The organism is Micromonospora sp. NPDC050495 (genome assembly GCF_040655175.1).
Lineage (GTDB): Bacteria > Actinomycetota > Actinomycetes > Mycobacteriales > Micromonosporaceae > Micromonospora.
On sequence record NZ_JBFAJK010000025.1, the window covers coordinates 1 to 57,319 of the forward strand.

A 57,319-nucleotide genomic window follows, 5' to 3' on the forward strand; every position below is an offset into this window, starting at 1 on the left:
TCACACGGACCAAGGAGCGACGACGTCAGCGAGCGACCCACACGATTTTCAGCCCGGAACGGGCCACCTCGCCAGAGGCGACAAGGACTAACCCCACCCACCCACCCGCGGCGCCCCACACAGCCCGCCACCCTCCGCCGGCCCCAGGCACCGCTCCCCGCCCCACCCGCTCCGCCGCCCCCACCCGCCCCACCCGCTCCACCCGCCCCACCCGCTCCACCCGCCCCACCCGCCCCACCCGCTCCACGATCATGGAGTTGTGGCACCGGACAAACCCGGCTTATGCCGGCGTCGCGGGCGCCACAACTCCAAGATCGACGAGGCCGGGCGCGGGCGCGGGCGGGCGCGCGGGCGCGGGCGGGCGCGAGGGGGCGGGCGGGCGCGAGGGGGCGGGCGGGCGCGAGGGGGCGAGCGGGCGCGAGGGGGCGGGCCGACAGGAGGGCGCGGCTGGGGAGGGGGAGGAGAAGGGGTGGGGGGAGGGAAAAGAGGGAGGGGAAAAGAGGGAGGGGGTGGGTCAGGGGTGGGGGGTGGCTTCCTTGCGGACCTGGTCGGCGAGGTGGGCGGGCATCGGCTCGTAGCGGGCGAACTCGCGACGGAAGGTGCCGGTGCCGGCCGTCATCGAGCGCAGCTCGACCGCGTACCGGAGCAGTTCGGTGGCCGGGACCTCGGCGCGCACCAGGGTGCGGCCCTCGGCGTCCGGGTCCGGCTCGGTGCCGAGCACCCGGCCGCGCCGGCCGGAGAGGTCACCCATCACGGCGCCGACCGCGGAGTCGGGCACCCGGATGATCACCTCGTCCACCGGCTCCAGCAGGGCCGGCTGCCCCTGCTCGGCGGCGTCGCGCAGCGCCAGCGCGCCCGCGGTCTGGAACGCCGCGTCGGAGGAGTCCACGCTGTGCGCCTTGCCGTCGAAGAGGGTCACCCGCAGGTCCACCACCGGGTAGCCGGCGACCAGGCCGCGCTCCATCTGCGCGCGCACGCCCTTCTCCACGGACGGGATGTAGTTGTGCGGCACCGCCCCGCCGACGACCTTGTCCACGAACTCGAAGCCGGCGCCGCGCGGCAGCGGCGTCACCTCGATGTCGCAGACCGCGTACTGACCGTGGCCGCCGGACTGCTTGACGTGCCGGCCGTGCCCGCGGGCGCCGGTGGTCAGGGTCTCCCGCAGCGCCACCCGGACGGGCTCGGTCTCCAGCTCGACGCCACCGGCGCGGAGCCGGTCGAGCAGCACGTCGGCGTGCGCCTCGCCCATGCACCAGAGCACCAGCTGGTGGGTCTCGGGGTTGCGGTCCAGCCGCAGCGTCGGGTCGCCGGCCACCAGCCGGCCCAGGTTGCGGGCCAGCGCGTCCTCGTCGGCCCGGCTCTTCGCCACGATGGCCACCGGCAGCAGCGGCTCCGGCATTTCCCACGGGGCGATGAGCAGCGGGTCGTCCTTGGTCGAGATGGTGTCGCCGGTCTCCGCGCTGCCCGACTTGGTGATCGCGCAGATGTCGCCGGCCACCGCGGTGGCCACCTCGCGCAGCGTCGCGCCGAGCGGGCTGTACATGTGCCCGACCCGCTCGTCGGCGTCGTGGTCGGGGTGGCCGCGCTCGGCCATGCCGTGCCCGGACACGTGGACCACCTGGTCGGGGCGGAGCGTGCCGGAGAAGACCCGGACCAGGGAGACCCGCCCGACGTGCCGGTCGACGGTGGTCTTGACCACCTCGGCGACCAGTGGCCCGTCCGGGTCGCAGGCCAGCGGCGGCCGGGGTGAGCCGTCCACCCCGGTGACCGCCGGCAGCTCGTGCTCCAGCGGTGACGGGAACGCCGCCACCAGGCCGTCGAGCAGCGCGTCCAGGCCGACGCCGGTCTCCGCGCAGACCGGCACCACCGGGTAGAAGTGGCCCCGGGCGACGGCCTTCTCCAGGTCGGTGATGAGCACCTCGGTGTCGATCTCCTCGCCGCCGAGGTAGCGGTCCATCAGGGTCTCGTCCTCGCTCTCGGCGATGACTCCCTCGATGAGCTCGTTGCGCGCCTCCTGGATGGCGGGCAGGTGCTCCGGGTCGGGCTCGCGTACCGCGGCCGGCAGCCCGCCGGAGTAGTCGAAGACCCGCCGGGTGATCAGCCCCATCAGCCCGGCCACGCTCTCCCCGTCGTCGCCCAGCATCGGCAGGTAGAGCGGGAGCACGTTGTCGCCGAAGACCCGCTGGCAGAGCGCGACCGCCTCGTCGAAGTCGGCGCGTGGGTGGTCCAACCGGGAGACCGCCACGGCCCGCGGCATGTCCACCGCGGCGCACTCCTCCCAGAGGGCGGCGGTGGCGGCGTCCATCCCGTCGACGGCGGAGACCACGAACAGCGCGGCGTCGGCGGCCCGCAGCCCGGCGCGCAGCTCGCCGACGAAGTCGCCGTACCCGGGGGTGTCCAGGAGGTTGACCTTGACGTCGCGGTGCAGCAGCGGGGCGCAGGACAGGCTCACCGAGCGCTGCTGGCGTACGGCGGCCGGGTCGTGGTCGCAGACCGTGGTGCCGTCGGTGACGCTGCCGGCCCGGCCGATCGTGCCGCTGGCCGCGAGCAGCGCCTCGACCAGGGTGGTCTTGCCCGCCCCGGAGTGCCCGACGAGCACCACGTTGCGAACCCTGCCGGGTTCGGTCACCACCGGCGCGCCGCCGGTGACACCCTTCTCCTGGTTCTTCTGCGCCATCGCGGCGCACCTCCCTCAGCCGGTGGTGGTGGCGACCGCCGCTCGCGACGGGGAAGCGGCCCCGGGCGGGTTCCGCGGCGATATCTTCCGGTGATCTCCTCCGGGACGGCAACGCGGACCGGTGTCCCGGTGAACTGGCTCACCTCCCACGCTCGATCTCACACCCGTGACCGGGCCGGCACAAGTACGTCAGGGCGGGTCGGGACGACCGGCTGTGTCCCCGGCCGCCGCCGGCCGTTATCGTGGGACCGCCATGGCGAAGATCTTCCAAGTGACGGCCCGCGCGGGCATGACCCGCGTCGTGGAGCCGATCGCGCGCGGACTGCTCCGCGCCGGTGTGTCCCCCAACGCGGTCACCGTGACCGGGACCGTCGGCGTACTCGTCGGCGCGCTCGGCTTCGGCGCCCGCGGCCACCTGGTCGCCGGCGCGCTGATCGTCACGGTCTTCGCGCTGACCGACCTGCTCGACGGCACGATGGCCCGGATGAGCGGCGGCTCGACCCGGTTCGGGGCCTTCCTCGATTCGAGCATGGACCGGGTCGCCGACAGCGCCGTCTTCGGCGCGGTGGCGTACTGGCTGGCCACCGAGCACGAATACTCCGGGGTGGCGGCGGCGCTGCTCTGCCTCGCCGCCGGCGGGCTGGTCTCCTACGTCAAGGCCCGCGCCGAGGGCCTGGGCATGACCTGCAACGTGGGCATCGCCGAGCGCACCGAGCGGCTGCTGATCGTCGGGGTGGGCGGCCTGCTCACCGGCCTGGGCCTCGACCCGGCCCTGGAGATCGCGCTCTGGCTGCTCGCCGCGGTCTCGATCTTCACCGTCGGGCAGCGGATGGCCCACGTGTACCGGCAGGCCCAGCGGGTCGGCGCGGAGTGAACCTCACCGAGGCGGGCTTCGTCGCGGGGTGGCGCCTGGCCCGGGCGCTGCCCCGGCCCGTCGCGGCCGCGGCCTTCCGGGTGGGCGCCGACCGCGCGCACCGCAAGGGCGGCGGGGGTACCCGCCGGCTGCGCGCCAACCTGCGCCGGGTGGTCGGTCCGGAGCTGCCCGAGGCGGAGCTGGACGCGCTGGTCCGCGACGGCATGCGTTCCTACGCCCGGTACTGGCTGGAGGCGTTCCGGCTGCCGAGCCTGAGCCGCCGGGACATCCTCGCCGGGTTCCGCCTGGACGGCGCGGAGCTGCTCGCCGCGGACGTGGCCGCCGGGCGGGGCGCCGTGGTGGCGCTGCCGCACGCCGGCAACTGGGACGCGGCCGGCGCCTGGGTGGCGGCGACCGGCTGGCCGATCACCACGGTGGCGGAGCGGCTGCCGAAGGGTGTGTTCGAGCGGTTCGTCGCGTTCCGGGAGGGACTGGGCATGGAGATCCTGCCCAGCCACGGCGGCCCTCGCCCCCCGTTCGACGTGCTGGTGGACCGGCTGCGGGCCGGTGCGGTGGTGCCGCTGCTCGCCGACCGGGACCTCTCCGCCCGGGGCGTGGAGGTCGACTTCTTCGGTGGCCGGACCCGCATGCCGGCCGGCCCGGCGCTGCTGGCGATCCGCACCGGCGCCCCGCTCTACGTGGCCTCGATGTGGTTCGAGCCGGACGCCGCCTGCGCCTCGATCGAGGGCCCGCTGCCGCTGCCGGATCCGGACAGCGCCCCGCTGGACGCCCGGGTGCGCGCGGTGACGCAGCGGATTGCCGACGGTCTGGCGGCGGGCATCGCCCGGCATCCGCAAGACTGGCACATGTTGCAACGGATGTGGCTCGACCAGGGTCCGGGCGGGACGTCCTCGCCGACGCAGCCACCGGCCACCACCGGGACGGTCTAGGAGGGGGCGCAATGCGCATCGGCATCGTGTGCCCGTACTCCTTCGACGTCCCGGGCGGGGTGCAGAACCACGTCATGGACCTGGCCGAGGCGCTGCTCGGGCTGGGCCACGAGGTGAGCGTGCTGGCGCCGGCGGACGAGGACTCGGCGCTGCCGCCGTACGTGGTGTCGGCGGGGCGGGCGGTGTCGCTGCCGTACAACGGCTCGGTGGCCCGGATCGCGTTCGGGCCGGTCTCCACCGCGCGGGTGCGGCGCTGGATCACCCGGGGCGAATTCGACGTGCTGCACGTGCACGAGCCGCTCACCCCGAGCCTGTCGATGCTGGCGGTGCTCTGCGCGCGGGGGCCGGTGGTGGCCACCTTCCACACCGCGATGACCCGGTCCCGGGTGCTGTCGGCCGCGCAGGGGGTGCTGCAGATCGTGCTGGAGCGGATCACCGCCCGGATCGCGGTGAGCGCGCTGGCCCGCAAGGTGCAGGTCGAGCACATGGACGGCGGGGCCGTGGAGATCCCGAACGGGGTGGCGGTGGCGAAGTTCGCCGGTGTCGAGCCGCTGCCGGGCTGGCCGGGGGAGTGCGCGCCGGGCAGCGGCGGGACGCTCGGCTTCCTGGGCCGGTTCACCGAGCCCCGCAAGGGCTTCCCGATCCTGCGGGACGCCTTCGTCGCGCTGGCCGCGCAGCGTCCGGGGCTGCGCCTGCTGGTGGCCGGGCCGGGCGACGCGGACGACCTGTACGGGCAGTTCCCGGCGGCGCTGCGGGACCGGGTCAGCTTCCTCGGCATGGTCTCCGAGGCGGACAAACCTCGCATGCTGCGCAGCGCGCACCTCTACGTGGCGCCGAACACCGGCGGGGAGTCGTTCGGGATGATCCTCACCGAGGCGCTGGCCGCCGGCACCACCGTGGTGGCCAGCGACCTGGACGCCTTCCGCCGGGTCCTCGACGGCGGGCGGGCCGGGCGGCTCTATCCGAACGGAGACGCGGTGGCGTTGCGGGCCGCATTGGGCGAACTGCTCGACGACGCGGACGAGCGGGCCCGGCTGACCGCGTGCGGCGACCAGCTGGTGGCGAATTTCGACTGGCCCGTGGTTGCCCGCCGGGTTGTCGAGGTATACGCAGCGGCGATCGAGGCCACCGACGGCCGGGTCATCGACCAGGAGTGGGCGGAGCTGGGCTGACTCCCGTGGCCGGTGGGGTCCGGGTGGAGCGCGCTGGGGCCGGGAACCGTGCGGGCCGGGCGGGAGGAGGAGCAGCACTACGATGCCGGGCATGTGGTGGGTGGTGGGCACGATCCTGGTCGTCGGCCTCGGCGCGGCGTACCTGATCTGGACGGCCGGCCGGGTCCAGCGGCTGCAGGCCCGGGCGGAGTCGGCCGCCCGGGCGCTCGACGCCCACCTGTTGCGCCGCGCGGCGGCCGCGGCGGTGCTGGCCGAGCGGCGGTACGGGGTGGAGCTGTACGCGGCCGCCCGGATCGCCCTGGACGCCGTCCCGGAGGAACGTGAGGCCGCCGAGAACGACCTGACCCGGCAGCTGCGCGGGATCGAGCTGGATCCGGACGATCCGGCCTGCGAGGCGGTGATCGCCGCGAGCCGGCGCCTCGCCCTGGCCCGGCAGGTGCACACCGACCTGGTCCGGGACGCCCGGTCGGCGCGTGGCCGCCCGGTGGTGCGGCTGTTCCGGATGGGGCGGGGCCGCGACTGGCCGCGCTACTTCGACATCGACGATCCCACCGTCGTGCCGCGGGCGGACGTCACCACGGGCTGAGGCGGCGGGCCGGTGACGCCGACCACAGAGCAGGCCACCGGGGGTTTGATTGGCTGTCGGATCGGCGTTGGGCCGGTCGTAGCATCATCCGCAGCCACCCCCCGCGTACGTCCGAGGAGCGATGACCCGTGTCCGAATCCACCTCCCCGAACACTGACTCCACCGCCCTGGTCGGCACCGCCCGCGTGAAGCGGGGCATGGCCGAGATGCTCAAGGGTGGCGTGATCATGGACGTGGTCACCCCCGAGCAGGCCAAGATCGCCGAGGATGCCGGCGCCGTCGCCGTCATGGCGCTGGAGCGAGTGCCCGCCGACATCCGCGCCCAGGGCGGGGTGTCCCGGATGAGCGACCCGGACATGATCGACGGCATCATCGACGCCGTCTCGATCCCGGTCATGGCCAAGGCCCGGATCGGCCACTTCGTCGAGGCGCGGATCCTGCAGGCCCTCGGCGTGGACTACGTCGACGAGTCCGAGGTGCTGACCCCGGCCGACTACGCGAACCACATCGACAAGTGGGCGTTCACCGTCCCCTTCGTCTGCGGCGCGACCAACCTGGGCGAGGCGCTGCGCCGGATCACCGAGGGCGCCGCGATGATCCGTTCCAAGGGCGAGGCCGGCACCGGCGACGTCTCCAACGCCACCACCCACATGCGCAGGATCCGCCAGGAGATCCGCCGGCTCCAGTCGCTGCCCGAGGACGAGCTGTACGTCGCCGCCAAGGAGCTTCAGGCGCCGTACGAGCTGGTCAAGGAGGTTGCCGAGGCGGGCAAGCTGCCGGTGGTGCTGTTCACCGCGGGCGGCATCGCCACCCCGGCCGACGCGGCCATGATGATGCAGCTCGGCGCCGAGGGTGTCTTCGTCGGCTCGGGCATCTTCAAGTCGGGCAACCCGGCCCAGCGCGCCGCCGCGATCGTCAAGGCCACCACCTTCCACGACGACCCGGACGTGCTGGCCAAGGTCTCCCGCGGCCTCGGCGAGGCGATGGTCGGCATCAACGTCGACGAGATCCCGCAGCCGCACCGGCTGGCCGAGCGGGGCTGGTGAGCGGGGCGGGGCGCCCGCCCGAGGCATCCGGCCGCGGCGGGTCCCCCGCCCGACGACCCGTGGAGAGGAACGACCGGTGACCGTACCCCAGATCGGCGTGCTCGCCCTGCAGGGCGACGTGCGTGAGCACCTCGCGGCCCTGGCCGGGGCCGGGGCGGACGCCCGCCCGGTGCGCCGGGCGGCCGAGCTGGACGCGGTCGACGGGCTGGTCGTCCCCGGCGGCGAGTCCACCACCATGAGCAAGCTCGTCGACATCTTCGAGCTGCGGGAGCCGATCGACAAGCGGATCGCCGGCGGGATGCCGGTCTACGGCTCCTGCGCCGGAATGATCATGTTGGCCACCGAGGTGCTGGACGGCCGGGCCGACCAGCGTGGCTTCGCCGGCATCGAGATGACCGTCCGGCGCAACGCGTTCGGCCGGCAGGTCGACTCGTTCGAGGCGCCGGTGCGGCTCGCCGGGGTCGCGGGCGGGCCGTTCCACGCCGTCTTCATCCGGGCCCCCTGGGTGGAACGGGTCGGCGACGGCGTCGAGGTGGTCGGCCGGGTCACCGACGACGACTCCAGGTCGCCGCGTGGCGTCCGACGCGCCGAGCTGGAGTCGTCGTCCGGCCCGGCCGCGGACCGGATCGTCGCGGTCCGGCAGGGCCACCTGCTGGCCACCTCGTTCCACCCGGAACTCACCGGTGACCTGCGGCTGCACCGCTACTTCGTGGACCTGGTCCGGGCCGCCGGCTGAGCCCGTCCGGCCTGGTCCGGGCGTCCGCCGGCCGGTTCCGCGGCCCGGCTCCCTGCTCCGCCGGGGGCGGCCGTCGGCGTGTCGCCGGGCCCGCCATGGGTGCCGGGTGTGACATGCGGGGCCCCGACCTCGGTAGGATTGCCGCTGGTTCGGCAGGGCTCACCGCCCGCCGCCGCCCTCCAGCCGACCGCCCGGCGGTCCCGGTCCGGCGCGGGCGCGGACAGTCGACGCAGGCGTGAGTCAACAGACGGAGGTATGAGATGTCCGGCCACTCAAAGTGGGCGACCACCAAGCACAAGAAGGCCGTCATCGACGCCAAGCGCGGCAAGATGTTCGCCAAGCTGATCAAGAACGTCGAGGTGGCGGCCCGGACCGGCGGCGGTGACCCGGCCGGCAACCCGACCCTCTACGACGCCATCCAGAAGGCGAAGAAGAACTCCGTTCCGAACGACAACATCGATCGCGCGGTCAAGCGCGGCTCCGGCCTGGAGGCCGGCGGCGCCGACTACCAGACGATCATGTACGAGGGCTACGGCCCGAACGGCGTCGCGCTGCTCATCGAGTGTCTGACCGACAACCGCAACCGGGCGGCCACCGAGGTGCGCACGGCGCTGACCCGCAACGGCGGCTCGTTCGCCGACGCCGGCTCGGTGTCGTACATGTTCTCCCGCAAGGGCGTGGTGATCGTCCCGAAGGCGGGGACCACCGAGGACGACGTGATGATGGCGGTCCTGGACGCGGGCGCCGAGGAGGTCAACGACCTCGACGAGGCGTTCGAGGTGGTCTCCGAGCCGACCGACCTGATCGCGGTGCGCACCGCCCTGCAGGACGCCGGTATCGAGTACGAGTCGGCCGAGTCCTCGCTGATCCCGAGCGTCAACGTCCCGCTCGACGAGGAGGGCGCTCGCAAGATCTTCAAGCTGATCGACGTGCTGGAGGACTGCGACGACGTGCAGAACGTCTACGCGAACTTCGACGTCAGCGACGAGGTGATGGCGGCGGTGGGCTGAGCCGGCCCCGACCACGCCACCCGGTACGCGCCGCGGCCCGGCACCCCTGTGGGTGCCGGGCCGCGGCGTGTCGAGCGGGTCAGCGCCGGTTGCGGTACGCCTTGACCGCGCTGTCGATGATGTCCCAGGCGGTGACCAGGGCGGTGCCGACGGCGACGAAGGTGGCGACGTTGTGCAGGTTCTCCGCCTGGGAGAGCCACTCCCACCGCTGCACGAAGTCCGGGTTGAGCAGCCGGTCGGTGGAGATCAGCCAGAGCACCGGGACGGCGAACGCGAGGTCCAGCGCGGCGTTGACCGCGACCAGCGGCCAGGTCCAGCGGCCGGCGCGGAACTTGGCGAACTCCAGGCCGATGGTCGCGACCAGCACGGCCATCAGGAACGGCAGCCAGAAGCTCCACAGCGCGGGGTCGAGGATCGGCAGGTTGCCGCCGCCGTCGCCGGGCACGAACGAGTGGAAGTGCTGGATCGGCAGGTACGCGATGACCAGCACCAGGAACCCGATGGCGGCGACCGTGTCGACCGGCGTGATCTGCCGGGCGGTGTAGTCCTCCTGGAGCTGGTCGACGGTCCACGCGGGCAGGTGGAGCGAGGTGTTGGTGCGCTCCAGCACCGCGAAGACCAGGGTGACCCAGAAGGCGATCTGGACCGCGGCCTGGATCGCCGCGCTGATCCCCGCGCCGATCGCGCCGCCCCCGTTGCCGTCGGAGGCCTCAACCAGGCCGACGACGACCCCGACGAGCGCCGGGATGAAGCTGAGCAGCAGCTTCATCAGCCGCTCCCAGGCCAGGTAGTAGGCCGGGCCGATGAGCTGGAGCCGCCGGTCGGCGTAGCGGGCCGCGAGCTGCGCGGGGTTGCCCAGCTCGGTGAGCACCTCGCGCTCGGCGGTGGCGACGTCGCGACCGTCGGCCCGCCGACCGTCGATCATGTCCTCGATCGAGCCGCGCAGCTCGGTCGCGATCTCCTCGCGCCGGTCGGCCGGCACCGCCCGCAGGGTGGCGGCGAGGTAGCGGTCGGTCAGGGTGGTCATTGTCCTACTCCTTCGATCAGCCCGGTGAGCGAGGTCTGTACGGCGGCGAGGTCGTCGAGGAGCCGGCGGAGCACCGTCTCCCCGGCGTCGCTGGTGCGGTAGAACTTGCGCGGCCGGCTTTCCTCGGTGTTCCACTCGCTGGTCAGCAGCCCCTGCTCCTCGAGGCGGCGCAGCAGCGGGTAGAGGGTGTTGGCGTCCACCGGGAAGCCGTGCCCGGTGAGCCGTTGCAGCAGGGAGTAGCCGTAGTCGGGGTGGCGCAGGGCGATCAGGCTCGCCACCACGACGGTGCCCCGGCGCAGCTCCTGGAGGTGGGTCCGTAGTACGTCGTCGCTGCCCATGCGTCACACCATACTGTGTGACACACACTAATGTCTAGCGCTACATCGTCGTGTAGTGAACAACGATGTGTGCGGAGCGGCGGCGACCAGGAAACGGAGGCCGGACACGAGACGCGGGCCACCCTCGGCGCGGACGGTGGAGCCGCCGAGTTGACCTCGGTAGGGTGGTTCCCGGTCGGCTCCGACCGCCAAGATCCACAGCTGGGGGGCGCCTCGCATGGGCGATTCGTTCGCGCATCTGCACGTACACACCGAGTACTCGATGCTCGACGGGGCGGCCCGGCTCAAGGACCTCTTCGCCGAGGTCGGCCGGCAGGGAATGCCGGCGGTGGCGATGACCGACCACGGCAACATGCACGGCGCGAACGACTTCTACAAGCAGGCGATGGCCGCTGGGGTCACCCCCATCCTCGGCGTCGAGGCGTACGTGGCGCCGGAGTCGCGCTTCCACAAGCAGCGGGTCAAGTGGGGCCGACCGGAGCAGAAGAGCGACGACGTCTCCGGCAACGGCGCGATCACCCACATGACCATGTGGGCGCAGAACCGGACCGGGCTGCACAACCTGTTCAAACTCAACTCGCGCGCCTCCATGGAGGGCCACTACATCAAGTGGCCCCGGATGGACATGGAGCTGATCGCCGAGTACGCGGAAGGGATCATGGCGACCACCGGCTGCCCGTCCGGTGCGGTGCAGACCCGGCTGCGGCTCGGCCAGTTCGACGAGGCGCTCAAGGTCGCCGGGGCGTACCAGGACATCTTCGGCAAGGAGAACTACTTCCTGGAGTTGATGGACCACGGCCTGGACATCGAGAAGCGGGTCCGGGAAGGGCTGACCGAGGTCGGTCGCAAGCTCAACATCCCGCCGGTGGTCACCAACGACTCGCACTACACCACCGAGTCGCAGGCCGAGGCGCACGACGTCCTGCTCTGCGTGCAGACCGCCAGCAACATCGACGACCCCAACCGGTTCCGCCTCGAGGGCGGCGGCTACTACATCAAGTCGGCCGACCAGATGCGCGCGGTGAACACCTCCGAGCTCTGGCTGGAGGGGTGCCGCAACACCCTGCTGATCGCCGAGAAGGTCGACCCGGCCGGGATGTTCGAGTTCCACAACCTGATGCCGCGCTTCCCGACCCCGGAGGGGGAGACCGAGGAGTCCTGGTTCCGCAAGGAGACCTTCGCGGGGCTGGCCCGCCGGTTCCCCGGCGGGGTTCCCGAGACCCACGTCAAGCAGGCCGAGTACGAGCTGGGCGTCATCATCCAGATGGGCTTCCCGTCGTACTTCCTCGTGGTCGCCGACTTCATCCAGTGGGCCAAGAGCCAGGGCATCGCCGTCGGCCCGGGCCGCGGTTCGGCCGCCGGCTCGCTCGTCGCGTACGCCCTGGGCATCACCGACCTGGACCCGCTGCCGCACGGCCTGATCTTCGAGCGGTTCCTCAACCCCGAGCGGGTCTCGATGCCGGATGTCGACATCGACTTCGACGAGCGCCGGCGCGGTGAGGTGATCAAGTACGTCACCGAGAAGTGGGGCGAGGACAAGGTCGCGCAGATCGCCACCTTCGGCACGATCAAGGCGAAGGCCGCGATCAAGGACTCGGCCCGGGTGCTCGGCTACCCGTACGCGGTCGGCGACCGGATCACCAAGGCCATGCCCCCGGCCGTGATGGGCAAGGACATCCCGCTCACCGGCATCTTCGACCCGAAGCACCCGCGCTACGCCGAGGCCGGCGAGATCCGTGGTCTCTACGAGTCCGACCCGGACGTCAAGAAGGTCATCGACACCGCGCGCGGCATCGAGGGGCTGATCCGGCAGACCGGCGTGCACGCCGCCGGCGTCATCATGTCCGCCGAGCCGATCATCGACCACATCCCGCTGATGCGCCGGGACGCCGACGGGGCCATCATCACCCAGTTCGACTACCCGACGTGCGAGTCGCTCGGGCTGTTGAAGATGGACTTCCTCGGCCTGCGCAACCTGACCATCATCGACGACGCGCTGAAGAACATCGAGAGCAACCACGGCCGCAAGGTCGACCTGCTCCAGCTCCCGCTCGACGACAAGCCGACGTACGAGCTGCTGGCCCGCGGCGACACGCTCGGCGTGTTCCAGCTCGACGGCGGCCCGATGCGCTCGCTGCTGCGGCTGATGAAGCCGGACAACTTCGAGGACATCTCCGCCGTCCTGGCGCTCTACCGGCCCGGCCCGATGGGCGCCAACTCGCACACCAACTACGCGCTGCGCAAGAACGGCCTGCAGGAGATCACCCCGATCCACCCGGAGCTGGCCGAGCCGCTGGAGGAGATCCTCGGCCCCACCTACGGCCTGATCGTCTATCAGGAGCAGGTGCAGCGCGCCGCGCAGAAACTCGCCGGCTACAGCCTCGGCCAGGCCGACCTGCTGCGCCGGGCGATGGGCAAGAAGAAGAAGGAGGTCCTCGACAAGGAGTTCGTGCCGTTCCGCGACGGCATGCGCGGCAACGGCTACTCCGACGAGGCCATCCAGACCCTCTGGGACATCCTGGTCCCGTTCGCCGACTACGCGTTCAACAAGGCGCACACCGCCGGCTACGGGCTGGTGTCGTACTGGACCGGCTACCTCAAGGCCAACTACCCGGCCGAGTACATGGCGGGGCTGCTCACCTCCGTCGGCGACGACAAGGACAAGATGGCGCTCTACCTGTCGGAGTGCCGCCGGATGGGCATCCAGGTGCTGCCGCCGGACGTCAACACCTCGGCCGGGCCGTTCACCCCGGTCGGGAAGGACATCCGCTTCGGCCTGGCCGCCATCCGCAACGTCGGCGCGAACGTGGTCGCCTCGATCATGCGGTGCCGGGACGAGAAGGGCAGCTACACCGACTTCTACGACTTCCTGTCCAAGGTGGACGCGGTGGTCTGCAACAAGAAGACCATCGAATCGCTGATCAAGGCCGGCGCGTTCGACTCCCTCGGCCACCCCCGCAAGGGCCTGCTCGCCGTGCACGCCGACGCGATCGACGCGTACGCCGACGTGAAGCGCAAGGAGGCCGTCGGCCAGTACGACCTCTTCGGCGCCGGCTTCGGCGACGCGGACACCGGCGGCAGCACCACGGTCATGCCGACCATCGGCGCGGGGGAGTGGGACAAGCGGGACAAGCTCGCGTTCGAACGCGAGATGCTCGGCCTGTACGTCTCGGACCATCCGCTGTTCGGCCTGGAGCACATCCTCAACGCCGCCGCGGACACCACCATCGCCGCGCTCAACGAGGAGGGCGCGGTGCCCGACGGCGCGGTGGTCACCCTGGCCGGCATCCTCTCCGGCGTGCAGCGCCGGGTGACCAAGCAGGGCCGGGCGTGGGCCTCGGCCACCCTGGAGGACCTCGCCGGCGGGGTGGAGACGCTGTTCTTCCCGAACACCTACGAGGTGATCGGCCAGTACATCGCCGAGGACGCCATCGTGGTGGTCAAGGGGCGGGTGGACCGCCGCGACGACACCCCGCGGATCATGGCGATGGACATGTCCATGCCGGACGTCACCAGCAACCCGGCGACCAAGCCGGTCACCCTGACCATCCCGGTGCACCGCTGCACGCCGCCGCTGGTGGAGAAGCTCAAGGAGACCCTGGTGCTGCACCCCGGCGACACCGAGGTGCACGTCAAGCTGCTCAACGGCGGCAAGGTCACCACGCTGCGGCTCGGGCCGTTCCGGGTGGCCGCCACCACGGCACTGATGGGCGACCTGAAGAGCGTGCTCGGCCCCGCCAACGTCAGCTGACCCCGGGCCGCCCTCGCCGCGGGCGCGTTCGCGACCTGCCCGCCGAGGGCCGCCGGCCGCGGATTGGCCGTCCCGGCCGCCGCCGGCGCTCGTTAGCGTCGGGGCATGGACCTCGCGCAGGCGCAGAAGCTCTGGCAACCGGAGCCCGGGTGGCTGAACACCGCCACCTACGGGCTGCCGCCCGACCCCGCCTGGGAGGCGGTGCAGGAGGTGCTCGCCGACTGGCGGGGCGGGCGGGTCTCCTTCGAGGGCTGGGACCCGGCCGTCGGCCGCTCCCGGGCGGCCTTCGCCGGCCTGGTCGGCGTACCCGCCGAGGACGTGACCGTCGGCAGCACCGCCTCGCAACTGCTCGCCCCGGTGGCCGCCGCGCTGCCGCCCGGGGCGACCGTGGTGGTGCCCGAGGTGGAGTTCACCTCGCTGCTCTTCCCCTGGATGGCGCAGCAGGACCGGGGGGTGCGGGTGCGGACGGTCCCGCTGGCCGGCCTGGTCGACGCCATCGACGCGGACACCGACGTGGTCGCGTTCAGCCTGGTGCAGTCCGTCGACGGCAGCGTCGCGCCGTACCGCGAGATCGTCGCGGCGGCCCGGGCGCACGGCGCGCTCGTGGTGGTCGACGCCACCCAGTCCTGCGGCTGGCTGCCCTTCGACGCCGGCCTGGCCGACGCGGTGGTCGTCGCCGCGTACAAGTGGCTGATGGCGCCGCGCGGCGCGGCCTTCGCCTACCTGGCCCCGGCGCTGCGTGACCGGATGCGTCCGGACGCCGCCAACTGGTACGCGGGTGCGGACCCGCAAGCCTCCTACTACGGCCCACCGCTGCGGCTGGCCGACACCGCCCGGCGCTTCGACATCTCCCCGGCCTGGTTCAGCTACGTCGGCGCGGCCCCAGCGCTCGAACTGCTCGCCGAGGTCGGGGTGGCGGCGGTGCACGAGCACGACGTGGCGCTGGCCAACCGGTTCCTCGCCGGGCTGGGCCACCCGCCGGGCGACAGCGCGATCGTCACGGTGACGGTGCCGGACGCGCAGCAGAAGCTGGCCCGGGCCGGGGTGCGCGCCGCCGTCCGGGCCGGCCGGGTCCGCGCGTCGTTCCACCTCTACACCACCGAGGCGGACGTCGACCTGGCCCTGACCGCGCTGACCGGCTGATCCGCGGCGGCTCGCGACGGGCTGAACCATCGCGGGCGGCGGCTGCCCCGCCGAACGGCTGCTCCGCCGCGCTGATCCGCCACGGGCCGTCCCGCGACGAACTGAGCGGGTGCTCCCACCCCGGGACCGGGCGGGAGCGCCCGCTCAGGCCAACGGGCCGCCGACCCGCCGGCGCGCCGGCCCGCGGAGGGCGGCGCTCGACCGGCGGCGGACGGGGTCCCTTCCGGACGTGTGACGCCCAGCGGGCCCCTCGACGCGGCGGCCACCCCCAAACTATCGGCGCAAGTTTCCCGCCGTCCACCCCGGACCGTGCCTCGCCCCGACCCCTACCCGCCGGCCGACGGACCGCACTGAACCCCGCGGGCGCCGCCGGCTGCCGTCCCGCACTGAACCCCGCGGGCGCCGCCGGCTGCCGTCCCGCACTGAACCCCGCGGGCGCCGCCGGCTGCCGTCCCGCGCCGGGCGCGGACGGGACGGGCTCCGTCGGTGCGGCGTCGACGACGGCGACCGGTAGGCCCGTCCCCGGCCACGGCGGGACGCGGCCGGGGCGCGCCGCGTGACGGTGGTGCCACCACATGTCGACGCCCGCCGATGACTCCCCGGGCGATGGGGCGCGCCGGACGGGCCGGCCCACTATGGCGGGCCAGGCCGTCCGCCGGGGGGCGAATGTGTGGTCGGTCGACATGGTTCGATCCGGTGAGCGCGCCGTAGGTTTCCTGCACGCGACGGCCCTGTGACCCCGGTCACCGACCTGGCCGCCGCTGGTGGGACCTGCGGAGGGTGTGGCGATGGCCGGGCAAGCGATCCTGTCGGCCCGCGGGCTGACCCGGGACTTCCGGGGCTTCCGGGCCGTCGACGGGGTCGACCTCGACGTGGCGCCGGAGTCCGTGCACGCCCTGGTGGGGCCGAACGGCGCCGGCAAGACCACGCTGTTCAACCTGCTCACCGGCTTCCTGCCGGCCAGCGGCGGACGGATCGAGCTGGCCGGGCGGGACGTCACCGGCCTGCCCCCGGAGCGGGTCGCCCGGCTCGGGGTGGCCCGCTCGTTCCAGATCACCAGCCTCTTCCCGCAGCTCGCCGCCCGCGAACACGTCGAGCTGGCGCTCCAGTCGGGCAGCGGGCTGGGCTGGCGGTTCTGGCGCTCGGCGAAGCTGATGCGCCGCTACCGGGAGCGAGCCGACGAGCTGCTCGCCATGGTCGGCCTCGCCGAGCTGGCCGAGGCCCCCGCCGAGGCCCTCGCGTACGGACGCAAGCGGGCCCTGGAGCTGGCCATCGCCCTCGCCCTCGACCCGAAGGTGCTGCTGCTCGACGAGCCCACCGCCGGCATGGGGCTGGAGGACGTCGACCGCACCGTCGACCTGATCGCCACGGTCCGCACGGGCCGCACCGTGGTCATGGTGGAGCACAACATGAGCGTCGTCGGCCGGCTGGCCGACACCGTCACCGTCCTGCAGGCCGGCAAGGTGCTCGTCGAGGGGCCCTACGAGCAGGTCCGCGCCGACGAGCGGGTCATCACCGCCTACCTGGGAGCCGCGGATGCTGCGCATTGAGAACCTCTCCGCCTGGTACGGCGAGGCGCAGGTGCTGCGGGAGGTGAGCCTGGAGGTGGCCGCCGGCGAGGTGGTCACCCTGGTCGGCCGCAACGGGGCCGGCAAGTCCACCCTGCTGCGCAGCGTGATGGGGCTGCACCCCGGCCAGCGGGGCACGGTCACCCTCGACGGTCGGGACATCACCCGGCTGCCGGCGTACCGGCGGGCGCGGGCCGGGCTCGGCTGGGTGCCCGACGACCGGGGCGCGTACGCCACCCTGACCGTCACCGAGAACCTGACCCTGCCGCCCCGGGTCGGTCCCGACCCGTGGTCCCTGGACCGCATCTACGCGGCGTTCCCGGCGCTGCACACCCGCCGCGACTCGCCGGCCACCCGGCTCTCCGGCGGCGAGCAGCAGATGCTCGCCCTGGCCCGGGTGCTGCGGATGGGCGCCCGGCTGCTGCTCTGCGACGAGCCCACCGAGGGCCTGTCGCCGCTGCTCGTGCAGCAGGTCGGCGACCTGCTGCGGGACGCCAAGCGGCACGGCGTGACCGTGCTGCTGGTCGAGCAGAACCTGCACTTCGCCACCGGCGTCGCCGACCGGCACTACCTGCTGGCCGAGGGACGCATCGCGGAGGCGATGGACAACTCCGAGGTGCGCTCGCGGGAGCGCGAGCTGCTGGCGTACCTCGGCATCTGACACGACGGCTGACCCGCGCGGACCGCGCGGTACGAAGGGGATGACATGCGTAAGAGCGTGGGTGTGGCCGCGGCGTCGGCGGCGGCCTTGCTGGTCGCCGGCTGCGGCGGCGGTGGTCCGCAGTCCGGCGGCGACTCGAAGCTGACCGGCGACAAGATCGTGCTGGGCGTGCTCAACGACCAGTCCGGGGCCTACTCGGAGCTGTCCGGGCGGAACTCGGTCAAGGCCGTGCAGATGGCCATCGCCGACTTCAAGGCCAAGTACGGCGACAAGGCGGTGACCAAGGACATCACCGTGGAGACCGCCGACCACCAGAACAAGCCGGACGTGGCCAACAGCAAGGCCCAGGAGATGTACGACCGCAAGGGCGTCGACGCCATCCTGGACGTGCCGACCTCCTCGGCCGCGCTCAAGGTCGCCGACGTGGCCAAGGAGAAGAAGAAGCTCTACTTCAACATCGGCGCGGCGACCACCGACCTGACCGGCAAGAGCTGCAACAAATACACGTTCCACTACGCCTACGACACCTACATGCTGGCGCACGGCACCGGCACGGTGACCACCGAGCAGGTCGGCAAGAACTGGTACATCCTCTACCCGAACTACGCCTTCGGGCAGGACATGGAGAAGAGCTTCTCCGCGGCCATCAGCAAGGCCGGCGGCACGGTGGTCGGCAAGGACGGCGCGCCGTTCCCGAACACCAGCGGCGACTACTCCTCGTTCCTGCTCAAGGCGCCCACGTTGAACCCGAAGCCGCAGGTGCTCGGCACCATGCAGGCCGGCGCCGAACTGGTCAACGTGGTCAAGCAGTACAACGAGTTCAAGCTCCGGGACAAGGGTGTCGGGCTGGCCGTCGGCCTGATGTTCATCACCGACATCCACTCGCTCACCCCGGCCGCGCTGGCCGGCACCACCTACACCGACGCCTGGTACTGGAACTTCGACCAGCAGAACCGGGAGTGGGCGGACAGGTTCCAGAAGGAGACCGGCACCCGGCCGTCGTTCGCCCACGCGGCCAACTACTCCGCGGCCATGCAGTATCTGGAGGCCGTGCAGGCCGCCGGCACCGACGACGCGGACACCGTGGTCAAGGGGCTGGAGGGCAAGGAGATCAACGACCTGTTCCTGCGCAACGGCAAGATCCGCGCCGAGGACCACCGGGTCATCCACGACGCCTACCTGGCCCAGGTGAAGCCGCAGGCCGAGGTCGGCGAGCCGTGGGACTACGTGAAGATCCTCAAGACCATCCCGGCGGCCGAGGCGTTCCGCGCCCCGTCCCCGGACTGCACGCTCTGACATGTCCGGGTTCCTGCAGAACACGTTCAACGGGTTGGTGGGCGGGGCGTTCTACGCCCTGCTCGCCCTCGGGCTCGCGGTCATCTTCGGCATGCTGCGGGTGGTGAACTTCGCCCACGGCGCCTTCTACATGCTCGGCGCGTTCGGGGCGTACGTGCTGCTCGCCGAGGCGGGCGTGCCGTTCTGGGCGGCCCTGGTGATCATGCCGCTGGCGCTGGGCCTGCTCGGCATGGCGCTGGAACGGGCGGTGATCCACCGGCTGACCCGGCTGGACCCGCTCTACAACTTCCTGTTCACCTTCGGCCTGACGCTGATCCTCCAGGACCTGGTGAAGTCCCGGTACGGCGTGCAGTCCAGCCCGTACGCCACGCCCGCCGAGCTGAGCGGGACGGTCGACTTCGGGCTCTTCGACTTCCCCACGTACCGGGTCTTCATCCTCGGCTTCACGGTGCTGCTCTGCGTCGCCGTGTGGTGGGTGCTGGGGCGGACCCGGATCGGCACGGTGGTCCGGGCGGCCACCGAGCGGCCGGAGCTGACCCGGGCCCTCGGCATCGACGTGGGCCGGTGGGTCACCCCGGTGTTCGGCTTCGGCATCGCCCTCGCCGGGCTGGCCGGGGTCCTCGCGGCCCCGATGCGCGCGGTCAATCCGCTGATGGGCGCCGACCTGATCATCGTGGTCTTCGCGGTGGTCGTGATCGGCGGCCTCGGCTCCATCTTCGGTTCGGTGGCGGCCGGCTTCGGCATCGGCCTGGTCCAGGCCTGGGGCGAGGCGTACCTGTCGGACTTCCCGATCGTGTCGCAGACCGTCGTCTTCGTGGTGATGGCCGCGGTGCTGCTCTGGCGACCGGCCGGCCTGTTCGGCCGTGAGGAGGCCCCGGCGTGAGCGCGAGGAGTGAGCCGCGAGCCCCGCAGTCGCGGACCGAGGGGGCGACGAGCAGCGTCGTGGACGTTCCCGCCGGGGAGGCGGCCCGCCCGGCGCCCCCGTCCGGGCTGCTCACCGTGGCCCGAGCCCCCGGCTGGGTCCGGTACGCCCTGCTCGCCGCCGGCCTGGTGGCGGCGCTCTGGCTGCCCAACGGGCTCTACCCGGCGGTGGCCGTGGACATCCTCTGCTGGGCGCTCTTCGCCGTCTCGGTGGACCTGCTGCTCGGCTTCACCGGGCTGATGTCCTTCGGGCACGCCGCGTTCTGGGGCACCTCGGCGTACGTGACCGGCCTCGTCGCGATCCACGCCGGCCTGCCCTTCCCGCTGGCGGTGCTGGCCGGGGCCCTGGCGGCGGCGCTGCTCGCGGTGCCGATCGGCTACCTGGCGGTCAAGCGGACCGGGATCTACTTCGCGATGGTCACGCTGGCCTTCGCGCAGCTGGTCTACTACGTGGCCAACGAGTGGCGGTCGGTCACCCAGGGCGAGAACGGCCTGCAGGGCGTGCCCCGGGAGTTCTTCGGGCTCGACCTCACCGACGACTACTACTTCTACTACGCGATCCTGCCGATCGTGCTGCTCGGGCTCGCCGCGGCCTGGCGGATCGTGCACTCGCCGTTCGGCCGGGTGCTGGTCGGCATCCGGGACAACCCGGCCCGGGCCCGCGCGCTCGGCTATCCGGTGCACCGCTACAAGCTGACCGCGTTCGTGCTCTCCGGGTTCCTGGCCGGGCTGGGCGGCGGACTCTTCGCGGTCGGCCACCGGTTCGTCTCGCTGGACGTGCTGCACTGGACCACCTCCGGCAAGGCGGTCATCGTGGTGGTGCTCGGCGGCATCGGCACGCTGTGGGGCGGGGTGCTCGGCGCGGCCCTGGTGGTGCGCCTGGAGGACTGGCTGTCGTTCTCCGGATTCGAGGCGATCGGCCTGGTCACCGGCGGCATCTTCGTCCTGGTGGTGCTGCTGTTCCGGCGCGGCATCTGGGGCACGGTCGCCCAGTGGGCGCTGCGCCGGCGGGGGCCGCGGCGCCGGTGACCCGGCCGCGGTGGCGGCCCGACGCCACCGCCCCGACGACCCCCCCCCGACGGCCGAGCGCCGCCGGGGGGTTCGTTTCGTGGTGGGCCGGTCCGGGCGGGCGGTGGGTGACCTGGACCACAAACGATACGAACCGGTTCCGTATCGAAACCCTCTCACCTAGGCTCGTCGTCGTTACGAGTCTGCCCCGTATCGTATTTGGATGCGGGGGAACCGGGGGGAGAAAACCGCGTGGAACTGCACGAGAACACCGGACACCCGAGGAGGTGGGCGATCCTGGGGGTGCTGGTGATCAGCCTCCTGGTGGTCGTCCTCGACAACACCATCCTCAACGTCGCCCTGCGCACCCTCGCCGACCCGGTGCACGGCCTCGGGGCCAGCCAGGGCGAGCTGGAATGGGCGATCAACTCCTACACCCTGGTCTTCGCCGGGCTGCTGTTCACCTTCGGCGTCCTCGGCGACCGCCTCGGCCGCAAGCGCTTCCTCATGATCGGTCTGGTCCTGTTCGGGCTCGCCTCGCTGCTCTCCGCGTACGCCCAGGACCCGGCCCAGCTGATCGTCACCCGCGCGCTGATGGGCATCGGCGGCGCCGCCATCATGCCGGTGACCCTGTCGATCATCTCCAACGTCTTCGACCCCCGCGAGCGGGGCCGGGCCATCGGCGTCTGGGCCGGCGCGGTCGGCCTCGCCGTGGCGATCGGCCCGGTCCTCGGCGGCGCCCTGCTCGAGCACTACTGGTGGGGCTCGGTCTTCCTGATCAACGTGCCGGTGGTCCTGCTCGGGGTGGTGCTGGTCGCCGCCCTGGTCCCGGAGTCCCGCGACCCGAAGCCGGGCCGGGTCGACCTGCTCGGCGTGCTGCTCTCCGTGGTCGGCCTGGTCGCCCTCACCTACGGCATCATCGACGGCGGTGAGCACGGCTTCGGCCGGCCGCAGGTCTGGGTCGCGATCGCCGGTGGGCTCGCCGTGCTCGGCTGGTTCATCACCCACGAGCTGCGCAGCGACCACCCGTCGCTGGACGTCCGCCTGTTCCGGGTGCCCCGGTTCGCCGCCCCGGTGGCGCTGGTCGGGCTGGTCTTCTTCGCCGCCATGGGCGTGCTGTTCTTCAACGCGTTCTACCTGCAGCTGGTGCGCGGCTACAGCCCGCTGGAGACCGGCCTGCTCTTCCTGCCCTTCGCCGCCGCCCAGCTGTTCTTCGCCCCGCGCAGCGCGGCGATGGTCCGCCGGTTCGGCGGCCGGGCGGTCGCGGTGGTCGGCCTCGTCCTGACCGCGGTGTCGCTGGGCGGCTTCGTCCTCGTCGACGCGGTCACCCCGATCTGGGTGGTGCTGGTCCTGACCTTCGTCCAGGGCGTCGGCATGGCGAACATCATGCCGCCGGCGACCGAATCGATCATGTCCGCGCTGCCCCGGGAGAAGGCCGGCGTCGGGTCGGCGGTCAGCAACACGGTCCGGCAGGTGGCCGGCGCGCTGGGCGTCGCGGTGCTCGGCTCGGTGCTCTCCGCGGTCTACCGGTCCGAGATCGCCTCGGCGCTGGGCGGCCTGCCCGCCCCGGCCCGGGACGCCGCCGAGGAGTCCATCTCCGGCGCGTACGCGGCCGCGGCCCAACTCGGGCCGGTGGCACCCCGGCTGATCGCCGCGGCCAACGACTCGTTCGTCGCGGCGATGCACTGGGCGGCCGGGTTCTCCGCGGTGGTGGCCCTGCTCGGCGTCGTGATCGCGCTGCGCTGGATGCCGGCCCGCCCGGCGGCCGCCCCGGCCGAGACCCGGCCGGCCACCGAGCCGGAGTTGGCCGGGACCGCGTAGGTTCAGCGACAATGTCTGACATGAACTCCACCGCAGATGCTCCGCGGTCGCCCGGGCGACCGCGGAGCGTCCGCGCGGACGAGGCGATCATCGAGGCCACCCTCGACCTGCTCGCCGAGGGCAGCACCCTCGAGGCGCTCTCCATCGAGGCGATCGCCGCCCGCGCCGGCGTCGGCAAGGCCACCATCTACCGCCGCTGGCCGGGCAAGGACGCGCTGCTGATGGACGCGCTACGCCGGCTCAAGGGGGTCCCGCCCCAGCCCGCCGGGGAGTCCGTCCGCGACGACCTGGTGCTGCTGGTCGGCGCGATCGGCCACAACGTCGACCCGCGGGCCACCAGGATCATGCCGTGCCTGGTGCCCGAGGTGAACCGCAGCCCGGACCACTACCAGCTCTACCAGAACATGGTCGAGCCGCGCCGGAAGCTGATGCGCGAGGTGCTGCGGCGCGGGGTGGCCAGCGGCGAGCTGCGCGCCGACCTCGACATCGAGCTGGCCATGGCGCTGCTCGCCGGCCCGATGCTGGTCCAGCGGGTGCTGCGCTGGCACCCCGAGCTGGACGACCGGGTCCTGCCCGAGCACATCGTGGACAGCGTGCTGGAGGGCCTGCGCGCCCGCTGAGCACGCCCCGGCCGGTGGGACTCGCGCCGCCCCGGCCGGTGGGACACGCGCCGCCCCGGCCGGTTTTCCCGCCGGCCGGGGTCAGTCCTCCGGGGTGCGCAGCCGGTGCAGGCGCAGCGCGAGCTGCACCTCCAGGGCCCGCTCCGGCCGCTGCCAGTCCGTGCCGAGCAGCTGGCCGACCCGCTCCAGCCGCTGGGTCACCGTGTTGACGTGCACGTGCAGCAGCTCGGCCGCCCGGGCCAGGCTGCCGCCCACCCCGAAGTACGCCTCCAACGTCTTCACCAGCGCGGTGCCCCGGCGAGCGTCGTAGTCGATCACCGGCCCCAGCGTGCCGGTGAGGAACCGCGCCACGTCCCGGTCGCCCGAGTCGCCCACCGCGCCCAGCAGCAGCCCCACGAAGCCCAGCTCGGCGGTGCTCGCCCCCTGCCCGGCGCGGCCCAGCGCGCCCAGCGCGGTCAGGCAGCGCTCCGCCTCGGCGAACGTGGTCGCCAGCGACGCCGGCCCGCTCGACGGGCCGCTGGCCCCGGCGGTCACCGGCCGACCGGTCACCCGGGACAGGTCCCGGGCCACCGCCCGCGCCGCCCCGCCGGCGTCCCGGCCCGGCAGCATCAGCACCACCCGGCCGTCGCGCGCCGCCGCCAGCCCGCCCCGGGTCGAGGCGTACGTGGTGGCCCAGGAGAGCACCCGCTGCCGGGCCGAACCGGTCGCGGCGAACGCGTCGTCGCCGACCGCCACCAGCACGTGTGGCGCGTCCAGGTCCACCCCGAGCCGGCGGGCCCGGCTGCGCAACGCGTCGGCGTCCCGCAGCGGCCGGGCGATCAGGTCGTCCAGCAGCTCGCCGCGCACCCGCCCCTCCGCCTCGGCCACGGTCCGGCGGAACAGCAGCAGCAACGCGGTGACCAGCGCGGCCCGCTCCAGGATCCGCTGGTCGGCGTCGACCAGCTCACCGTCCGGGCGCAGCACCAGCGCGCCCAGGTTCTCCGCGCCGGCCACCACCGCGGCGTACCAGAGCGGACCCCGGCGCACGCTGCGCCCCTCGGTCCGGGACGCGGCCACCGCCTCGACGATGTCGGCCCGGTCCGGCTCCTCGATCTCGCCGACCCGGGCCAGCCGCCGCCCCTCGGCGTCCAGCGCCAGCAGCGCCCCGCCGAGCACCTCGGTGACCGCCGCGGCCACGTCCTCCATCCCGCCGCCGCGCACCACCAGCGCGGTCATCCGGTCGTGCGCGGCCGCGGCCCGCTCCACCGAGCTGCTGTGCGCCCGGATCGTGCTGTTCGCCGCCGACAGCTCCTCCAGCGCCGACCGGGTCTCCGCCAGCAGCCGGGCCGTGTCGATCGCCACCGCCGCGTGCGCGGCGAGGGAGACCAGCAGCGACACCTCCTCCCGGGCGAACGGCCGGGCCGACCGGTTGGCCGCGTAGAGCACGCCGATCACGCTGGACCCGAGCCGCAGCGGCACGCCCAGGATGGCCACCAGGCCCTCCTCGCCCACCCCGCCGTCGATCTCCCCGGTGTGCTTGAACCGGTCGTCCTCCTGGTAGTTCGAGGTGACGTACGGGGTGCCGGTCTGGGCCACCAGCCCGCCCAGCCCGTCGCCCATCTCCAGCCGCAGCCGCTGGAACCGCGCCGAGATCGACCCGTCGGTGACCCGCATGTACGTGTCGCCGCGCTCCTCGTCGTTGAGCGTCATGTACGCCACGTCGGTGCCGAGCAGGATCCGGGCCCGGTGCACGATCGCCCGCAGCACGTCGTCCAGGTCGCGCAGCCCGGCCAGGTCGCTGGCCGTGTCGTACAGGCCGGACAGCTCGGTCTCCCGGCGCCGGCGGCGCGCCAGCAGCGCGCGGACCCGCAGCGCCACCACCTTCGCCTGCTCCAGCTCGGCCAGCCGGTCGGCGGGCAGCCCGGCGGCCCGGGCGGCGACCAGCGGGCCCTCGAACTCGACGGCGGCGGCCTCCCGGGCCAGCAGTTCCAGGAACTCGACCGGCGACGACATGACCGACATTGTGCGCGCGGCCACTAGTTGGCCGTCCAGCCCCCGTCGAGGGCGATCGAGGCACCGGTGATGAACGCGGCCGGCGACGAGCAGAGGTACGCCACCAGCTCCGCCACCTCCTCCGGTTCGATCAGCCGCTTGATCGCCGCCCGGGCCAGCATGATCTTCTCGACCACTTCGTCCTCGCCGATGCCGTGGCTGGCCGCCTGGTCGGCGATCTGGCTCTCCACCAGCGCGGTCCGCACGTACGCCGGATTGATGCAGTTGGCGGTCACCCCGTGCGCGGCGCCCTCCAGCGCGACCACCTTCGACAGCCCTTCGAGGGCGTGCTTGGCCGAGACGTAGGCGGCCTTGAACGGCGAGGCCCGCAGCCCGTGCACGGAGGAGATGTTCACGATCCGGCCCCAGCCGCCGGCGTACATGTGCGGCAGGGCGCGCCGGATCAGCAGGAACGGCGCCTCCACCATCACCCGCTGGATGTACTCGAAGCGCTCGGTGGGGAAGTCCTGCACCGGCGCCACGTGCTGCAGGCCGGCGTTGTTGACCACGATGTCCACGGCCGCGTCGAGCCGGTCCACCGCGGCCGGGTCGGCCAGGTCGATCCCCTCGGCCCGCCCGCCCGCCTCGGCGGCGACCGCCTTGGCCGCTGCCACGTTGCGGTCCACCACCAGCACCGCCGCGCCGGCCGCCGCGAGGCGCAGGGCACAGGCCCGTCCGATGCCGCTGCCACCACCGGTCACCAGGGCACTGCGACCGGAGAGGTCGACGCGTACGACGTGGGGGACCGCCACGGGTTCTGCCGTCATGGCGCACAAGCTACGAGCTGGGTGGCCGGCGGCACATGGGGCCGCGACACATACTCGACCGATTCAGTGTGTGGCGGATTACGGCCCGCCCGGGCCGGTGGGCGTGTCCCGCCCGACCGCCGTCCGGCGGCACCAGTAGGGTGTCGAACACACGTACTGCTGGTGGCTCGGGGAGGAGGCGGCGTGCGGGTGCTCGGCGTCGACCCGGGGCTGACCCGGTGCGGGGTCGGCGTGGTCGAGGGCGTGCCGGGGCGGCCCTGCACGCTGGTCGCCTACTACGTCGTCTACACCGATCCGGCCGACGAGCTGGCGCTGCGCCTGCTGCACCTGGACCGTTCGCTCACCGACCTGGTGGCCGAGCACCGGCCGGACGCGGTCGCCGTCGAGCGGGTCTTCACCCAGCACAACGTCCGCACCGTGATGGGCACCGCCCAGGCCAGCGGGATCGCCGTGCTCGCCGGGGCGCGGGCCGGCCTGCCCGTGCAGACCTACACGCCGAGCGAGGTCAAGGCGGCGGTGACCGGCTCCGGTCAGGCCGACAAGGCGCAGATGACCACGATGGTCACCCGGCTGCTGCGGCTGCCCGAGCCGCCCCGGCCGGCCGACGCCGCCGACGCCCTGGCCCTGGCCATCTGCCACATCTGGCGCGGCGGCACCCGATCCAAGCTGGCCGCCGCGGCCGAGCGGGCACGACGAGGAGGACTGCGATGATCGCCAGCGTGCGCGGCACGGTGACCGCGACCGCCCCGGACCACGCGGTGGTGGAGGTGGGCGGCATCGGCCTCGCCGTGCAGTGCGCCCCGGCCACCCTCGCCGACCTGCGGGTCGGCCAGCCCGCGCGGCTGGCCACCAGCCTGGTGGTGCGGGAGGACTCGCTCACCCTCTACGGCTTCGCCGACGACGACGCCAAGCAGCTCTTCGAGCTGCTCCAGACGGCCAGCGGGGTGGGTCCCCGGCTGGCCCAGGCGGTGCTCGCCGTGCACACCCCGGACGCGGTCCGCAAGGCCATCGCCAACGCCGACACCGCCGCGCTGACCCGGGTGCCCGGCATCGGCAAGAAGGGCGCCGAACGCCTCGTGCTGGAGCTGCGCGACCGGATCGGTCCGGTGCCGGTCGGGCCGGACGGCGCCGCCGGGGTGACCGTGGGCGCCTGGCCCGAGCAGGTCCGCCAGGCGCTGGTCGGGCTGGGCTGGACGGCCGGCCAGGCCGAGCAGGCGGTGGCCGCCGTCGCGGAGACCGTCGACGGCGAGACGCCCCCCGTGCCGGTCCTGCTCAAGCAGGCCATCCGCCTGCTGGGCCGCGCCCGATGATGAGCGCGAGGAGTGAGCCGGGTTTGCGAGCCCCGCAGTCGCGAATGAAGGTCAGCTGATGAGCGCGAGGAGTGAGCCGGGTTTGCGAGCCCCGCAGTCGCGAATGAAGGTCAGCTCGTGACCGGGGAGAACCTGGTCTCGGCGTACGTCGGCGACGGCGAGCTGGACGCGGAGGCCAGCGTCCGGCCGAAGCGCCTGGACGAGTTCATCGCCCAGCACCGGGTCCGCGACCAGCTCGACCTGCTGCTCAAGGGCGCCATGCGGCGCGGCTCCCCGCCCGACCACATTCTCCTCTCCGGGCCGCCTGGCCTCGGTAAGACGACGTTGGCCAACATCGTGGCCGCCGAGCTGGGCGCGGGGATCCGGGTGACCAGCGGCCCGGCGATCGAGCGCTCCGGCGACCTGGCCGCGATCCTGACCAGCCTCACCGAGGGCGACGTCCTGTTCATCGACGAGATCCACCGGATCGCCAAGCCGGCCGAGGAGCTGCTCTACAGCGCCATGGAGGACTTCCGGGTCGACGTGGTGGTCGGCAAGGGTCCGGGCGCCACCGCCATCCCGCTGGACGTCGAGCCGTTCACCCTGGTCGGCGCGACCACCCGGTCCGGTCTGCTGACCGGCCCGATGCGGGACCGGTTCGGTTTCGTCGCCCACCTCGACTTCTACGCCCCGGCCGACCTGGAGTCGTTGCTGCATCGCTCGGCCCGGATCCTCGGGGTGCCGATCACCGGCGAGGGCGCGGCCGAGATCGCCGGCCGGTCCCGGGGCACCCCGCGGATCGCCAACCGGCTGCTGCGCCGGGTGCGCGACTTCGCCGAGGTCCGGGCCGACGGGGTGGTCACCCTGGAGACCGCCCGGGCCGCGCTCACCGTGTACGACGTCGACGCCCTCGGGCTGGACCGGCTGGACCGGGCGGTGCTCTCCGCGCTGGTCGACTCGTTCCGGGGTGGCCCGGTCGGGCTCTCCACCCTGGCCGTGGCGGTGGGGGAGCAGCCGGACACCGTGGAGGAGGTCTGCGAGCCGTTCCTGGTGCGGGCCGGCCTGCTGGCCCGGACCCCCCGGGGCCGGGTCGCCACCGAGGCGGCCTGGCACCACCTGGGGCGTACCCCGCCGAATGGTACATTTGGCGCGGATGCTCCTCTGGTGCCCGATCTGTTCTCGGCCCAGACCGATCAGCCGTGATGCGAACGTGATCTGTGCCGCATTCGGCGTTCCCAGGAGCACGGACTAGACTTCGCCGCGGTCTGTACAGGACGTGAGAATCCGCCTCCGCTCCGGCGCCCTCGGGCTCGGACGAAGGCCAATGGGAAGGTCAACAACTGTGCCTCTCGCACAAACCGGTAGCGGGGCCGGCGGTCTGACGCCGATCCTCATGATCGCCCTGCTCTTCGGGGTCATGTACTTCATGATGATCCGCCCGCAGCAGAAGCGGCGCCGCGAGGCCGAGCAGATGCAGTCCCAGCTCGGCCCGGGCGACGAGGTGGTCACCATCGGCGGGCTCTACGGCACCGTCGTGGCCGTCGAGGACGACAGCGTCCTGCTGGAGGTCGCCCCCGGCGTGCAGAGCCGGTACGCGCGCCCCGCGATCGCCCGGGTCACCACCCGTGCCGAGCAGCCGACCGCCGAGACGGTCAGCGAGGACGCGAAGTCGGTCAAGGAGTGAGCCGCCGGCCCCCGGACGGGGCAGCGGATTCGTCGACACAAGTGGATAGTTGGGGCGGCGTCCGCCGCCGACAGGCGAGTGCCCGCCCGGTGCCCCCGCGCCGGGTCCGGTAGCCGCGCCGGCCGGTGACGCCGACCCGCCAGAGCAGTCGGGCGGACACCCCCGGCCCGACCTTTCGTCGCCGCTGCCCAGCGGTGCGACCGTACAGGGAGACAAGACAGCCGTGGCACCACCTCAGGGACAGATGCGCCCCGGACGGCAGTTGGCCGTGCTCGGGCTCATCTTCGTCGTCCTCTATCTCTTGGTGTTCTTCTCGGGCGGCGCCAGCGGTGGCTGGAAGGACCGGCTGGAGCCCCGGCTCGGCCTGGACCTCATCGGCGGCACCCGGCTGACGCTCGAGGCCACCAACACCGTGGACGGCAAGCCCCCGACCGCCGCCAACCTCGAAGAGGCGCGCCAGATCATCGAGAACCGGGTCAACGCCTACGGCGTGGCCGAGGCCGAGGTGGTCACCGAGGGCAACCGGAACATCGTCATCTCCCTGCCCGGTCAGAACCGGGACCTGACGAACGTCGGTGAGGCCGCCGAGCTGCGCTTCCGCAAGGTGCTCAAGGCCACCGACGGCAGCGGCGCGGCCGCCCAGCCGGCACCGTCGGCCAGCGCCACCCCGAACCCGTCCGGCAGCGCCAGCCCGAACCCGTCCGGCAGCGCCACCCCGAAGCCGTCCGGCAGCGCGTCGCCGAAGGCGACCGCCGGCGCGGGCGCCAAGGCCAGCGCGTCGCCGAGCGCCGGCGGGCAGGGCGGCATGGCCCCCACGCCGAGCGCCAGCGCCGCCGCGCCGACCGCGTCGGCCACGCCGAGCGCCGCCGCGCCGACCCCGAGCGCCAGCGCCAGCGCCGAGCCGGTGCCGCAGAGCATCGAGCAGCAGCGCAAGGCCATCGAGCAGAAGGTGGGCGCGGCCGCCTGGGCCGCCGCCTCCGGGCTGCAGGCGCCGGCCGACCTGGCGACCGACCCGTCGCTGGCCGACAAGCTCAAGCCGTTCGGCACGCTCTCCCCGCAGGAGGTCGCGGTGCTGCCGGTCGGGATCCAGTTCAACGTCCCGACCATCACCTGCGCCCAGCTCGACAAGCGGCCGGCCGCCTCGATCAAGAACGAGAACGAGCAGGCGGTGGCCTGTGAGTCCGGCGCCAAGTACCTGCTCGACAAGGCCAAGGTGCTGGGCACCGACGTCGACGACGCCAACGCGGTGCTCGACCAGACCAGCTCCTGGGTGGTCAGCCTCAACTTCACCGGCAAGGGCCAGGAGAAGTGGACCGCGCTGACCCGCGAGGCGTTCAACAACGAGGGCCAGGCCTGCGACCAGAGCGCGCTCGGCCAGGACGGCAAGTGCCGGGTCGCCGTGGTGCTGGACAACGAGATCGTCTCCTCGCCGGAGATCCAGGGCGTGCTGACCGGTGACTCGCAGATCACCGGCAGCTTCGACAACAAGTCGGCCAACGCGCTGGCCAGCCAGCTCCGCTACGGCGCGCTGCCGGTGACCTTCGAGCCGCAGGAGCAGCAGAACGTCACCGCGACGCTGGGCGACAGCCACCTGAAGGCGGGCCTGCTCGCGGCCGGCATCGGCATGCTGCTGGTCATCATCTACTCGTTCTTCTACTACCGGCTGCTCGGCTCGGTCATCTTCCTGAGCCTGGTGCTCTCGGCGTTGCTGGTCTTCGGCGCGCTGGTGGTGCTCGGCCGGTCGATCGGCTTCACCCTCACCCTCGCCGGCATCGCCGGCATGATCGTGTCACTCGGTGTGGCGGCGGACTCGTTCGTCATCTACTTCGAGCGGCTCAAGGACGAGATCCGCGAGGGACGCAGCCCGCGCAGCGCGGTGCCGCGGGCGTGGGTCCGGGCCCGCCGGACGATCATCTCGGCGAACGCCATCACCCTGATGTCCGCCGTGGTGCTCTACATCGTCTCGGTCGGCGCGGTGAAGGGCTTCGCCTTCGCGCTCGGCCTGGCGACCGTCCTCGACCTGGTCGTCGTCTTCCTCTTCCGTCACCCGATCATGACGATGTTCGCCCGGACCCGGGCGTTCCTGTCCCCGCGGGTCAGCGGTCTGGGCCGCGCCCTGCCGGCCCGGTCGGCCGAGCAGGCCACCGCTCGCAACCCGCGCGTCAAGGAGGCCTGAGATGGCTAAGAGTGGTCTGGCGTCCCGGCTCTACCGGGGCGAGGCCGATCTCAACATCGTCGGCCGGCGCAAGCTCTGGTTCGCCGTCGCCGGTGTGCTGGTGCTGATCGCCGTGCTCAGCTTCGCGGTCCGCGGCTTCAGTCTCGGTATCGAGTTCGCCGGCGGCAACTCGTTCCAGGTGCCGGCCAGCGTCGGCACCCTGGACCAGGCGGAGGACAAGGTCAACGCGGCGCTCGCGGCCAAGGGCGACGGCGCCACGGTGGTCACCGCGCAGAAGGTCGGCGGCACCAGCGGCGAGTACTACGAACTGCGCACCGGTCAGCTCACCGCGGAGCAGGCCAACGAGGTCAAGACCGAGATGGCGCAGTCGTTCGGCATCCAGGCCGACGAGATCAGCGGCAGCCAGGTCTCCGAGGCGTGGGGCAGCCAGGTCACCTCCCGGGCCCTGCTCGGTCTGCTGATCTTCGTGGCCGTGGTGGCGATCTACCTGATCCTCCGCTTCGAGTGGCGGATGGCGGCCGCCGCGATCGCCTCGCTCTTCACCAACCTGCTGCTCACCGCCGGCATCTACTCGCTGGTCGGCTTCGAGGTCACCCCGTCGACGATCATCGGCTTCCTCACCATCCTGGGCTTCGCGCTCTACGACGTGGTGGTGGTCTTCGACAAGGTCCAGGAGAACACCCGGGGCATCACCGCGAGCAACAACACCACCTACGGCGAGGCGGCCAACCTGGCGCTCAACCAGAGCCTCATGCGGTCGCTGAACACCTCGGTGGTCGCCCTGCTCCCGGTCGGCGGCCTGCTCTTCATCGGCGCCGGCCTGCTCGGCGCGGGCACCCTGAAGGACCTCGGTCTGGTGCTCTTCGTCGGTATGGCGGTGGCGTTCCTGACCTCGATCCTGCTGGCCACCCCGCTGCTGGTGCTGCTGAAGAACCAGGACCCGCGGATCAACGCGCACAACAAGCGGGTGCTGGCCCGCCGGGGCGCCATCGCCCGGGGCGAGCTCACCCCGAAGGGCGCGCCGCGCACCCCGGCGGCGGCCGAGCAGGCCATCGACGCGGAGGCGGCGGCCCTGGCCGGCGCCGCCCCGAAGGTGGGCGCCCGGCCGGCCGGCAAGCGCCCCACCGGCGCCCGGGGCGGCCGCCCCACCGGCGGCGGGGGCAACCGGCCGGGCGGCGCGAAGCGCCGCTGAGCCGGACCGGGGCGACCCGGTCCGAACCGACCGGACGGCGTCCGCCATGCTGTGCGAGCAGCATGACGGACGCCGTCGTCGTTCGAAGGGACATGGGACGTACCGTGACGGAGACGCACACCAGCGGGGTACGGGGAGACAGCGGCCCGGAGGTCGCCCGGCTGGTCGCCAGCCGGGTGCTGGACGTGCCCGACTTCCCGAAGCCGGGGGTCATGTTCAAGGACCTGATGCCGCTCTTCGCCGACGGCCGGGTCTTCCGCGAGGTGATCGACGGGATCGTCGCGTACCACGGGCGTGACTCGTTCGACACGGTGGCCGGCATCGAGGCGCGCGGCTTCGTGCTGGCCGCGGCCATCGCGTACGCCACCGGGGTCGGCGTGGTGCCGGTGCGCAAGGCCGGCAAGCTGCCCCGGGCCACCCACTCGGCCTCCTACGCCCTGGAATACGGCGAGGCGACGCTGGAGGTGCACCAGGACGCCTTCACTGCCGGCCGCCGGGTGCTCGTGGTCGACGACGTGCTCGCCACCGGCGGCACCGCCGAGGCCACCCTCGACCTGGTCGAGCGGGCCGGCGGCACGGTCGCCGGCTTCACCGTGCTGCTGGAGTTGGGCTTCCTCAAGGGGCGGGAGCGGCTGGCGCCGCGTCCGGTCCATGCCCTGCTGACCGTTTGACGTCCCGGCCCGTCGGGCGGACCCGCCGGGGTCCGTCCGGCGGAGCGGCGACGTACCCTGCGTGCGGGTAGCATTGCCCATTGCTGACCGGGCGGGCGACCGTCCGGCGGCGCGACGACCGGCCGGACGGCCGGCGCGGCGCGCGGTCGCCGGGACCGTGAGGTCCCCCGGCGGCCGGACGCGAGCCACGTCGACCGGGGGTGGTCGGCGCGGAACAACGCCGGCCCCCGGGCTGGTTGAACAGGACGTCGGCCGTACGGCCGGCGCATCCCCCGGCGAGCGGTGAGGAGGCCGGTGTCCCACGATGTCGTCCCTCCGGTGGAGGGCGCGGTGCACCCGACAGGCGACGCGGACGGCTCGGTGACCGAGCGCAACGGCAACCCGCCGGCCCGGGTGACGGGCGGTTCCGGTGGCGGGTCCGACGCCACGGCGGACGGCGGGGCGGTCGTGGTGCCGTTCCCGGCCGACGCCCCGGCGGACACCTCGCCCGGCGGTGGTTTCGCCCTGTCCAACGCGCCGACCGGTCGGCGGGTGCGTGCCCGCCTGGCCCGGTTCAACGCGCCCTGGCAGACCTCGCAGGTCAGCGAGGTGCTGGAGCCGCTGATCGCGACCCACCGGGAGAACCACCCCAAGGCCGACGCCCGGCTGCTGCAGCGCGCCTTCGACACGGCCGCGCGCTGGCACTCGGGTCAGTACCGCAAGTCCGGTGACCCCTACATCACCCACCCGCTCGCGGTGGCCACCATCCTGGGCAACCTGGGCATGGACACCACCACCCTGGTCGCGGCGCTGCTGCACGACACCATCGAGGACACCGAATACACTCTCGACGCGATGCGCGCCGACTTCGGCGGCGAGGTGGCCCTGCTGGTCGACGGCGTCACCAAGCTGGACAAGGTCAAGCTCGGCGACGCGGCCAAGGCCGAGACCATCCGCAAGATGGTCGTGGCGATGGCCAAGGACCCCCGGGTTCTGGTGATCAAGCTGGCTGACCGGCTGCACAACATGCGTACGCTGACCTTCCTGCCCCGGCCCAAGCAGGAGCAGAAGGCCAAGGAGACGCTGGAGATCCTGGCCCCGCTGGCGCACCGCCTCGGTATGAACACCATCAAGTGGGAGCTGGAGGATCTGGCCTTCGGCACCCTGTTCCCGAAGCGGTTCGAGGAGATCAACCGGCTGATCGGCGAGCACCAGCCGCAGCGCGAGGCGCTGCTGCGGCAGGTGACGCAGAAGGTGTCCACCGACCTCAAGGCCGCCAAGATCAAGGCGGAGACGACCGGCCGGCCGAAGCACCTCTACTCGATCTACCAGAAGATGATCGTGCGGGGGCGCGACTTCAACGACATCTACGACCTGGTCGGGGTGCGGATCCTGGTCGACACGGTGCGGGACTGCTACGCGGCGCTGGGCGTGATCCACGCCAACTGGCAGCCGGTCCCGGGTCGGTTCAAGGACTACATCGCCATGCCCAAGTTCAACATGTACCAGTCGTTGCACACGACGGTCATCGGGCCCACCGGCAAGCCGGTGGAGATGCAGATCCGCACCTACGCGATGCACCGCACCGCCGAGTTCGGCATCGCCGCGCACTGGAAGTACAAGGAGCACAAGGGCACCCCGGTGGTCGGCCCGCCGGCGCACATCGACGAGATGACCTGGCTGCGCCAGCTGCTGGACTGGCAGCGGGAGGCGGCCGACCCGAGCGAGTTCCTCGACGCGCTGCGGTTCGACCTGTCCAGCCAGGAGGTGTACGTCTTCACCCCGAAGGGTGACGTCATCCCGCTGCCGACCGGGTCGACGCCGGTGGACTTCGCGTACGCGGTGCACACCGAGGTCGGGCACAAGTGCATCGGGGCCCGGGTCAACGGCAAGCTGGTGCCGCTGGAGTCGACGCTGTCCAACGGCGACGTGATCGAGATCTTCACCTCGAAGTCCGACACGGCCGGCCCGACGCAGGACTGGCTGGGTTTCGTCAAGAGCCCGCGCGCCCGCACCAAGATCCGCCAGTACTTCAACAAGGAGCGGCGCGAGGAGGCGATCGAGGCCGGCAAGGACTCGATCGTCAAGGCGATGCGCAAGCAGGGCATGCCCTTGCAGCGGATGCTCACCTCGGACGCGCTGATGGCGATCGCCCGGGACCTGCACCTGGCCGACGTGGCCTCGCTCTACGCGGCGGTCGGCGACAGCCAGGTCTCGGCCCAGTCGGTGGTGCAGAAGCTGATGGCCGCGTACGGCGGCGAGGAGGGCGCGGCGGAGGACATCGCCGAGACCGCCGTCGCCACCCGGCCGCCGCGCAGCCGGCAGAGCAGCAGCGACCCGGGCGTCGTCGTCCGGGGCGTCAGCGACGTCTGGATCAAGCTGGCCCGCTGCTGCACGCCGGTGCCGCCGGACGCCGTCTTCGGCTTCGTCACCCGCTCCGGCGGGGTGAGCGTGCACCGGGACGACTGCGCCAACGCCGAGGACCTGCGGGCCCAGAGCGAGCGGGTGGTCGAGGTGAGCTGGAAGCTGACCTCGGCCTCCACCTTCCTGGTCGCCATCCAGGTCGAGGCGCTGGACCGGCACAAGCTGCTCGCCGACGTCACCCGGGTGCTCTCCGACGAGCGGGTCAACATCCTCTCCGCGACGGTCACCACCACCCGGGACCGGGTGGCGGTGAGCCGGTTCAGCTTCGAGATGGCCGACCCGAAGCACCTTGGGCACCTGCTGGCCGCGGTGCGCAAGGTCGACGGGGTGTTCGACGCCTACCGGGTCACCTCCGGCGCCTGATCGGGCACACGGAAAAGCGCCCGCCGGCTGTGGCCGGCGGGCGCTTTCGCGTGACGGGCGGGTCAGCCGCCCTGGATGTCGCTCATCGTCAGCTTGTTGATGACGATCTCCTTCTTCGGGTGACCGCCGCCGGCCTGCTGGGCGAAGGCGCCGTCGTCACCGGCCGCCGCCACCTGCTTCACCACGTCCATGCCACCGGTGATGGTGCCCAGGACGGTGTAGTTGGGGTCGAGCGGCGAGTCGCCGTAGACGATGAAGAACTGGCTGCCGGTGCTGCCGGGCTGGCCGGAGTTGGCCATCGCGATGACGCCCTCCGGGTACGGCGGGCGCTGGTCGGTGGGGAGGTTCTCCTCGGACAGGGTGTAGCTCGGCCCGCCGGTGCCGTCGCTCTGCCGCCAGCCCTTGCCGGTGGCGCTCGGGTCGCCGCACTGGAGCACCTTGATGCCCGAGGTGACCAGGCGGTGGCACTTGGTGTTGTCGAAGAAGCCCTTGCTGGCCAGGTGGGTGAAGCTGCCGGCGGTGCAGGGCACCTTGCTGCGGTCCAGCTTTGCGGTGATCGGGCCCAGATTGGTGTCGATGGTCATCGTCTGGGTGCCCTTGTTGCCCTGCTGGTTGTCCGGCAGGCCGACGTCCTTGACCTGCTTCGAGCGGGCCTCGGCGGGGACCTCGGTGTAGACGCACTGGGAGAAGCCGGCCGTGGTCGCGGCGTTCTGCTTCTTGTCGTCGTCGCCGCCGAGCGAGGTGGCCAGCCAGACGGTGCCGGCGACCACGAGCACCAGCACGGCCGCGGCACCGACGATCGCCTGCGTCTGCCGGCGCTTGCGGGCCCGGGTGGCCCGTTCGGCCATCTCCCGCTCGAGTCGGGCCCGCGCCGCCGCGCGCTGCCGCTCTCTCGTGGACGTCACGGTCACTCCTCCGGTGTTTCTCGGGTGCGGCGCTGCCGCTGCTGCTCAGGGGTCGGGTCGGGCCGGGTCAGCCGGCGCTGGGGCTGGCCGAGGGCGCGCTGGTGGCGGCCGGGGCGTTCTGCACCTCGCCGACGGTGAGGCTCTGGATCACCACGTCCGTCTTCGGCTTGACCTTGGCACCGCTGCCATTGTCCACGGTCGGCAGCGCCCCGATCTTCTCCAGCACGTCGAGGCCGCCGGTGATCTTGCCGATCACCGGGTACTTCGGCTCCGCCGGGTTGAAGTCCTTGAAGAAGAGCAGGAACTGGCTGCCGTTCGCCCCCGGCGGGTTCGCGATCATGGCGACCGTGCCCTTGGGGTACGCCGGCGGTTGCGCGGGCGCCCCCGAGGCTGACGGGCTCGGCGCCGGGGTCGGCACGTTCTCGTCGTAGAACGAGTAGGTCGGGCCGCCGATGCCGGTGCCGCTCGGGTCGCCGCAGCGCAGCGCGCCCTCGGTGGTGATCTCGTGGCAGGTGGTGTTGTCGTAGAACGACCGGCCGGCGAGGTGGGCGATGCTCGCCGCGGCGCACGGGGCGGAGGCGAGGTCGAGGTCGGCGGTGATCGGGGCGCCCTGGTTGGTGGTGACCGTCATCGGGCGGGTGCCGGAGGTGGGCAGGCCGGTGGTGCCCGGTCGGCCGACGTCCTTGAGGTTGGCGTTGGCGCCGCCGTCCTGGGGGGTCCAGAGGCAGACGTCCTCGGCGGCCTTCTGGGCCGGCTTCGAGTCGAACGCGCCGAGCGCCCAGGCCGAGCCGAGCACGATCAGCGCGAGCACCACCGCGGCGCCCACGCCGGCCTGGATCTGCCGGCGGCGCTTCGCCGCGGCGGCCCGCCGGGCGAGCTGCCGGTCGAGCTTCGCCCGCGCCAGTTTGCGCTGCCGGTCCCTGCTGGAAGCCACCCGTGCTCCCCTTCCTCTGCCCTGGTTCTCGCCGGCGTCCGGGCGGTGCCCGCCCGTCGGGTGCGCAGGTGCGCCACGCCACACGCCCGCCAGAGTGTACGGGTACCGACTGGGAAAGTGGTGTACGAGGTACGGCACCGGTTTATCGGGCGGTGTCACTGTGCCTGCTGGGGTCACCGGGACCGGTGGGCCGGCGAAACCGGGTGGCCGGTGCGACTAGGCTGCGGGGAGGACGACGAGCGGACGGAGAGGGGAGCGGACGTGCTGGTTGCCGGCTTTCCCGCGGACGCCTTCGGCACCAACTGCTACGTGGTGGCGACGGCGCCGGGGGAGCAGTGCGTGGTGGTCGACCCCGGCATCGGGGTGCTCGACCGGCTCGACGCCGTCCTCGCCGAGCACCGCCTGCACCCGGCCGCCGTGCTGCTCACCCACGGCCACCTGGACCACACCTTCTCCGTCGCGCCGGTGTGCGGCGCCCGCGGCATCCCCGCGTACGTCCACCCGGACGACCGGGAGTTGCTCGCCGATCCGAGCAAGGCGCTCTCGATGGACCTGACCCAGCTCTTCGGCGGCCGGCTGCCCTACGCCGAGCCGGAGGACGTGGCCGAGCTGACCGACGGGTCCACGCTCCGCCTCGCCGGGTTGGAGATCACCGTCGATCACGCCCCTGGCCATACCGGCGGGTCGGTGCTGTTCCGGATGCCCGGCGCCGGCTCGCCCTGGGAGGCCGAGCAGGTCTGCCTCTCCGGTGACGTGCTCTTCGCCGGCTCGATCGGCCGCACCGACCTGCCGGGCGGCAGCCTGCCCCGCATGCTGTCCAGCCTCCGGGAGAAGGTCCTCCCGCTGGCCGACGACACCGTCGTCCTGCCCGGCCACGGCCCCGCGACCACCATCGGCCGCGAGCGCGCGAGCAACCCGTACCTCATCGAGGTGGCGGAGTCCGGCGACGCGTGCCCGGCCGCGCCCACCCGCGGTCTGTAGCCACCGCGGCCCACGAGCCCACCGCGCGGCCCGCGCGGCGTCAAGGAGTACGCCATGAGCAAGCCCACGCCCATCTCCGGCTTCCCGGAGTGGACGCCCGCCCAGCGGATGATCGAGCAGTTCGTGCTCGACCGGATCCGCGCCACCTTCGAGCTGTACGGCTTCGCCCCGCTCGAAACCCGTTCCGTCGAGCCCCTCGACCAGCTGCTGCGCAAGGGGGAGACCTCGAAGGAGGTCTACCTGCTGCGCCGGCTCCAGGCCGACAGCGACGGTCCGGCCGGCGACGACTCCCTCGGACTGCACTTCGACCTGACCGTGCCGTTCGCCCGGTACGTGCTGGAGAACGCCGGCAAGCTGCAGTTCCCGTTCCGCCGCTACCAGATCCAGAAGGTGTGGCGGGGCGAGCGCCCGCAGGAGGGCCGCTACCGGGAGTTCCTCCAGGCCGACATCGACATCGTCGACCGGGACACCCTGCCGGCGCACTACGAGGCGGAGATGCCGCTGGTCATCGGCGACGCGCTGCGTTCGCTGCCGATCCCGCCGGTACGCATCCAGGTCAACAACCGCAAGATCTGCGAGGGCTTCTACCGGGGCGTCGGGCTCACCGAACCGGAGGCGGCGCTGCGCGCGGTCGACAAGCTCGACAAGATCGGCCCGGCGAAGGTGGCCGAGCTGCTGGCGGAGACCGCCGGGGCGAGCGAGGCGCAGGCCAAGGCGGTGCTGGCGCTGGCCGAGATCTCCGCGCCGGACGCCTCCTTCGCCGACGCGGTGCGTGCCCTGGGGGTGACCGACCCGCTGCTCGACGAGGGCATCGCCGAGCTGGTCGCGGTGGTGGAGACCGCCGCCGCGCACGCGCCCGGGCTCTGCGTCGCCGACCTGCGCATCGCCCGCGGCCTGGACTACTACACCGGCACCGTCTACGAGACGCAGATGATCGGGTACGAGCGGTTCGGCTCGGTCTGCTCCGGCGGCCGGTACGACAACCTCGCCAGCTCCGGCAACGTCCGGTTCCCCGGGGTGGGCATCTCCATCGGGGTGACCCGGCTGCTCGGCCTGCTCTTCGGCGCGGGCGCGCTGTCGGTCTCCCGCGACGTGCCGACCTGTGTGCTGGTCGCGGTGACCGCCGAGGAGGAGCGGGCGGCCAGCAACCGGGTGGCCGAGGCGCTGCGTTCGCGGGGCATCCCGACCGAGGTCTCGCCGAGCGCGGCCAAGTTCGGCAAGCAGATCCGGTACGCCGAGCGGCGCGGCATCCCGTACGTCTGGTTCCCGGGCGCCGAGGGCGACGAGGTGAAGGACATCCGCTCCGGTGCGCAGGTGGCCGCGGCGGCGGGGGAGTGGACGCCGCCCCGGGCGGACCTGAAGCCGCTGGTGGGACCGGCCGCCGCTGGCGCCTGACGACGATTGGACCTACGGTGGCGTAAGTTACGCCACCGTAGGGAGATCGCCGTGAACGTGCTCAGCCAGACCGCCCTGCTCCACGAGCTCGAACCCGTGGTCGAGAAGAACCTCGACCGACACCTGTCCCTCGCCAAGGAGTGGTTCCCGCACGAGTACGTGCCGTGGAGCGAGGGGCGGACCTTCGACGGGCCGCTCGGCGGCGAGCCCTGGACCGAGGGCGACTCGACCATCCCCGACGTGGCCCGGACCGCGCTGATCGTCAACCTGCTCACCGAGGACAACCTGCCCTCGTACCACCACGAGATCGCCACCCTCTTCGGCCGGGACGGCGCGTGGGGCACCTGGGTGCACCGGTGGACGGCCGAGGAGGGGCGGCACGGCACCGCCATCCGGGACTACCTGACGGTGACCCGGGCGGTCGACCCGGTGGCCCTCGAGCGGGCCCGGATGATTCACATGTCGGCGGGCTACGTCAACGTCCACGACGACGAGGTGCTGCACTCGCTGGCGTACGTCTCGTTCCAGGAACTGGCCACCCGCATCTCGCACCGCAACACCGGCCGGGCCACCGGCGACCCGGCGTGCGAGGCGCTGCTGGCCCGGGTGGCCGCCGACGAGAACCTGCACATGGTCTTCTACCGCAACCTGCTCGGCGCGGCCTTCGACCTGGCCCCGTCCCAGGCCATGCGTGCGGTCGCCGACGTGCTGGCCGACTTCCAGATGCCGGGGGTCGGCATCGACGGCTTCGCCCGCAAGTCGGTGGCCATCGCCCTGGCCGGCATCTACGACCTGCGCCAGCACCGCGACGAGGTGGTCATGCCGGTGCTGCGCCAGTGGAACATCTTCGAGGTGACCGGCCTGGACGCCGACGGCGAGACGGCCCGCGACCAGATCGCCGCCCACCTCGACACCCTGGACACCCAGGCCGCCCGCTTCGAGGAGAAGCGCGCCGCCCGCGCCGCCCGCCTAGCCACCCGCCCCTAACCCCCCCCCCCCGGCCCCTCCCCGCCCGCCCCGCCCCTCCTTAGTGCGCGTCGATCAAGGAGTTGTGGTGGTGAACAAAGGGGACATCGCCGACTTCTGAGGCGCCACAACTCCATGATCGCGGAGGGGGCGGGGCGGGCGGGGGTGGAGGGGTTAGACACCCCAGGAGCTGAGGTGTCAAGCTGCGGCGGTTAGTTCACGGTGTGACCAGGCAGTGTTCTCGTCGTAGACGGTGGTGGTTTTGAGGCAGCCGTGGAGGATGCCGACGAGGCGGTTGCCGACCTGGCGTAGGGCGGCGTTGTGGCCGATGTCGCGGGCGCGGAGTTCGTTGTAGTAGGCGCGGCTGCCGGGGTCGTGCAGGACCGCGGCGCCGGCCTGCATGTGTAAGGCGTCGACGAGGCGATCGTTGTGGATGAACCGGGCGTGGACGGTCTTGGACTTGCCGGACTGGCGGGTGATCGGTGCGGTGCCGGCGTAGTTCTTGCGGGACTTGGCGCTGGCGTAGCGGCCTGCCGCGTCGCCGAACTCTGCGAGCACCCGGGCGCCGAGGATGACGCCGATGCCGGGCTGGCTGAGGTAGACCTCAGCGTCCGGGTGCTGGCCAAAATGGGCCTCGACCTGCCCTTCGAGGGTGCGGATCTCGGTGTTGAGGGTTTGCAGGACCGCGACGGTGGCGCGGACGGTGGCCGTGTAGGCGCCGGCGACGATGTCGGCTTGGCCCAGGTGTTCGGTGCGCAGGGCCCGCTGTATCGCGGCGGCCTTGGCCGCAATGTCCCGGCGGTGGGCCTTCTTCAACACGGCGCTGATCTGCCCGATGGTCAGCTTCGCCGCCGCGGCGGGCGTGGGTGCCTTGGCCAGCAGTTCGAGAGCGTCGGCGCCCGTGAGCGTCAACATCTGGTAGGCGGCCAGCGCGGCCGGGAAGTAGTCACGCAGTGCCGCACGTAGTCGCAGCATGTGACGGGTGCGTTCCCAGATCAGCGTCTGGTGGGCCCGGGCCACGACCTTGACCGCCTCGGCGATGTCGGAGTCCGCAGCGACCTGGCGCAGCTGGTGGCGACGGGTCCGGACCATGTCGGCCAGAGTGTGCGCGTCGGCCTTGTCGCTCTTGGCTCCGGACAGTGACAGCAGCTCACGGTGCCGGGCTGCCTGTTTCGGGTTCACCCCGTAGACCTGGTAGCCGGCCGCGATCAGGGCCCGTACCCACGGCCCGCGGTCGGTCTCGATACAGACGAGGACATCCGACGGTTTCGCGTCCTCAGGCAGGAACCGGGCGACGAGCTCATGGAACCGGGCCATCCCGTCCACGCCCTCAGACAACCGGGCGGTGCGCATCCCCCGGCCATGTTCGTCCTGTACCTCCACGTCGTGGTGGTCTTCGGCCCAGTCGTCACCCACGAACAGCACTACATGCCTCCGCTCCGTCGGCTCCCATGTCAGCAGCCCGCAGAAGACCTCAGCGCCCTAATGGACCAGTGCTCACGCCAACGTTCTCGGCAGGCACGACACCCCATCAGCCATTCGTCTCCCGACCACGAGCGGGGGCACGGTCTAACCCTAGGACTCGACATCGGTCCAGGGGATGGGAGTGCTCACCCGCCCGCGGCTACCAGACACCGAGTCTGCCAACGGCTGACCCGGTAGCTCCCATTAGGGGAGGGGGAGGAGGAGGCAGGTGGAGGTGGCGTGGGCGATGAGGCGGGACTGGGTGTCGGTCAGGCGGGCCTCGGCCAGGGCGGTGCGGCGGCCGCGCTGGAGCACGGTGCCCTCGCAGCGCAGGGTGCCGCTGGCGACGGTGACCGGGCGGAGGAACTTCACGTTCAGGTCCAGCGAGGTGTAGCCGACGCCGGCCGGCAGGGTGGTGTGCACCGCGCAGGCGGCGGCGGTGTCCAGCAGGGTGGAGATGACCCCGCCGTGCACCGTGCCGAGCGGGTTGTAGTGAAACTCCTGCGGCACCAGTTCGACGGCGACCCGACCCTCGTCCGCCTCCATCCGGGCCATGTCGATCAGATGCATGATCGGGGGTGCGGCGAGTTCGCCGGCGATCATGGCGCGCAACAGTTCCAGGCCGCTGCGGCGGCCGATATGGGCGGCCCCGGCGGCCGGGTCCGACCAGGTGAAGGTGCGGCTGCGCTGCTGCGTCTGTGTCATGGACGCAGCCTCGCAGCGCGTTGCTGAGTCTGTCAATCAGACCTAGCCTGGTCGGCATGAGACCCGCGGCACTGGACTGGTCGGTGGACAACTGCACCATCGGGCGCGCCATGGAGGTCCTCGGCGAGCGCTGGACCCTGGTGGTGCTCCGCGAGGTCTTCAACGGCGTACGCCGCTTCGACGACATGCGGGTCCGCACCGGGATCCCCCGGCAGGTGCTCACCAACCGGCTCGCCATGCTGGTCGAGCAGGGGGTGCTGCGGCGGGAGCCCTACCGGGAGCCGGGCAGCCGGGTGCGGCACGAGTACCGGCTCACCGCCATGGGGCTCGACCTCTGGCCGGTGCTGGTGGCGGTGCTGGGCTGGGGTGACCGCTACCTGGCCGACCCGGACGGCTCGCCGCTGGCGGTGGCCCACCGCGACTGCGGCGCGGAGGTCCGGGTCACGCTGCGCTGCGCCGAGGGACACGAGGTGACCGAGCCCCGCGACGTGCTGCCCCGGCCGGGCCCGGGGGCGCGGCCGCGTATCTGAGCCGTGCCCGCGCGGGACGGGGCCGAGCCGCCACCCGGCGCGGGAGCCGTACGGTCACGCGCCGGGTGGGGCGGGGGGCTACCAGCCGAAGCCGGCCGCGTACGAGATGCTGGCGAGCACCGCCTGCCCGCTGGTGCTCGGGTGGAAGTAGTCCCAGCTGGAGACCTGGCTGAGGCTGAACGGGTAGTTGAACACGGCGTTGTCGTCGAAGTCGCAGTTCGGGCCGTACGCCGCGCACGCCTGGGCCAGTTGGGTGTTGTAGTCCACCACCCGCTGCCGGACCCGGGCCCGCCGGTCGACGTCGGCCTGGCTGGTCGAGGTCGGGTTGGCCAGCATCGACTGGCAGATGCCGAACAGCGACCAGGCGGTACGCGCGCTGCCGCTGCCCTTGCCCACGGACCAGAGGCGCTGGATGTCGGGGATGCTGAGCACCGCGACCCGGGCGTCGGGCAGGCCGGCCCGGATCCGGTTGAGCGCGCTGTCGATGTTGGCGCGGAACGTGGTCACCGGGGTCATGCTCGACTCCGAGCTGGTGCAGGCGTCGTTGGCCCCGATGAGCATCGTGACGTACTGGACGCCCTGGCTGACCGCGCCGCCCGCCTGGCCGTACATGTCGGCGGACTTGGCCCCGGTCTTGGCGTCGTTGTGGTTGCGGCCCTGGATGGCCGGCTCGACCGCGCGGATGCGCAGGTAGTGGCTGTTCACGCTGGCGTAGTCGCCGGTGCTGAACGACCGGGAGGTGCAGTCGGAGTACCAGCCGCAGGCGTTGAACCCGCGGGTGATGGAGTCGCCCAGGCTGGCCATCGAGGTGGGCGGGGGGCCGGCGGCGGCCAGGGCGGGGCCGGACGCGAGCAGGACGAGGGCGGTGGCGCCGGCGAGGGTGGCCAGCGCGCGGCGGACGAGGGTCATGGTGGCCTCCGGATCGCGGGTGCCGAGGGGCTGTGCTGCGCCGGATCGTATCGACGACCATCTGTGTCCACAATGTTGCGACCCGGTTGCCGGCGGCGGCCGGGCGAATTCGGGCAAAGCGAGTCTTGCTTATGATCTTAAATCTATGAATACTTTGGTCACTCGGCCGTTTCCCCAGGTCGGCCGGGTTGTCCCCGGGCGCGTACGCATGACAGCGCCCGTCACCCCCTTTCGGAGGTTGTTACATGCGACCCACGAGGTCCTCACTCCGCCGCGCCGCCGCGCTCGCCCTGACCGGCACCCTGGTCACCGGCTCACTGCTCGGCGCACCCGCCCAGGCGGCCCCCGCCTCACCCGCCTCCCCCGACACCGCCGCCGCCCTCGCCGCCACCCTCGGCGACCGGGCCGCCGGCGCGTACGCCGACGCCAGCGGCAAGATGGTCGTCGCGGTGACCGACGCCGCGGCCGCCCGGCAGGTGCGCGCCGCCGGCGCCACCCCGAAGCTGGTCACCCGGGGCGCCGACAAGCTCCGCTCCGCCACCGCCGAGCTGGAGCGGTCCGCCAAGATCCCCGGCACCGCCTGGTGGACCGACCCCGCCACCAACCAGGTCGTGGTCTCCGTCGACAGCACCGTCACCGGCGCCAAGCTCGAGCGGGTCAAGGCCGCCGCCGCCCGCACCGGCGGCACGGTCCGGGTCGAGGCCGAGCCCGGCGTGCTCACCACCCGCATCTCCGGCGGCCAGGCCATCTACACCGGTGGCTACCGCTGCTCGCTCGGCTTCAACGTCCGCAGCAGCTCCGGCGTGAAGTACTTCCTCACCGCCGGGCACTGCACCAACCTGGGCTCGACCTGGTACTCCAACTCCAGCCAGACCACGGTGCTGGGCAGCCGGGCCGGCACCAGCTTCCCGGGCAACGACTACGGCATCGTGCGGTACAGCAACCAGACCACCACCCAGCCGGGCAACGTCTACCTCTACAACGGCAGCTACCAGGACATCACCGCCGCGGGCAACGCGTACGTCGGCCAGTCGGTGCGCCGCTCCGGCAGCACCACCGGCGTGCACAGCGGCAGCGTCTCGGCCACCGGCGCGACGGTGAACTACGCCGAGGGCAGCGTCTCCGGCCTGATCCGGACGAACGTCTGCGCCGAGGGCGGCGACAGCGGTGGCTCGCTCTTCGCCGGCAGCACCGCCGTGGGCCTCACCTCCGGCGGCAGCGGCAACTGCTCCTCCGGCGGCACCACCTACTTCCAGCCGGTCACCGAGCCGCTGAGCGTCTACGGCGTCAGCGTCTACTGATCGACCGCACCAGAACGGGCCGCCGGCTGACCGGCGGCCCGTTCCGCATCCCGGCCGGCCACCCGCCTGCCGCGCACCGTCATCGTCGGCCCGGACCCGGCCCGCCCGCCGACGCGGTCAACCAGCGGATCGGCGGCCCGGCCCGCACCCGGCCCGCCCGCCGAGGCGGTCACCCTGCGGATCGACGGACCGGACCGGCCCGCGGCCGGTCCCCGCCCGTCGGTCCGGCCGCGGTACGCCCCCGGTGCGCCCGGCGCGCGGAGCCGACCGCGACCAGCGGCCAGCAGGCCACCGCGAGGGCGGCCACCCGCTCGGCCAGGCCGGTACGGGAGCCGCCGGTCACCTCCACCACGAACCAGCCGAAGAGGGCCAGCAGCAGCGCGGTCACGGCCAGCGCCACCGGGCGCCGGAACGCCCACGGCGGGGTACCGGCCGGTGCCGCGGCCACGTCCCGCCGGACGCTCCGGGGCAACCGCAGCGCCGACCCGGCCGGCCAGAGCGACAGGGCGAGCACCGCCACCGTGGCCACCGTGCCGTGCGCGGGCGAGCCGCCCACCTGCGGCCGGGGGACGGCGATCAGCGCGATGGTGGCCACCCCGCCGACGGCCAGCAGGAACCGGCTGGGCAGCCCGGCGGCGTGCAGCACCAGTGCGGTGCCGAGGTAGCAGCAGCCCAGCAGGACCAGGCAGCCGCTCATGATCCACGAGTCGGTGGCGCCCGGCGCGGCCAGCTCGCTGATGGTGTCCCGGATCGGGTCGTACCCGGGTGGCTGCCGGGCGCCGGCCACCGTCCAACCCGTCATCAGCAGCACGGGCGCGGCCGCGGCGACGGCGACCGCCCAGCTCGGTACGGCACGCATCCGGCCACGGTAACCGCCGTCGCGGCGGCGCGGGTCAGGCCGGCGTTATCCGGGCGTCGGCGAGCACCGCGATCGAGGTCGGCGACTGACACTCCACCCGCAGGGTGAGGTCGTCGGCGCCCGCCACATCCGCCGTGAGCTGCCCCGGCGTGCCCTGCCGGGCGTCCACGCTGCCGCGCGCCAGCCGGTCGATCGTCCCGTCGGTCCGGCGGACGGCGACGTTCACCGTCACCCGGACGGGTGCCTGCGGGTCGTCCGGCGAGTACGCCTGGACGGTGAGCGTCAGATCCTGATAGCGGCGGCGCAGCTCGTAGGTGACCTCGCGCTGCTTGTCGTGGGCGGTGTTCTCCGGGCAGCCGACGGCGATCGCCCGGCTGAGACCGGGCTGGTCCTTCAGCGGCCGGGGCAGCGCCACGATGTTGCCGGCGCCGGCCTGCATCGGCAGGCTGTCCACGTGCACCCCACCCGGGCCGCTGGCCGGCGAGGGCGTGGGACCGGCCGCGGCGCTCGTTTGCGGGGCCGGCGCGGAGCCGGCCGCGGCGGCGGGCCCGCTCGGGGACGTTCCGTCATCCGCACCGGTCCATGTCCAGTTGCGGATGTCGCGGATCAGGGCGCCACCGGCGAAGAGCGCACCGAGGACGGTGGCGACCGCGACGGTCCACACCAGCCAGCGCGGGCCCTCACCGCCCCCGGCGCGACGGTCCGCGGTGGGCTGCTCCTTGTCGACGGTCCCCACGTCTCTCCCCGGTGTGTGTGGTCGACGCGATTGCGCCGTGTTTCTATCATCACGTCGATCCACAATCGACTCCGCGCCGCCGTGCTGTCCGGTAGGCGATAGCGCCCGCCCGTCGATCCTGGGATAACCGCAGTTCGTCCGACCGTCGCCTGTTCAGGAGAACACTTCATGAGCGATTCCCGCGAGCCGCAGGACACCCCGCCGACCCTGCCGGGCGCGAGTCGGCCCCCCGCCGCCGGCGCGACCCCGCCCGGCGCCGGCCCGCCGGCCGCCCCGCTGGGCCCCCCGCCGCCAGGCACCACGCCGCCGGGCACCGGTCTGCCCGGCCGGCCCGCCGCCGCGCCGCGGCCGGGTGGGCGGGGCCTGGCCGTGCTCGCCCTGGGCGTCGCTGGGCTGGCCCTCCTGCTCGCGCTGGGTTCGACGATCTTCGCCTGGCGGGCCATCGACCAGGCGCACGACGCGAAGGACATCGCCCTCCGACCCGCCCCCGGCACCTCGGCGGCGAGCGCGCCCGCCAGCGACGCGCCGACGGCCGCCGCGCCCACCGCCACGGGCGAGACCCCGACCGAGGACGTGCCCCGCTCGCCGGGCGAGGCGCCGCCGCTCGACGAGCGGACCGTCTACCGGCCCAGGTACGACAAGCAGCCGCTCACCTTCAAGGTGCCCTGCAGCAATCGGATGTACGCGGATCTGGACGAGCCCCGGGTGATGAACGAGAGCACCGGCGCGGAGATCAAGTTCACCATGGGCTGCGGCAACACTCCCTCATACTTCACCCTTCAGGACGGGGTCGATGGGAGCGAGGACGCCAGTGCCGGCATGCTGCCGCCGGCGTGCGGCGACAAGATCCGTACCGCGCCGATCGCCACCGGGGCGGCGATCCCGGTCCGCAAGGGCACGGCGATCTGCGTGACCACCGACTACGGCAACGCCCGCGCGCACGGCGAGCCCTGGCGCATGATCCTCCTCGAGGTGATGGGCGTGGCCAACGACGGGGCGGCGACCGTCCGGGTGACCGCCTGGGACATTCCCGACGAGTGAGGCCGGCCACCCGCCCGCGATCGAGCCACCCCGACCGGCCGCGACCGGGTTACCGGGTGGCGCGGGGCGCGCTCCGCCGAGCTGACAGAATGCGGGGGCAGCCCGTACAGCGATGAGGAGACGCCAGCCGTGATCCGTACCCACAATGCCGGAAGCCTGCGCGCCGCGGACGCCGGCTCGACGGTGACGCTCGCCGGGTGGGTGGCCCGCCGGCGCGACCACGGCGGCGTCATCTTCGTCGACCTGCGCGACGCCTCCGGTGTGGTGCAGGTGGTCTTCCGCGAGGAGGACGCGCACGCGCTGCGCAACGAGTTCTGCGTGAAGGTCACCGGCGAGGTGACCCGCCGCCCGGAGGGCAACGAGAACCCGGACCTGCCGACCGGCGAGGTGGAGGTGACCGCGACCGAGCTGGAGGTGCTCTCCGAGGCCGCGCCGCTGCCGTTGCCCGTGGACGACCAGGTCGAGGCCGGTGACGACATCCGGCTCAAGTACCGCTACCTGGACCTGCGGCGCAGCGGCCCGGCCAAGGCCCTGCGGCTGCGTTCGCGGGCCAGCCAGCTCGCCCGCACGGTGCTGCACGAGCGGGACTTCCTGGAGATCGAGACGCCGACGCTGACCCGCTCCACGCCCGAGGGCGCCCGCGACTTCCTGGTGCCCGTCCGGCTCCAGCCGGGCAGCTGGTACGCGCTGCCGCAGTCGCCGCAGCTGTTCAAGCAGCTGCTGATGGTCGGCGGCATGGAGCGGTACTACCAGATCGCCCGCTGCTACCGGGACGAGGACTTCCGCGCCGACCGGCAGCCGGAGTTCACCCAGCTCGACATCGAGATGTCCTTCGTCACCGAGGACGACGTGATCGACCTCGGCGAGGCCATCGTCGCGGCGCTCTGGTCCGACCTGGCCGGCCACGAGATCCCCCGGCCGATCCCGCGGATCACCTGGCACGACGCGATGTCCCGGTACGGCTCGGACAAGCCGGACCTGCGCTACGGCGTCGAGCTGACCGAGCTGACCGATTACCTGCGCGGCACCGAGTTCCGGGTGTTCGCCGGCGCGATCGACGCGGGCGGCTACGTCGGCGCGGTGGTCATGCCGGGCGGGGCGAGCCAGACCCGCAAGGAGCTGGACGGCTGGCAGGACTGGGCCAAGGCGCGCGGCGCGCGCGGCCTGGCGTACGTGGTGCTCGACGCGGAGACCGGCGAGGCGCGCGGGCCGGTGGCGAAGAACCTGTCCGAGGCGCACCTGGCCGGCCTGGCCGACGCGGTCGGCGCGAAGCCGGGCGACGCGATCTTCTTTGCCGCGAGCACCAACACCCGGGAGGCGCAGGAGCTGCTCGGCGCGGCCCGGATCGAGATCGCCAAGCGGGCAAACCTGGTCGACGAGAGCGCCTGGGCGTTCTGCTGGGTGGTCGACGCGCCGATGTTCGAGAAGACCGACGAGGGGAACTGGACGGCCGTGCACCACCCGTTCACCTCGCCGAACGCCGAGTGGGTGGACCGGTTCGAGGAGGCGCCGGACCGGGCGCTGGCCTACGCGTACGACATCGTCTGCAACGGCAACGAGATCGGCGGCGGCTCGATCCGTATCCACCGCGGCGACGTGCAGCAGCGGGTGTTCGACCTGCTCGGCATCACGCCCGAGGAGGCGCGGGACAAGTTCGGCTTCCTGCTGGAGGCGTTCAAGTACGGCGCCCCGCCGCACGGCGGCATCGCGTTCGGTTGGGACCGGGTCTGCATGCTGCTGGCCGGTGCGGACTCGATCCGCGAGGTCATCGCGTTCCCGAAGACCCGGGGCGGGTTCGACCCGCTGACCGGCGCGCCCACGCCGATCACCGCCCAGCAGCGGGCCGAGGCCGGCATCGACGCCAAGCCGAAGGCGCCCACCGGCCCGCACGCCGGCACCGCCGGCCCGGCCGCCCCGGTGGCCGACCCGACCTGATCCAGCGATGTCGAAAGGCCCGCGTCATGATGACGCGGGCCTTTTCGATCATCAGGGGGACGGATGAACCTGCTCGTGGTGGGCGCCAGCGGCTTTCTCGGCGCCGAGGTGTGCCGGCAGGCGGTCGCCGCCGGGCACCGGGTGGCCGGCACGTACCACTCGGCCGCCGTCGCGGTGCCCGGCGTCGCGCCGCACCGGCTCGACGTCACCGACCGCGCCGCGGTGCGCGCGCTGCTGACCGGGGTACGCCCCGACGCCGTGGTCAGCACCCCGTACCGCTTCGACGACTGGGCGGTCACCGCCGACGGGGCGGCCCACGTCGCGTCCGCCGCGGCCGAGGTGGGGGCGCGGCTGGTGCACCTGTCCAGCGACGCGCTGCACGGCGGGCGTCCCGAGCCGTACGCCGACGATGAGCCGCCGACGCCGGTGTACCCGTACGGGGCGGCGAAGGCGGCGGCCGAGACGGCGGTGCGCGCGGTCGATCCGGGCGCGCTGCTGGTGCGGACGTCGCTGATCCTGGGGGAGGGGAGCAAACAGATCCAGCTCTGCCGGGACGCGTTGGCCGGCCGGGCCACCCTGTTCACCGACGAGTTGCGCTGCCCGGTGGACGTGACCGATGTCGCCGCCGCCGTCCTGGAACTGGTCGGCACCGACTACGCCGGGGCGCTCAACGTGGCCGGACCCGACGCGGTCAGCCGCGCCGAGCTGGGGTTGCTGGTGGCCCGCCGGTTCGGCCTCGACCCGGCCGGGATGAAGACCAGCACCGGCGCGGCGGCCGGTGTGCGCCGCCCCGCCGAGGTACGGCTCGACTCGACCCGCGCCGCGGGCCTGCTGCGGACCCGGCTGCGCGGGGTCGAGGAACTGCTCGCCCCCGGAGCGGGGACCGCGCAGCCGCGCTGACGGTGCGGCTTTGCGCCATGGCGGACCTCCGCCAGGGCGGACGGGGGGGTTCCCCGACCGGCAGTGCCTACGCTGCCAGACCATGTACCGACGCCACGCAGCCCTGGCGGCTGCCCTCCTGCTGCTGCCGCTCACCGTGCCGAGCAGCGCGGCGGCCACCGCCGGCGACGACCCCGGGTCCGCCGTCACTCGCATCGTCATCCTCGACAGCGCACCCGCCGCGCAGCAGGCCGCCCCGGCGCAGCGGGCCGCCGCGCGCGCCGCCGTGGACCGCTCGCAGCAGGACCTGACCGACGCGGCGCGGGACGCGGGCATTCCGGTGGCCGTCAACCGCCGGTACCGCGATGTCGTCAACGGCCTGGTGGTGAAGGTTCCCCCGGACCGTGCCGCCCGGCTGGCCGCGCTGCCCGGGGTCGCCGCGGTGTCCGCGCCGGTGGCGTACGCGGCACCGGACTCGCCCACCCCGGTCTCCGCGGACCTCCTCCAGCGCGCCGTCGCCCAGGCCGCCGCCGGAGCGCCCGCCGGCCGCGAGATCGTCACCGCCACCGAACTCACCGGCGTCCCCGAGGCCCACCGGGCCGGCTTCACCGGGGAGGGCGTCACCATCGGCGTGGTCGACACCGGGATCGCCTACGACCACCCCGCGCTCGGCGGCGGCGGCTTCCCCAACGCCAAGGTGCTCGGCGGCTACGACTTCGCCGACGAGGACGCCGACCCGTACGACGACACCAACGTGGGATCCGCCGGACATGGCACCCACGTGGCCGGGATCCTCGCCGGCAACGACGCGCGCATCGAAGGGGTGGCGCCGGACGCCACCCTGCGGGCGTATCGGGTCTTCGGCACCCGCAACCCGGCGACCGACGAACTCCTCATCGCGGCGCTGGACCGGGCCGCCGCCGACGGCGTGGACGTGGTCAACCTGAGCCTGGGCGTGACGGGCCAACGCAGCAGCAGCGTGCTCGCGCTCGCCGTGGACCGCCTCGTCGCCTCCGGCGTACCCGTCATCGTCGCCGTCGGCAACGGCTACGCGGGACCGTTCAACGCCGGGTCGCCGGCGGTGGCCGCGGGCGCGATCGCCGTCGGCAGCACCTACAGCAGCCGGTACCCGTACCTGGCGTTCACCCTCGACGACGGCTCTGCCGCGCCCGTCCCGTTCGAGGTGTCCGGGCGCGGCCCGACCCCGCCGGTGAGCGGCAGTTTCCCCGTCACCGAGATGGTCGCGAGCTGCGACCCGCTGCCTGCCGGGAGCCTCGCCGGGCAGGTCGCCCTGTTCACTTCGGCGCCCGGCGGCTACCCCTGCCGCCCGATGGACGTGGCCCGGGTCGCCGCCGCCGCGGGCGCGGCCGCCGCGATCTACCACAATCCGACCATCCCGGGGGACGCGATCGCCGGTCAGTCCTGCTGCGGCACGATCACCATCCCGGTGGTGAACATCCGCGAGAGCGACGCCCGGCGCATCCTCGCCGCGCCGGGCGGCAGCCGGCTCACCTGGGGCGCGTACGCGGGCAGTGCGCTGGGCGTGGACCTTGCCGGCCTGATGGACCAGGGATCCTCCTGGGGGCCGGGCAACGAGCTGGAGTTCAAGCCCGACCTCGCCGCGCCCGGTGGGTACGTGTTCTCGGCGCTGCCCCGGGCCCTCAACTGGTACGGCGTGAACTCCGGAACCTCGATGGCCGCGCCGCACGTCGCCGGGATCGTCGCGCTGCTGCTGCAGGCGCACCCGGGTCTCACCCCGGACGAGGTGCGCGTCGCCCTGCAGAACACCGCCACCCCGCTGGCCATGACCGGCGACCACGACCGGGGCCGCCAGCCCGTCGCCCAGCAGGGCGCCGGCCGGGTCGACGCGGTCGCGGCGCTCGCCGCGGTGTCGGGCCGGCGGCTGACCGCCACCCCCGGCAAGCTGCCCCTCGGCGACCTCGAGGGACGGGAGGCGATCCGCCGGATCACCGTCAGCAACCCGACCGACCAGCCGGTCACCTACGTCGTCGGGCACCGCGCGGCGGTCTCCGCCGCGCCTCCGTACACCAACTCCTGGCAGCCCGTCGACGCCGGCGGCCAGGTCGCGGTCGAGGGTGCCGACCAGGTCACCGTCCCCGCCCACGGCAGCCGCTCGGTCACCGTGCACTTCCGGCAGCCGGCGGGCGTGGTGGCGGGCACCCTGTTCGGCGGCTGGGTGGAGGTCACCCGGGCCGGCAGGGACCACCCGGAACTCCGGGTGCCCTACCTGGGCATGGCGGGAGACTACGACGCGGTCTCCGCGGTCAATCCCACCTTCACGGCGGTGAACCCGAAGCTGGACAATCCGGCCCTGCGCCCCGGCTACTTCAGCTTCGGCCGGAATCTGCCGATCAGCGTCGACCTCAGTGACACCAGCACGGCGAACGACGCGGCCTGGGTGATGCTGTCGCACGGCTACCCGATGCTGGCCCGGATGCGCCTCGAGGCGCTGGACGGCTCCGGCGCGGTCGTCGCCACCCCGTACGACGCGTCGTGGGTGGCCCGGAACGCGGGTGCCGGCACGGGGGTCGCCTTCTACTCCTGGGACGCCACCCTCGCGGACGGCTCAGCGGCGCCCGCCGGCACCTACCGCCTGCGATTCGTCTTCGACAAGGCGCTCGGCGACGCCGACCACGCCCCCGGCACCGAGACCTGGACGTCGCCGGAGATCACCCTGGTTCGCTGAGCCGATTGCACACTTCCTGTGCACAAGACTTGTGCACAGGAAGTGTGCACAGTTATCGTGCATCCTATGGACAGCGACAAGACATCGGCGCCGCGCGAGGTCCGGCTCGATCACCGGCAGGTGCGCGTGCTCGCCCACCCGCTGCGGATGCGCCTGCTCGGCGCGTTGCGGGTGAAGGGGCCGGCGACCGCCACCACCCTCGCCACCCTCCTCGACACCAACACCGGTGCGACCAGCTACCACCTGCGCCAGCTCGCCGAGGTGGGCCTCGTGGTGGAGGACCCGGACCGGGGCACCGGCCGGCAGCGCTGGTGGCGGGCCGCGCACGACGTCACCAACTGGGAAGCGAGCGACTTCGACGACGACCCGGACGCCCGCGCCGCGATCGACTGGATCCAGGGCGACCAGGTCCGCCTGCTGGCCGGGCACGCCGAGCAGTGGTTCGCCACTCAGCACGAGTGGTCGGCGGAGTGGCGGGACGCGTTCGGCATGAGCGACTTCTTCCTGACCGTCCCGGCCGACCGGCTGGCGGCGATCGAGGCCGAGCTCTGGGCCGTCCTGGAGCGGCACCGGCAGGAGGCCGACCCGACCGAGCCCGGCGCCGAGCGGGTCCAGATCTTCGTCGCCGCCTACCCCATGCAGAAGGAGTTCCGTTGACCGCGCTCTCCGTACGCCAGGTCCGGTTCCGTTACCTCACCCTCTACGGCCTGCGCTGGCTGCCCGCCGGCCTGACCATCCCGGTGATGATCCTGCTGATGCAGGAACGCGGCCTGTCGCTGTCCCAGATCGGCCTGGTCGCCACCGCGCAGGGCCTGGTGGTGCTGGCGCTGGAGCTGCCCACCGGTGGCTTCGCCGACGCCCTCGGCCGCAAACCGGTGCTGATCACCGCCTGGGTGGTCTGCCTGGCCTCGCTGACGCTGTTCGCCGTGGCCGACTCGTTCTGGCTGTTCGCCCTGGTCTGGGCGTTGCAGGGCATCTACCGGGCGCTCGACAGCGGCCCGCTGGAGTCCTGGTACGTCGACGCCACCCTGGCCGCCGACCCGAAGGCCGAGTACGAACGGGGCCTCGGCTGGGCCGGCACCGTCGCCGGCATCGCCATCGGCGCCGGTGCGCTGCTCGGCGGCGGCCTGGTCGCCCTCGGCCCGATCGGCCCGGTCAGCGCGCTGACCCTGCCCGTGCTGGTGGCCATCGCCCTGCAGGTGGCGGCGCTGGTGGTGCTCACCGTGCTGCTGGTCGAGGAGCGGCCGGCGAAGGGGCGCGCGGCGCTGCGGAACTCGGTGGTCGAGGCGCCCCGGATGGTCGGCCAGGCGTTCGGTCTGCTGCGCCGCAACCGGGTGCTGTTCGCGCTGGTCGCCGTCGAGCTGTTCTGGGGCTTCGGCATGGTCACCTTCGAGTCGCTGCTGCCGGTGCGTCTCGCCGAGGTGGTCGGTGGCGCCGACCGGGCCGCCGCGCTGCTCGGTCCCGCCGGCTCGGCGGCCTGGCTGGCCAACGCGGCCGGCGCCGCGCTGACCCCGCTGCTGTTGCGGCGCCTCGGTGCCGCGCCCGCCGCCGCGCTCATGCGGGTGCTCCAGGGCGGCACGGTGGTCGGGATGGGCCTGCTCGCCGGCCCGGTCGGGGTGCTGATCGCCTACCTGGCCTGCTACACGGTGCACGGCGCGTCGAACCCGCTGCACATGGGCCTGCTGCACCGCCAGGTCGACGGGCCGTACCGGACCAGCGTGCTCTCGCTGAACTCGATGATGGGCCAGCCGGCCGGTGCGCTCGGCGCGGTGGTGCTGACCGCGGTGGCGGACCGCGCCAGCGTCGGCACGGCCATGCTGGTCGGCGCGGTGGTGCTCGCCCTGGCCGCCCCCCTCTACCTGCCGGCCTGGCGGGCGAACCGGGCGGCCGCGACCGTCGCCGGCGCGCCGGCCGGGTCCGGGCCGGACCCGGCGGAGGCCGCCGGGGCGACCCCGGTCGTGGCGACCGGACCCGAGGGCAGTCTCGCCGGCCCCGCGCCGGTGCCCGCCGCGGACGCCGGCACCCGGTCCGCCTGACGGCGGGGCCGGGCCGGCGGGGCGGTCAGCCCAGGTGCACCGAGGTACGGGGCTCGGTGCCGGTGAAACCGAGGCGGCGGTAGAGCCGGATCGCGCCCACGTTGTCGGTGTAGACGCCGAGCGCGACGTGGTCGTACCGGCCCAGCAGGGCCCGGGTCATCCCGGCGGTCAGCGCCGCGCCGAGGCCCCGGCCGCGCCGGTCGGCCGCCACGGTGAGGCCGGCGAGGAAGCCGATGTCGCCCCGGCTCCGGTCCGCGCCGGCGGCCACCAGCCGGTCGCCGTCGCGGATGCCGTACCAGTCGACGATGCGCGGGTCGCCGGGCCGGGAGGTGGTGCTGGGGAACGCGGCGTCAATCAGCGCGTCGAGCGCCGGGTGGTCAGCCTCGGTGAGGCGGACCACCCGGTCCTCCCCGGCCTGCTCCGGCGGGGCCGCCGTGGTCCACCGGAAGTCCCACTCGTCGAGCCGGGCCACCGTGAGCCGGGCGGCCACCTCCGCCGGGGTGGCACGCGGCAGGTGCAGCCACTGGCCGGCGTGCAGCGTCCCGTCCGCGACGAGGCCGGCGAGGACGTCCAGCGCCGGTCCCGCCGGCCCGACCGCGCCGCCGGCCGGCCCCTGCCCGGGCGGGAGCAGCCAGCCCACCGTGCCGTCGCGCCGCCACCCCCGCGCCTCGTGGTCGCGCCACAGCGCGTGCCGGGCGTACGGGTGGTGTCCGGTGGCGGCGAGCAGGGCCTCCCGCCCCGCCAGCACCTGATCGGCGGTGATCATGCGGTCAGCCTACGAGAGCGCGGATCCCGGCCACCGACCCGCTCCGGGCCGCCCGGTCCAGCGTGGAGATTGACGAACAGACCGATCGGGTACATCCCTCGCCGACCCTATAGGGACCCCCCACCGGAGGAACGACCATGCTCGCCATTCTCGCGGCCATCGTGTTCGGCTTCGCGCTGCTGCTCGACTTCCTGGACACGAACCTCGGCGCTCCCGACCTGTTCAACGTGCACACCCTCATGCTCATCGGTTTTCTGCTGCTCTCGCTCTACCTGGCCGGGGTCGGCAACGGCCCGGGCACCGGCGGCCGGGGCCGCTGGTACCGCGGTCGCCGTCCCGGCCGCGGCTGACCGGAACGGATCACCGGGGCCCGGCCCACGGCGCGATTCCAGCGCCGTCGGCCGGGCCCGGTACTGTTCTCGTGATGGAGTCCGACGCCCTCTTCACCCTCGGCGAACCCGCCGGCGCGCCCCCCGGCGGCCCCGCGGGTTCCCCTGGCGTCGACCCGTT

Annotated in this window: 50 protein-coding genes (1 of these 50 cut by a window edge); 37 read left to right on the forward strand and 13 right to left on the reverse strand. The window is 73.1% G+C overall.

Going from position 1 to position 57,319, the window contains the following annotated elements:
• Positions 1–514: 514 nt before the first annotated feature.
• Positions 515–2,677 carry an elongation factor G-like protein EF-G2 gene (locus AB0I11_RS22330; RefSeq protein WP_357323573.1) on the reverse strand — a complete coding sequence of 721 codons (2,163 nt, stop codon included), beginning with the start codon at positions 2,675–2,677 and terminating at the stop codon, positions 515–517.
• Positions 2,678–2,930: 253 nt separating this feature from the next.
• Between AB0I11_RS22330 and pgsA the strand changes: the two genes are divergently transcribed.
• From pgsA to AB0I11_RS22365, 7 genes are all read left to right on the forward strand, one after another.
• The gene (pgsA, locus tag AB0I11_RS22335; RefSeq protein ID WP_357323576.1) at positions 2,931–3,551 is read left to right on the forward strand and encodes a phosphatidylinositol phosphate synthase; all 621 of its coding nucleotides are present in this window, start codon (positions 2,931–2,933) and stop codon (positions 3,549–3,551) included.
• Complete coding sequence (locus AB0I11_RS22340) at positions 3,548–4,480, forward strand: phosphatidylinositol mannoside acyltransferase (protein ID WP_357323579.1); 933 nt, start codon at positions 3,548–3,550, stop codon at positions 4,478–4,480. Before pgsA ends, AB0I11_RS22340 begins: the two co-directional genes overlap by 4 nt.
• A gap of 11 nt (positions 4,481–4,491) precedes the next feature.
• Complete coding sequence (locus AB0I11_RS22345; RefSeq protein WP_357323582.1) at positions 4,492–5,652, forward strand: glycosyltransferase family 4 protein; 1,161 nt, start codon at positions 4,492–4,494, stop codon at positions 5,650–5,652.
• 82 nt (positions 5,653–5,734) lie between these two features.
• Positions 5,735–6,238, forward strand: a complete 504-nt coding sequence (locus AB0I11_RS22350) for a hypothetical protein (protein WP_357323585.1) — start codon at positions 5,735–5,737, stop codon at positions 6,236–6,238.
• A 128-nt stretch (positions 6,239–6,366) separates the two neighbouring features.
• Positions 6,367–7,284, forward strand: coding sequence for a pyridoxal 5'-phosphate synthase lyase subunit PdxS (gene pdxS / locus AB0I11_RS22355; protein ID WP_357323588.1), 918 nt, complete (start codon positions 6,367–6,369; stop codon positions 7,282–7,284).
• Positions 7,285–7,360: 76 nt separating this feature from the next.
• On the forward strand, positions 7,361–8,020 hold the full coding sequence (pdxT, locus tag AB0I11_RS22360; protein WP_357323591.1) for a pyridoxal 5'-phosphate synthase glutaminase subunit PdxT: 660 nt from the start codon (positions 7,361–7,363) through the stop codon (positions 8,018–8,020).
• Between the two features lie 260 nt (positions 8,021–8,280).
• Complete coding sequence (locus tag AB0I11_RS22365) at positions 8,281–9,030, forward strand: YebC/PmpR family DNA-binding transcriptional regulator (protein ID WP_357323595.1); 750 nt, start codon at positions 8,281–8,283, stop codon at positions 9,028–9,030.
• A gap of 79 nt (positions 9,031–9,109) precedes the next feature.
• On the opposite strand, the gene AB0I11_RS22370 is transcribed toward AB0I11_RS22365, so the two are convergent.
• A complete protein-coding gene (locus tag AB0I11_RS22370; protein WP_357323597.1) occupies positions 9,110–10,057 on the reverse strand; it encodes a permease prefix domain 1-containing protein in 948 nt (315 codons plus the stop codon).
• Positions 10,054–10,395, reverse strand: coding sequence for a PadR family transcriptional regulator (locus AB0I11_RS22375; protein WP_357323600.1), 342 nt, complete (start codon positions 10,393–10,395; stop codon positions 10,054–10,056). Before AB0I11_RS22375 ends, AB0I11_RS22370 begins: the two co-directional genes overlap by 4 nt.
• A 217-nt stretch (positions 10,396–10,612) precedes the next feature.
• Between AB0I11_RS22375 and dnaE the strand changes: the two genes are divergently transcribed.
• From dnaE to AB0I11_RS22420, 9 genes are all read left to right on the forward strand, one after another.
• Complete coding sequence (gene dnaE / locus AB0I11_RS22380) at positions 10,613–14,146, forward strand: DNA polymerase III subunit alpha (RefSeq protein ID WP_357323604.1); 3,534 nt, start codon at positions 10,613–10,615, stop codon at positions 14,144–14,146.
• Between the two features lie 105 nt (positions 14,147–14,251).
• On the forward strand, positions 14,252–15,289 hold the full coding sequence (locus AB0I11_RS22385) for an aminotransferase class V-fold PLP-dependent enzyme (protein ID WP_357323607.1): 1,038 nt from the start codon (positions 14,252–14,254) through the stop codon (positions 15,287–15,289).
• Positions 15,290–16,077: 788 nt separating this feature from the next.
• On the forward strand, positions 16,078–16,839 hold the full coding sequence (locus tag AB0I11_RS22390) for an ABC transporter ATP-binding protein (RefSeq protein ID WP_357323610.1): 762 nt from the start codon (positions 16,078–16,080) through the stop codon (positions 16,837–16,839).
• Positions 16,826–17,518, forward strand: a complete 693-nt coding sequence (locus AB0I11_RS22395) for an ABC transporter ATP-binding protein (RefSeq protein WP_357323613.1) — start codon at positions 16,826–16,828, stop codon at positions 17,516–17,518. Before AB0I11_RS22390 ends, AB0I11_RS22395 begins: the two co-directional genes overlap by 14 nt.
• A gap of 45 nt (positions 17,519–17,563) precedes the next feature.
• A complete protein-coding gene (locus AB0I11_RS22400) occupies positions 17,564–18,814 on the forward strand; it encodes an ABC transporter substrate-binding protein (RefSeq protein WP_357323616.1) in 1,251 nt (416 codons plus the stop codon).
• A gap of 1 nt (position 18,815) precedes the next feature.
• On the forward strand, positions 18,816–19,697 hold the full coding sequence (locus AB0I11_RS22405; protein ID WP_357323620.1) for a branched-chain amino acid ABC transporter permease: 882 nt from the start codon (positions 18,816–18,818) through the stop codon (positions 19,695–19,697).
• Positions 19,698–19,756: 59 nt separating this feature from the next.
• Positions 19,757–20,764 carry a branched-chain amino acid ABC transporter permease gene (locus AB0I11_RS22410; protein ID WP_357323794.1) on the forward strand — a complete coding sequence of 336 codons (1,008 nt, stop codon included), beginning with the start codon at positions 19,757–19,759 and terminating at the stop codon, positions 20,762–20,764.
• Positions 20,765–20,995: 231 nt separating this feature from the next.
• Positions 20,996–22,564: an MFS transporter gene (locus AB0I11_RS22415; protein ID WP_357323623.1), complete on the forward strand. Its 1,569-nt coding sequence runs from the start codon at positions 20,996–20,998 to the stop codon at positions 22,562–22,564.
• 11 nt (positions 22,565–22,575) lie between these two features.
• Complete coding sequence (locus tag AB0I11_RS22420) at positions 22,576–23,184, forward strand: TetR/AcrR family transcriptional regulator (protein WP_357323626.1); 609 nt, start codon at positions 22,576–22,578, stop codon at positions 23,182–23,184.
• A gap of 81 nt (positions 23,185–23,265) precedes the next feature.
• On the opposite strand, the gene AB0I11_RS22425 is transcribed toward AB0I11_RS22420, so the two are convergent.
• Together AB0I11_RS22425 and AB0I11_RS22430 are read right to left on the reverse strand one after the other, a co-directional pair.
• On the reverse strand, positions 23,266–25,185 hold the full coding sequence (locus AB0I11_RS22425; protein ID WP_357323628.1) for a helix-turn-helix domain-containing protein: 1,920 nt from the start codon (positions 25,183–25,185) through the stop codon (positions 23,266–23,268).
• Positions 25,186–25,199: 14 nt separating this feature from the next.
• Positions 25,200–25,982, reverse strand: coding sequence for a 3-hydroxybutyrate dehydrogenase (locus tag AB0I11_RS22430; RefSeq protein ID WP_357323631.1), 783 nt, complete (start codon positions 25,980–25,982; stop codon positions 25,200–25,202).
• A 183-nt stretch (positions 25,983–26,165) separates the two neighbouring features.
• Here AB0I11_RS22430 and ruvC point away from each other — a divergent pair, with 183 nt between their 5' ends.
• From ruvC to AB0I11_RS22470, 8 genes are all read left to right on the forward strand, one after another.
• The gene (gene ruvC / locus AB0I11_RS22435) at positions 26,166–26,693 is read left to right on the forward strand and encodes a crossover junction endodeoxyribonuclease RuvC (protein ID WP_357323634.1); all 528 of its coding nucleotides are present in this window, start codon (positions 26,166–26,168) and stop codon (positions 26,691–26,693) included.
• Positions 26,690–27,292, forward strand: a complete 603-nt coding sequence (gene ruvA, locus AB0I11_RS22440; protein ID WP_357323637.1) for a Holliday junction branch migration protein RuvA — start codon at positions 26,690–26,692, stop codon at positions 27,290–27,292. Before ruvC ends, ruvA begins: the two co-directional genes overlap by 4 nt.
• A 117-nt stretch (positions 27,293–27,409) precedes the next feature.
• Complete coding sequence (gene ruvB, locus AB0I11_RS22445; RefSeq protein WP_357323640.1) at positions 27,410–28,474, forward strand: Holliday junction branch migration DNA helicase RuvB; 1,065 nt, start codon at positions 27,410–27,412, stop codon at positions 28,472–28,474.
• A 121-nt stretch (positions 28,475–28,595) separates the two neighbouring features.
• Positions 28,596–28,955: a preprotein translocase subunit YajC gene (gene yajC, locus AB0I11_RS22450; RefSeq protein WP_357323644.1), complete on the forward strand. Its 360-nt coding sequence runs from the start codon at positions 28,596–28,598 to the stop codon at positions 28,953–28,955.
• A gap of 223 nt (positions 28,956–29,178) precedes the next feature.
• Complete coding sequence (gene secD / locus AB0I11_RS22455; protein WP_357323647.1) at positions 29,179–31,131, forward strand: protein translocase subunit SecD; 1,953 nt, start codon at positions 29,179–29,181, stop codon at positions 31,129–31,131.
• Between the two features lies 1 nt (position 31,132).
• Positions 31,133–32,323 carry a protein translocase subunit SecF gene (gene secF, locus AB0I11_RS22460; RefSeq protein WP_357323650.1) on the forward strand — a complete coding sequence of 397 codons (1,191 nt, stop codon included), beginning with the start codon at positions 31,133–31,135 and terminating at the stop codon, positions 32,321–32,323.
• Positions 32,324–32,427: 104 nt separating this feature from the next.
• Entirely contained in the window at positions 32,428–32,994 is a 567-nt protein-coding gene (locus AB0I11_RS22465; RefSeq protein WP_357323652.1) for an adenine phosphoribosyltransferase, read from the forward strand.
• 318 nt (positions 32,995–33,312) lie between these two features.
• Complete coding sequence (locus AB0I11_RS22470; RefSeq protein WP_357323797.1) at positions 33,313–35,760, forward strand: bifunctional (p)ppGpp synthetase/guanosine-3',5'-bis(diphosphate) 3'-pyrophosphohydrolase; 2,448 nt, start codon at positions 33,313–33,315, stop codon at positions 35,758–35,760.
• 62 nt (positions 35,761–35,822) lie between these two features.
• Here AB0I11_RS22470 and AB0I11_RS22475 read toward each other — a convergent pair whose 3' ends face one another.
• Together AB0I11_RS22475 and AB0I11_RS22480 are read right to left on the reverse strand one after the other, a co-directional pair.
• Positions 35,823–36,665, reverse strand: coding sequence for a peptidylprolyl isomerase (locus tag AB0I11_RS22475; RefSeq protein WP_357323655.1), 843 nt, complete (start codon positions 36,663–36,665; stop codon positions 35,823–35,825).
• Between the two features lie 67 nt (positions 36,666–36,732).
• Positions 36,733–37,599, reverse strand: a complete 867-nt coding sequence (locus AB0I11_RS22480) for a peptidylprolyl isomerase (RefSeq protein WP_357323658.1) — start codon at positions 37,597–37,599, stop codon at positions 36,733–36,735.
• Positions 37,600–37,860: 261 nt separating this feature from the next.
• Here AB0I11_RS22480 and AB0I11_RS22485 point away from each other — a divergent pair, with 261 nt between their 5' ends.
• Genes AB0I11_RS22485 through AB0I11_RS22495 form a run of 3 tightly spaced genes read left to right on the forward strand, consistent with a single transcriptional unit; the run spans position 37,861 to position 40,962 of the window.
• Positions 37,861–38,580, forward strand: coding sequence for an MBL fold metallo-hydrolase (locus AB0I11_RS22485; RefSeq protein ID WP_357323661.1), 720 nt, complete (start codon positions 37,861–37,863; stop codon positions 38,578–38,580).
• A gap of 54 nt (positions 38,581–38,634) precedes the next feature.
• On the forward strand, positions 38,635–39,975 hold the full coding sequence (hisS, locus tag AB0I11_RS22490; RefSeq protein WP_357323664.1) for a histidine--tRNA ligase: 1,341 nt from the start codon (positions 38,635–38,637) through the stop codon (positions 39,973–39,975).
• A 51-nt stretch (positions 39,976–40,026) separates the two neighbouring features.
• Positions 40,027–40,962, forward strand: coding sequence for an acyl-ACP desaturase (locus AB0I11_RS22495; RefSeq protein WP_357323667.1), 936 nt, complete (start codon positions 40,027–40,029; stop codon positions 40,960–40,962).
• Between the two features lie 177 nt (positions 40,963–41,139).
• Here AB0I11_RS22495 and AB0I11_RS22500 read toward each other — a convergent pair whose 3' ends face one another.
• Both AB0I11_RS22500 and AB0I11_RS22505 read right to left on the reverse strand, forming a co-directional pair.
• Entirely contained in the window at positions 41,140–42,366 is a 1,227-nt protein-coding gene (locus tag AB0I11_RS22500; RefSeq protein WP_357323670.1) for an IS110 family transposase, read from the reverse strand.
• 243 nt (positions 42,367–42,609) lie between these two features.
• Complete coding sequence (locus tag AB0I11_RS22505; protein WP_357323673.1) at positions 42,610–43,110, reverse strand: PaaI family thioesterase; 501 nt, start codon at positions 43,108–43,110, stop codon at positions 42,610–42,612.
• Between the two features lie 56 nt (positions 43,111–43,166).
• Here AB0I11_RS22505 and AB0I11_RS22510 point away from each other — a divergent pair, with 56 nt between their 5' ends.
• Positions 43,167–43,640 (forward strand): helix-turn-helix domain-containing protein, encoded by a 474-nt coding sequence (locus AB0I11_RS22510; RefSeq protein ID WP_357323675.1) that lies wholly within the window; start codon positions 43,167–43,169, stop codon positions 43,638–43,640.
• A 78-nt stretch (positions 43,641–43,718) separates the two neighbouring features.
• On the opposite strand, the gene AB0I11_RS22515 is transcribed toward AB0I11_RS22510, so the two are convergent.
• The gene (locus AB0I11_RS22515; protein ID WP_357323678.1) at positions 43,719–44,549 is read right to left on the reverse strand and encodes an SGNH/GDSL hydrolase family protein; all 831 of its coding nucleotides are present in this window, start codon (positions 44,547–44,549) and stop codon (positions 43,719–43,721) included.
• Between the two features lie 245 nt (positions 44,550–44,794).
• Here AB0I11_RS22515 and AB0I11_RS22520 point away from each other — a divergent pair, with 245 nt between their 5' ends.
• Complete coding sequence (locus tag AB0I11_RS22520; RefSeq protein WP_357323681.1) at positions 44,795–45,850, forward strand: S1 family peptidase; 1,056 nt, start codon at positions 44,795–44,797, stop codon at positions 45,848–45,850.
• A gap of 169 nt (positions 45,851–46,019) precedes the next feature.
• Here the strand turns inward: AB0I11_RS22520 and AB0I11_RS22525 are convergent, their stop codons facing one another.
• Complete coding sequence (locus AB0I11_RS22525; protein WP_357323684.1) at positions 46,020–46,709, reverse strand: DUF998 domain-containing protein; 690 nt, start codon at positions 46,707–46,709, stop codon at positions 46,020–46,022.
• 34 nt (positions 46,710–46,743) lie between these two features.
• The gene (locus tag AB0I11_RS22530) at positions 46,744–47,445 is read right to left on the reverse strand and encodes a hypothetical protein (protein WP_357323687.1); all 702 of its coding nucleotides are present in this window, start codon (positions 47,443–47,445) and stop codon (positions 46,744–46,746) included.
• Positions 47,446–47,613: 168 nt separating this feature from the next.
• Here AB0I11_RS22530 and AB0I11_RS22535 point away from each other — a divergent pair, with 168 nt between their 5' ends.
• From AB0I11_RS22535 to AB0I11_RS22560, 6 genes are all read left to right on the forward strand, one after another.
• Positions 47,614–48,486, forward strand: coding sequence for a hypothetical protein (locus tag AB0I11_RS22535; protein ID WP_357323690.1), 873 nt, complete (start codon positions 47,614–47,616; stop codon positions 48,484–48,486).
• Between the two features lie 129 nt (positions 48,487–48,615).
• Positions 48,616–50,421, forward strand: coding sequence for an aspartate--tRNA ligase (gene aspS / locus AB0I11_RS22540; protein WP_357323693.1), 1,806 nt, complete (start codon positions 48,616–48,618; stop codon positions 50,419–50,421).
• A 63-nt stretch (positions 50,422–50,484) separates the two neighbouring features.
• Entirely contained in the window at positions 50,485–51,321 is an 837-nt protein-coding gene (locus AB0I11_RS22545) for a sugar nucleotide-binding protein (protein ID WP_357323695.1), read from the forward strand.
• Between the two features lie 82 nt (positions 51,322–51,403).
• Entirely contained in the window at positions 51,404–54,007 is a 2,604-nt protein-coding gene (locus tag AB0I11_RS22550) for a S8 family serine peptidase (protein ID WP_357323698.1), read from the forward strand.
• A 66-nt stretch (positions 54,008–54,073) separates the two neighbouring features.
• Positions 54,074–54,664, forward strand: a complete 591-nt coding sequence (locus AB0I11_RS22555) for a helix-turn-helix domain-containing protein (RefSeq protein WP_357323701.1) — start codon at positions 54,074–54,076, stop codon at positions 54,662–54,664.
• Complete coding sequence (locus tag AB0I11_RS22560) at positions 54,661–56,043, forward strand: MFS transporter (protein WP_357323704.1); 1,383 nt, start codon at positions 54,661–54,663, stop codon at positions 56,041–56,043. Before AB0I11_RS22555 ends, AB0I11_RS22560 begins: the two co-directional genes overlap by 4 nt.
• Before the next feature lie 25 nt (positions 56,044–56,068).
• Here AB0I11_RS22560 and AB0I11_RS22565 read toward each other — a convergent pair whose 3' ends face one another.
• On the reverse strand, positions 56,069–56,809 hold the full coding sequence (locus AB0I11_RS22565; protein ID WP_357323707.1) for a GNAT family N-acetyltransferase: 741 nt from the start codon (positions 56,807–56,809) through the stop codon (positions 56,069–56,071).
• 137 nt (positions 56,810–56,946) lie between these two features.
• On the opposite strand from AB0I11_RS22565, the gene AB0I11_RS22570 reads away from it, so the two are divergent.
• Together AB0I11_RS22570 and AB0I11_RS22575 are read left to right on the forward strand one after the other, a co-directional pair.
• Positions 56,947–57,159 (forward strand): hypothetical protein, encoded by a 213-nt coding sequence (locus tag AB0I11_RS22570; protein ID WP_357323709.1) that lies wholly within the window; start codon positions 56,947–56,949, stop codon positions 57,157–57,159.
• Positions 57,160–57,233: 74 nt separating this feature from the next.
• Positions 57,234–57,319: the 5' portion of a replication-associated recombination protein A gene (locus tag AB0I11_RS22575; protein WP_357323712.1), read on the forward strand. Its footprint extends 1,408 nt past the window's final position; 86 of the gene's 1,494 nt are visible here — the first part of the coding sequence; its start codon is at positions 57,234–57,236; its stop codon lies off the right edge, out of view.

Coding starts and splice junctions, on each gene's coding strand:
- AB0I11_RS22330 (WP_357323573.1), bottom strand. CDS start 2,677: ATGGCGCAGAAGAACCAGGAGAAGGGTGTCACCGGCGGCGCGCCGGTG.
- pgsA (WP_357323576.1), top strand. CDS start 2,931: ATGGCGAAGATCTTCCAAGTGACGGCCCGCGCGGGCATGACCCGCGTC.
- AB0I11_RS22345 (WP_357323582.1), top strand. CDS start 4,492: ATGCGCATCGGCATCGTGTGCCCGTACTCCTTCGACGTCCCGGGCGGG.
- AB0I11_RS22350 (WP_357323585.1), top strand. CDS start 5,735: ATGCCGGGCATGTGGTGGGTGGTGGGCACGATCCTGGTCGTCGGCCTC.
- AB0I11_RS22365 (WP_357323595.1), top strand. CDS start 8,281: ATGTCCGGCCACTCAAAGTGGGCGACCACCAAGCACAAGAAGGCCGTC.
- AB0I11_RS22370 (WP_357323597.1), bottom strand. CDS start 10,057: ATGACCACCCTGACCGACCGCTACCTCGCCGCCACCCTGCGGGCGGTG.
- AB0I11_RS22375 (WP_357323600.1), bottom strand. CDS start 10,395: ATGGGCAGCGACGACGTACTACGGACCCACCTCCAGGAGCTGCGCCGG.
- dnaE (WP_357323604.1), top strand. CDS start 10,613: ATGGGCGATTCGTTCGCGCATCTGCACGTACACACCGAGTACTCGATG.
- AB0I11_RS22385 (WP_357323607.1), top strand. CDS start 14,252: ATGGACCTCGCGCAGGCGCAGAAGCTCTGGCAACCGGAGCCCGGGTGG.
- AB0I11_RS22390 (WP_357323610.1), top strand. CDS start 16,078: ATGGCCGGGCAAGCGATCCTGTCGGCCCGCGGGCTGACCCGGGACTTC.
- AB0I11_RS22395 (WP_357323613.1), top strand. CDS start 16,826: ATGCTGCGCATTGAGAACCTCTCCGCCTGGTACGGCGAGGCGCAGGTG.
- AB0I11_RS22400 (WP_357323616.1), top strand. CDS start 17,564: ATGCGTAAGAGCGTGGGTGTGGCCGCGGCGTCGGCGGCGGCCTTGCTG.
- AB0I11_RS22405 (WP_357323620.1), top strand. CDS start 18,816: ATGTCCGGGTTCCTGCAGAACACGTTCAACGGGTTGGTGGGCGGGGCG.
- AB0I11_RS22420 (WP_357323626.1), top strand. CDS start 22,576: ATGTCTGACATGAACTCCACCGCAGATGCTCCGCGGTCGCCCGGGCGA.
- AB0I11_RS22425 (WP_357323628.1), bottom strand. CDS start 25,185: ATGTCGGTCATGTCGTCGCCGGTCGAGTTCCTGGAACTGCTGGCCCGG.
- AB0I11_RS22430 (WP_357323631.1), bottom strand. CDS start 25,982: ATGACGGCAGAACCCGTGGCGGTCCCCCACGTCGTACGCGTCGACCTC.
- ruvA (WP_357323637.1), top strand. CDS start 26,690: ATGATCGCCAGCGTGCGCGGCACGGTGACCGCGACCGCCCCGGACCAC.
- yajC (WP_357323644.1), top strand. CDS start 28,596: ATGGGAAGGTCAACAACTGTGCCTCTCGCACAAACCGGTAGCGGGGCC.
- secF (WP_357323650.1), top strand. CDS start 31,133: ATGGCTAAGAGTGGTCTGGCGTCCCGGCTCTACCGGGGCGAGGCCGAT.
- hisS (WP_357323664.1), top strand. CDS start 38,635: ATGAGCAAGCCCACGCCCATCTCCGGCTTCCCGGAGTGGACGCCCGCC.
- AB0I11_RS22505 (WP_357323673.1), bottom strand. CDS start 43,110: ATGACACAGACGCAGCAGCGCAGCCGCACCTTCACCTGGTCGGACCCG.
- AB0I11_RS22510 (WP_357323675.1), top strand. CDS start 43,167: ATGAGACCCGCGGCACTGGACTGGTCGGTGGACAACTGCACCATCGGG.
- AB0I11_RS22515 (WP_357323678.1), bottom strand. CDS start 44,549: ATGACCCTCGTCCGCCGCGCGCTGGCCACCCTCGCCGGCGCCACCGCC.
- AB0I11_RS22520 (WP_357323681.1), top strand. CDS start 44,795: ATGCGACCCACGAGGTCCTCACTCCGCCGCGCCGCCGCGCTCGCCCTG.
- AB0I11_RS22525 (WP_357323684.1), bottom strand. CDS start 46,709: ATGCGTGCCGTACCGAGCTGGGCGGTCGCCGTCGCCGCGGCCGCGCCC.
- AB0I11_RS22535 (WP_357323690.1), top strand. CDS start 47,614: ATGAGCGATTCCCGCGAGCCGCAGGACACCCCGCCGACCCTGCCGGGC.
- AB0I11_RS22545 (WP_357323695.1), top strand. CDS start 50,485: ATGAACCTGCTCGTGGTGGGCGCCAGCGGCTTTCTCGGCGCCGAGGTG.
- AB0I11_RS22550 (WP_357323698.1), top strand. CDS start 51,404: ATGTACCGACGCCACGCAGCCCTGGCGGCTGCCCTCCTGCTGCTGCCG.
- AB0I11_RS22555 (WP_357323701.1), top strand. CDS start 54,074: ATGGACAGCGACAAGACATCGGCGCCGCGCGAGGTCCGGCTCGATCAC.
- AB0I11_RS22565 (WP_357323707.1), bottom strand. CDS start 56,809: ATGATCACCGCCGATCAGGTGCTGGCGGGGCGGGAGGCCCTGCTCGCC.
- AB0I11_RS22570 (WP_357323709.1), top strand. CDS start 56,947: ATGCTCGCCATTCTCGCGGCCATCGTGTTCGGCTTCGCGCTGCTGCTC.